The organism is Leptolyngbya sp. DQ-M1 (genome assembly GCF_039962505.1).
Classification (GTDB): domain Bacteria; phylum Cyanobacteriota; class Cyanobacteriia; order Leptolyngbyales; family Leptolyngbyaceae; genus Leptolyngbya.
Window position 1 is genome coordinate 576446 of sequence record NZ_JAMPLJ010000002.1, and the last position, 57671, is coordinate 634116.

The following is a 57671-nucleotide window of genomic DNA, read 5'->3' on the forward strand; positions in this document are numbered from 1 at the left end:
CCGTGCCACCGCAGGAGAGGCAACCAATGCTAAATCTTCTAAGTCTTCAGCAGTCACCGCGCGATCGCGGTGGCGCAAAAATTTGGCACCCCGCGCTTTGACTCGCTCGATCGCTTCCGATGCTGCTCCGCCCCCCGCCGGTTCTAAGTTAGTGACGCGATCGACCGAAGGAATCGTTGTCTTGAGTTGCGTAATGGTTTCTACCGCTTGATTTCCTTGCGTTCCTCCGCCTGTGCGATAGTGCAATCGCAGATTATTACTCCCCGCAGGCGGAATTCTGCCCCGCTGCCCATCGCCAAACCGAATCGTGCCTGTGAGCCGATCTAAGGTGTAGTGTCGATCGGAGGCGCTAGAGCCATAGAAATCTGAGACTTCCTGCCATGGCACTGTCTCAGATTCTTCGATGACTTCGAGCGTTTGTCCCTCTAAAACTGGAGTCTGGATCGAGCGAAAACTTTGATGCGGATTGCTCGTACTGGAGCCAAGAATTTCATCGGTTCTCGTTGTGGTTTGGCTTGCCCACATTGTATTGGTGAGCAGACGACGCAAACGCGGCGGCACTCGAAAACTTCCCGTTTCCCAACGACATCGCAGCCAGTACAACGATTGCCCAAACTCCCGCCGCACGGCAAAATTATCCGGTGCAATCAACCGAATTAAGCCGCGATCGCTAAACAGTTCCGTCTCATCTTGCACGTCCAAACGCGACCAACCTGTGGGCGTTGTATATTCCCAAACGAGTTGTACCGGAGTGGCGGGACGCGGATTGTCTGTAATCTCTCCGGGCGTTGGGGGATCGACTTGGAAGTAGAGCGCGATCGTGCGATTCGGCAAGGGTCGATCGAAGCCTAAATACAATGTGGGTTGGGTATCCTCAACAGGCAGAAAAGGTTGGAAATCCCGGATTACAGAGGTGTGTAATACATGAGCATGAGTCAGCGGAGAGTCGAGGGTTACGATCTTAGTTGTAGGATCAATCTGAGTAATTTTCTTTGCTTCAGAATTGCTATCGGTGATGCGAATCTGATCGCCAACAATCCAACCCTCAACACTTTCTAGCTTCAAAGTTTTCTCGCCCAATTTGCGTTCTTGAATCAATTTTGTGGTGCGATCGATAGCAAAAGGATCAGTGAGAGTCAGACGATCGTAAACCCGAACCGCAGAAGCAGCAATTGGTGCAGCATTATATCGATATCTCAGTTTTAAGGATGCTAGAGACGGCGGCTTAAAGGTTGCATTAATCAGTTCATAGGCTGGAGGATTGCTATTCTCAATTCTTTTAGAGAAAGCAGCAGCACCGTAATCTCCCTTGATAATGCGAGCGCGAACCCAATAATTTTGTTCGCCGTTGATAGTTGTTTGAGCGATCGTTCGAGGTATCGCTAAAGTAAATTCGTTTGGATTATCAGTACCGAAAGCAGCAGGAATGTTATTTCTAGCTGTGATGATACGTTCCCAAGCTTGTCCGTTCCAGCTTTCCCAAGACAACTCGATATTATCGTTTTTAACGGTCTTACCTTCAGTCAGATCAATCGTTACCGTGATATCTGTGCCTGCTTTCGCAAAGGCATCTTGACTCGCAATATAAAAGGTGTCATTGAAGCGGGGCTGTTCCCCAAACGGATAGAAATCTTTGCTTAAGTCAATCGGTGCAGTGTTGAAAAAACAACGATCGGGCTGAATATCACTGCGCGTCATTGTCACCTGCACCTGAATCTGTTCGATGTGCAGGCGGGGGGATTGACTCGATAAGGGTGTATTAAGTTGACCTTGTAACCAACCTGCGGGAGCTTCGCTGTTGCCTCTGGCAATCGTGCCTTCCAGCGAATGCGGCTTGAGGGCAGGCAGATTCGTTAACGTAACTTGCCATTTGCCATTAATGAATTGAGAGGTTTCGGGAGTGACCTGCCAATCAGTTCCATTCCAATAAGACCAAGTGATGGCTAGATTTTTGAGTTCCTCTGCGGTCGGAGAATCGACGATCAGCGTTGCAGTTTTAGTCCCCGGAAGCGTCAATAGCTGATCGCAGGCAACATATAAACTGCGTTCGATCGTTTGTTCCCCCACAAACGCCGGAAACGCTGCATCGATTTCTCCGAGAGCAGAAGCAGTACGATCGCTATATCGATTGGGCTTAGGCTCATGCACAAACACCGCTTTTAGCTGCGCGATCGTGGCTAACAAACTATGCTCGGTCTCAAACACCACTTCCTCTGGTTCTGCGGGTGCTGCTACAGGAGTCTGAGCAGGCACCAAAACATCGGTCGTAGTTCCCTCTGCTAAATAGAACGTTAACGGGACACGAGCTGCTTGGGGTGGCAGAACTTGCGCCCCAATCAAATCGAGAAACGCGAGAAAGTTTTTCTCAGGCACCTGATTCAAGCGATCGCGCACCAACACCGCCATCCGGCTAAACAAGCGAATCATTGCCCAGCCTGCATCCGGCATAACTTTTACATTGATGCGGCTCAGGTTTTGTTGAACAATTCGTTCTGCCAAGGGCAAATCGATCCGAGTGCCCCTTAGCGCGATCGGTTGATTCCGATTGGCAGGATTAGCAATATCTTGATTGAGCACTTGTCCAAATAGCGATTTGATCGTCGGTTCGATGTCGATCGCGCCCGGTGACGATCGCACTTTCACCCAAGTTAATCCCTCAATTTGACTGATTCGTTCTGCCAAGGCTGTATCGATCGAGGTGCCGCGAGCGGCGATCAGTTCCGTTCCATCTAACACATCTTGATTCAGAATATGTCCGACCAGTGCAGAAAGGGTGGGGCGAACTTGACTGGTGCCGGGTGGATACCAACCGCCTCTAACTTTGATGTGATCGCGGTTTTCCTGTTGAGCAAGCTGACTAATTTGTTGCGCGATCGCTAACTCCAAAACAGTTCCCTGTGAAGCAATCCCCTCAATATCTTCGTCCAGGGTGCGATTCAGTAGGTTAGCGATCGTGGGTTCAATTTCACTCTGTAAATCGTGCGTGAAATACTCCGCTAACATTGCGACCTGGGCAACGATTTCGTCATAGGAACGGGAATCGATTTTCGGGGGCAACAGTGACATGGGGGCTACTCTAAATAGAACGGATAAACTAAATTAAAGCGATTGTTGGTGGTACGGACTCGGTAATGAATTTGAATCAGTAATTGACTCGACTGTTGTGGATCTGGAAACACATCGACTGCTTCTAAATCGATTCGAGGTTCCCAAGTAATCAGCGCATTGCTGACCGCGCTCATCACCTCGCCGATCGTTTCACCACTCATCGACGCAAACACGAATTCGTGAATGCCACAGCCAAAATCAGGACGCATCAATCGCTCACCCGGAGCCGTACTCAGAATCATCCAAATCGATTGGCGCACCGCAGCTTCTTCCTGCGCGAGGTCAACCTGTCCCTCCGCATTCAAACGGACTGGCGTTGTCCATCCAACTCCTAAAAAATCACCTGGCATGACTAAATTCCTTTTACTCGCAGTTGAGCAACGGCAACCGTTAAGGGCGTTCCGGTCGGCACACAGACGGAGGGACTATCTTGCAAGATTACGGGCTGTCCCATCGATTTGATTCGCATTGATCCACTTGTCCAGTTGGCAGTTGTGCAGGGGCCAACATTGGCATTGGGTGGTGGATTCGAGCAACCTGCGATCGTATAAGGACTCGTCTGCAATACGGTTGGTTGTCCGCCCAATTTCACCCGCGGATTCGGCACCGTTGGTTGAGCTTGCCCACCGTGGGCGCAGATCACGGTTGCCCCTTGTTGAACCAAATAACCTGGCATTAAGTCACCTCCAACGCACCATCGTTGATCTTTACGCCCGCCAAACATTTGATGCCAATGCTGGTGTTAGCTGCAATATCACAAGTCGCGCTTGTTTTGATTTCAATTCCTTGTTGAGCATCCACTGAAAATTTGCTGCACTCAATTGCGACATTGCCGCTATTGGTGCTTAAGCTGATATTGCCTTTCGCTTCGATCGCGACATCTTTTTCGCTTTTAATCACAATCACATTGTTCTTAGAATCGATAGAAATTTCGTTGTTGTTTGTTTTATCTTGAATGACAATCTTTTCTTCTCCTTGCGTATCATCAAACAGAATCGTATGTCCGCTGCGCGATTTGAAGAGGCGTTGATTGTTTTTGCCATCCTCATTCGTGCCAGGCGGTTTATCTTGACCATTCCACAAAGCACCCAGAACATAGGGAAACTGAGGATCGCCCTGCTCAAATGCAACTAAGACTTCATCCCCAACTTCGGGCAGCAGATACAATCCCCGTTGCTTACCTGCCATTGGAGATAAAACCCTTGCCCAATCACTTTCATCGGTATCTGAGAGCCAGGGAAACTTGACCTTAACGCGCCCCAGTTTGTCGGGGTCTTTGTTGTTCGTGACGATCGCGATCGTCACGCCATAGATGCGATCGTTCTGTGGGTTTCCATTGCCAAGCAAAACGTCCATGCCCATCATGCTGCTGTTCTCCTAACGGTAAATTCCGTGCGATATCCTGCTTCACCAGACATGGTGTGCGTCACTGCGACCACGTAATAGCGACCACTAAACCGTTTTCCCACCCCTTTAACCTCAATTACGCTGCCCGCTCGGATTTTAGGATTGCCGGTGCAGGTGCCTTCTCCGGTGATGTAATGCAGGGCGCTCTCTTCAAGTTGTCCCTGTGCCATCGCATCAGCTTCGGCTTTACTTTGCACGGGCTGATCCACAATTTGACGATCGGCAGTGCCAAATGCCCTTTGGCTAGCTCTGACACCGATTTGCGAACCTCCCATTGAGGCAATGGTGTTGTCACCCGATTGACTGACAATTGCTTGTTTCGTTTTCCAATTCCATCCGCGCACCTCAACTTGTGTCACCTGACTCAAAAGGCTCAAGCGGGGCGAAAATTCCAGCACGTCTTGCTCGAATTCTAGGGTTGTGAGTGCCAGCGTTCGATATTGCGGCGGCTGGAAATGCAGGGTTTTATCTTCGATCCAAACTTCATAGCCGATTCGCTGCGATCGCGTCTGCAAAAATGCCAAATCGCTCACATTATTCTGCAACACATAATCCAAGCTCACCTTAGTATCCGTGACCTTTGCCAGTAATCCATTCTGGCTCGCAATCTGTTGAGCAATTTGGCTATCTTTCAACTTGATATACGTATTCGTATGCGTTCCCCGCAGTAACCGATGACGGCGATCGTGCCCCCGCACAGTAACAGTCGATCCCTGTTCTTGCGAAAACTCTGGCTCCAGCCCCGTAATTTCTCCTACTATGACTGTTTCCAGAGTGTTACCGTAGCCCAACGAGATCGCGATCTCATTGCCCGGACTTAACCGTGAATCATCTACCCAATTCAATTTATCGTTGATCTCATCGTAAGTATTTAAGGTCATCGCAATCATACTCGGCGCTTCCAAATCTTCCGTGACCGTAATGCTCTCGACATCTTCTGCCAACTTAAGCATTGGAGCATTGTTGATCGAAATCGCATAGTTAGGAATTTGACTTGTCAGTACCGTGCTAAACATCGCAAATCTTCCCCGCTAATCACTTACAAATCGGTCGGTCGAGGCGGAACAGTCAAGCGTTGTCCCGGAACAATCTGCCGGGGATTATCCAGTTGATTTGCCGTTGCAATAATCCGCCAAAGCGCCGGATCGCCAAATTCTTCTGCAGCAATGCTACTTAAGGTTTCTCCCCGCTTCACCACTCGAATTGGATCATCGATCGGATTGCGGACTTTGAGCAGGAACGACTGATCCAGCACTTCCTCGAAGTTGCAATTCATCGTGGCGCGTACCGGAGTGCCATCTTCCAGGAAATGCGTCAGCGTTTTGGTGACAGATTTGAGAAAGCAGCGCTCTAGCAAGACATTCCCATAGCCCCAGCGCAATTTGCAAAATGGGGGCTTTTCTTTGCCCGCTTTGCGCGTTAGGTCATAAATCGGCTGAGTATAGATGCGGACATCTTCTGGGCGCAGTGTTGAAATGAGTTTGTTCGAGACGATCGAGGGCAAATTATCTGCGGCTAAGTTGCTGAGAAAGGAGTTCGATCGCAGCAAAGTTGTATCAAAAAAGAGCATCAGCGAGATGCTGGTTGGTTGATCGCGCCCGAAGAACTTGCCATTCCATTGGCTCCAGCCGCTGCGAGTCACTTGAATTTGCTGGGGATTGAACAGAGCTTTGATCGGCTTGGGTTTGCCCTCGATTAAGATAGTGAGTTTTTCTAGCGCCATCGGGTTTGTCCTCTGCGTTCACTTTCTACAACGAGGCGACGAAGAATTTTGCGTTCGACTTGGGTGGTGAGGGTATCGAGGTTAATGGGAGGTGGGGGAGGGGGAGAGGAAAAGGTGTCGGTCAAGGAGGGGGAGGAAGGGAATTCGCTGAATTGAGCAAGCTCTGGAGGAGTTCTGGAAGAGGATTGAGGGGAAGGAGTGGCTAGGTTGGGTTGGGCGAAGACGATCGGGAGCGTAGTTGCGGTTTCGTTGAGGTGAGTGCGGGTTTGCCAAGTTGCGGCCGGGGGAGCGGCTTCGGTTCCGGTGCGGACTGTAATGATAGGCGGGGAGGTAGAAGCGGGAGGATCAGATGTTTTTGGGCGGGTGGGTGTGACTTGAGGTAGGGGTTTTTGCCCTAAATCTCGCAATTCTGGGGGGCTTTGAAGTGTGGGGGTTCCTAAAATTTGTGGATGAACTGTGAGTATTGGATTGGGGCGATCGCTCTGAAATGGTTTGGAAATGTTTTGTGCATAGACGATCGGTGGAGTCTGCGAACTCAGGCTAGGCGATCGCGGTGGACTGGGAGATGCGATCGCATCCGCAGATTCTGTTCGCAGCAAGAACTCTGGTTCTCGCCTCAATTCCCCAACGCTCAGATTCGTTGCATTAGAGGTGTAGTTATTCAAGGGTTCTTGCCTCGATTCTCTAATGCTTAGATTTGTTGCATTGGAGGTGTAGTTATTCAAGTGTTCCTGCTTCGATCCTTCAATGCTTAGATTCATTGCATTAGAGGTGTAGTCATTCAAGGTCGAACTTGAAATCAGAGTTGCTTGAACGATCGTCAGGGGTTCACTAGCAGTTTCTATATGCGAATGCACAACCTGAACAGAACTAGACGGCTGAGCATAGACAATCGGAATTTGCTCCGGCTGAAATACGCCAGCTTGTCGCTCTGCAAACTGAACTAACAACGGTAAATGATTCGTCATCCGCTCAGTTCTAGCCAGAATCGAATCGCCCAACTGGGAACCGATCGCGCCCGGTTGCACCAAGGGACGCATCAATCGCCTCACTAAACTAGAATCTACTGCCGATTGCCAAGCCTGTTCCGTCATGCTGCACCTCCTAGAACGGTAGTTTGTCTAGATTTGCTGCGTTCCCGTAAAGCCTGCGGCTCCCGCGATCGTCCGTGCCACCGAGAGCGCTTTCGAGGCAGCAGGCTTCGTGATCCCGTGATGCACTAATTCCAATCGCTCGATCGCATAGCTAGACCCATCGATCGCACTTAACTGCGGCCCTGTCCAACGAATTGGATAAGCATCCTTAAAGTTCCACCACATTACCGGCAGCAACTGTCGATCGAGCAACATAATCGTGCCATTTTTGCGGCGAACTTGACCATGCGCTGCATCGTCATACCAATTCCATAGCGCATTAGAGTCACTCAAGCCTCGACTCAATACCAAGTTGGAATATTGAATTCGAGTCGGAAAGTGATGCGTATACTCATTCACGCCACCTTCTTGGTATTCCTCGGTTTGGAGTTGGCTTTCTAGTCCAGAAACTTCCGTGAACCCTCCAGTGAGTAGCCCTTCAATTTCGACTAGAAAGTTATAGTTCATGTAAGGCTCACGACGACTGCCCCGGAGGGTTGCGCCCGCAGAAAAAACAGCGTTTATTGGCAGAATTGGCATGGTGTTTTATGCAAGTCGGGAGGATGAATCATTCAAGGTTTGATTGATACGGGAAAGTTCTGCCACCCATTGTTGGCGTTCTCGATGCTCCATTCCCATGATCTGTTCATAAGACCAGTGAAAATGGTAGGACAGGTAAGCTACCTCCTCGCGTAGTCGGTCTGAGGGGTAGCAGGTGACTCCCCCACGGGAATGGGTTCTACCTCGAATTCTCCAGAACAATGAGGACAGGCGACGTGTAGACGGCTGTGACCGTTTTGGTTAATCCGTTGGTAGAAGTCCTGGAGATAGATGAGATCGGCGGAGTAGAGTCCTTCGATCAGTTTGGGGTTGAGTTGTTCGAGGCTGCCGAGTCGGGTGATCACCCGCGACAGCAGAATCAGAACTAGATAGCCTGGGTTTGCCTGAACCCGCGGATCACGCAGGGGAGCGATTTCATCGTAGGCAGTGGAGAGCCGCATGATGCCGTCGCGATGGGTATTGCCCTCGGCATCGACATAGCCAAGGGGAAGGGTAAAGGGAAATTCGGTAGAAGTCATGGGTTTCGTTAAAAGTTAAGTCCATTTATCAACACTGATGCCTTCATGGGCGAGTTCCAGGGTTTCGATCGCAGCCCCATCCGTTGCTGCATCCATGTCCGGAGCGGTCCAAGTGACAGGCAAACAGTTGCTCAGATTCCAGCGAATCTTTTCGGTTCCAGTTTGGTCGAGCAAAACGATCGACACTTCGCGACGATCGACGTTCCCTTTCATCACATTTTCACGCCACCTCCATAGCTCCGCATTGTTCGTAATGCCACGTTGCAGTGTAATGTTGCCGTAGGTGTTTAATCCGGGAAGTTTGCGCGTTGTGGGTGGATCGGTGCCTTCGCGATACTCCCCCATATTTTGCGATGTCGTGAGTCCGGTACATTGGCGAAATCCAGCGTGTAGAATGCCGTTCCACTCCACGTAAAAGTTATAACTCTGATAAGGATCAGGTTTATGGGGCGGTTTAATACTGGGCATACAAAGACCTCAATAGAATAGAAAACTAAAATGCGAATGCAACACCTGCATTGCCATGAATCAAACGAACCACAATGAACTCCGCCGGACTCGCCGGAGCTAGTCCGATTTCGGTAATCACTGTGCCTGCGTCTCGCACTTCAGGAGGATTCGTTTCCGCGTCACACTTGACATAAAACGCTTCTGCGGGTGTACTACCCTGAAGCGCCCCTTGACGAAATAACGCTTCACAAAAGGCAGTTAACTCGCGCTCAATCCTGACCCAAAGCCGGAATTCATTTGGCTCAAACGCCACATCTGCAAACGTGCGATCGCACCATCGCGCTAACGTCACAAACAATCGCCGCATATTGATATAGCGCCAATTCGCATCCGGACTCAGCGTCCGCCCGCCCCAGATCCGAATGCCCCGTCCGGGCAGCGATCGCAAGCAATTAATCCCCAATGGATTCAGGCGCGCTTGATCGGCATCCGATACCGCTACACTCAGATCGACGACTTCTTCAAGCCGAATATTTGCTGGCGTTTGACCAACTCCTAGATCGCGATCGCGCTGAGCATAGATGCCCGCAATGTGACCACAAGGGGGAATCATTCGACTGCTCACCTGCACCCACGGAAAATACAACGCGCCAAAGGCAGCGCATTCGGAGCTAGAGAGTCGCGTCTGTTGCACCAGAACTTGAGTCGGCAAGGCATCTAGAATTGCAAAGCGATCGTTCAATGCCTGACAATGCTCTAGAAGCTGAGTCTGCATTCGGAGAACCGTCTCAACATCGAAGCGAACCAGATCGGGAACACAAATCAGATCGAGGGCATTGATAGTGGCTAATGCTTCCAATGCCTGTTCTAATGCAGCTTCGATCTCTAGAGTGTCGTTCAAGCGAATGACATAAGCAATGTGTCCGCCATTGCTAAAAAAGCCTTGCACTGCATCTGAGAGATATCCCTCTGAAGCTGGTTCACCAAACCGTGCACTAAATTGAGTCCACAAGGTTAGGCGCTCTGGCTGATTGATTGTTCCTTGGCTCGCAAACCCAATGAATGCAGGGACACCCGTTAAAAACTCTGGAATTGGTTTGGGAAATAGATCTTCGCGGTAGATGCCTGGGATCAGATAACTCGTCACGATCCTTGCTCCCCACTCGATTGACTCAGCTTGAAGATCACAAATTCCGCAGGCTTAACCACGGCAACGCCAATCTCCGTCACCACTTGACCTGCATCGCGAATTTCCGGGGGATTCGTTTCCTCATCGCATTTGACATAAAACGCCTGTTCCGGCGTATTGCCAAACAGCGCCCCTTCTTGCCAAGCAATCAACAAAAACGCATTGATATTGCGACGAATCTTAGCCCAGAGATCGGGCGCATTCGGTTCAAAGACTGCCCATTGCGTACCTTCGTCGATCGATTCCCTCAGGTAGTTAAACAGCCGACGAATGTTAATGTACTTAAATTCTGTATTTCCGTCGCCGCCGAGCGTCCGGGCACCCCAAATGCGGATATTACCATTCAGACTCCGAATGCAGTTGATGCCCTGTGGATTGAGCTTGTCCTGCTTACTGCGGCTGATGTCATACTTCAACCCCACTGCACCTAACACGGTTTCATTGGCGGGCGCTTTAAACACACCCCGTTCGGCATCTACCCGCGCGTACACACCCGCTATATGACCACTGGGCGGCGCGTAAATCGTCTGACGACTCGCGGGGTCAAACACTTGAATCCAAGGAAAATACAACGCGGCATAGTCCGAGTTATCCGGAATTACTTTCTGTTGATTGTCGGGTTTGAGTAAGCCGAGATCAAGGCTGCCATTGGTTTCGACTTCTAATGGCGCATCAAAAATTGCAACTCGATCGCCCAAACCCTCACAGTGCGCCGCAATACTCGTCAGCACTGTTCTACTGGTGATTCCTGGCGCTGCCACGATCGCAATGTCATCGATCGCTTCAAACTGTTCTAGGGCTTGGTCAATCTCGCCCTCTTGATTCATCCACACCACATAACAACTGGTGCCGCCATTTCGGAAAAATCCAAACACCCCATGAGCCAGCAAATTCTGCCCTGCATTGTCCGAGAAATCACCAAAGAATTTTTTGAACTCTGAAAAGTTTGTACAGAGCTTAACTTGATTCGCCGTTGCAAGCGTTGAAGATACAGGTGTCGCTACCGTTGCAGCAGGGGCAGGAGTTGCAGTTTCTTTGAGTTGAAAAAAGCCCGTAATTTCAGCCTTGTTATCCGGAGCATCTCCAGTAAATGTAAGGGTTGCCTTCCCATCTTGCAGGGTCAGTTGCACATCTTGGCGTTCAGTAGTACCTACAAAAAATCCAAACGTTCCCGCAGTTGTCACTACTTCTGCGCCTTCAGACTGCGGCAAATCAAAGCTTTTTTTCCGACCTGTTCCCGTTCCAACGGCAGTCGGTTGTTCGCGTGATCCAATAGATCGAGTCGTTACTGTAGGCACTGCCGGGGTGGGCGCACTGGCAGCCCCAAATACCCCAATAAATCCCGCCGTACTGGTTCCGACTCCTGCGATCGGCGCTGATCCAGACGGCACTTCCTTAACATACACACCCGGAGATTGGTAGGCTGAAACCATAGTCGCTCCCTAGTCTTTAGTCGATTACTTGCGCGTCAAAGTCAGATCCAACGATTTCATTTCGCCCACGCTCAACCAAACGCCTGACGTGGCGCTCTGATACCCTTGAGCCGAAACCGTTACCAATGGTCTAGCAGACTGAGAAGCGCGATCGCGCCGCCACACTTCTAGTCCAGTCAATCCATAATCGCCATTGCGATCGCTAAACACCGCTACAGCATTGCCCTCAATTTGCACTTTCGCCATCGCCACCGGTTTTTGCTCCGAATCTAGGATTCGTCCTTTAATTCCCGTGGGTGGCAAGCTGAGATTGGCGATCGCAGCTTCGCCCGTCACGTTGAGATTCTCGACTTGACGCGTGCCATAGCGAGTCCCCAGATGCGGCAAAGCGACTTGCAAACTGTAGATTCCATCGGGCAGATCGATGAAATAGTAGTGACCGTCCAATGCGGTGTAGGTCACTAGAAACAAAGCATCCTGTTCCCGCACTAACGTCAAAGTTGGATTCAGTTGAATCCGCCCGTCTCGGTTGAGCGCATGCTCAAACGGCAAGGCTTTGAGCGCCAGCCAAGGGTTGAAAGCAGTTGACACTTGCCCAAGTTTGACCTCAGCACCTGAAATCAGCTCGCCTGTTTCAGCATCACTGACGATGCCCGCGATCGCAACTTGATGTTGGGTTGATTGCAACTTCATCCATGCTGCCACTTTAGAACCTCGCTTTCGGGACAATGTAGCCTTTGTTCTTTTGGTCTAGGGTCAATTCTGAAGTAGCGAATTCGCTTTAGCCATAACTAATAGGATTTCTTCAGCTTTGATGTTGCAATCTTGCAATTCAAATTTGCGTACTCATGACTAAAGGCACAGATTGTTCAGCTTCATCCTCAACCGGAAGCGCGAGCGTCACGGTATAGTTCATGGCTGGTTTGGGTCTGCCGCCCATTGCCTGCCAGAATTCTCCTAAGCTTTGTAATTGGGGTGGGCGCAGTGTCAGCGCTCTAGGAACGGGGTCTTGATCGCTCAAACTTCCCTGAAGCACTGCTTTGGGAATGGTAGGGTGACGTAGCAGGGCTTTCATTACTTCCCCCAATAAGCGGTGTTCGGTCTGAAAATCTGCTGGGTCTTTTGCCCAAACTGTTACTAAATAAGAGCAATCGATCCGCACGGGAGGACGCCGCCGAGTCGCGCTCCCATTGCCGTGGCGCTGCACCGTCCATTCAGTGTTTCGCAACTCCAAATTTTCTCGCACATCGTAAAGAAAAAGATCGATCGCAGGTAGACTGATTTTCTTTGTGAACTCTTGATCGGGTGTAGCAAAACTAATCGTCACGGGTGTCCGTGCTTCCGAACCCACCAAGCTAGGAGGTAATTCTCGTTTGAGCAGTTCTTCTAGGGTGCTGTCTAAGTCATTGAGCATTGCAGCAGCTATCCTAATCGGTTAAAGTAACTCTCAACTAGTAGCCCAGGTTTCCAAAAATACACCCTTCGTCATAACAATTCTTCAAGGTTAGGATGTGATAGACGAACGAGACCCGTTTGTATGGCTTTAAGCGCTCACTCCGAAACGTTCATTAATAAATTAGTCTAAAAAATTAACTAACACCAGGATTGTTCAGTGAGAGATTGTGCAACAATTCGCAGATATTGGCTTCGATCACGTGGTAGCCCACATTTCCATTCAGTCTTTGCCGTCCTTTGTTAAAAATCAAGGTAGGACTCACAGAAACCGTGTGTTCTTCCACCAATCAGAACATCGCTTTTTCTAGTATCACTGATAGCCTGCCGCTTGAATCGCAAACAAATGCGCGTATCGTCCCCCTAACCTCACCAATTGTTCGTGGCTCCCTTGTTCCACAACCGCACCTGTTGACATCACAAGAATCCGATCCGCCATTCGGACGGTTGAGAATCGATGTGAAATCAAAATTGCCATCTGATTCGGGGTCATTTCGCGAAAACGATCGAAGATTTGTACCTCTGACTCTGCATCCATTGCAGAAGTCGGTTCATCTAACACCAAAATATCGGCGCTAGTTCGCATAAAGGCACGCGATAGTGCAATTCGCTGCCATTGTCCTCCCGATAGCTCTCGTCCCGTTTTGAACCATCGCCCTAAACGGGTATCAAATGCTTCTGGCAGTTCTTTGATAAAGGAAAGGGCATTGCCTTTGTCGGATGCAATCTTCCAGCGATCGCGATCGTCTAAGTTCAACACATCGCCCACACCCACATTCTCGCCGACGCTAAATTGATAGCGCATAAAGTTCTGGAAAATTACACCGATTCGGCGCTGCAATGCTTCGAGGCTCCAAGCTTGCAGATCTAGTCCATCGAGCAGAATGCGTCCCGAAGTTGGCGTATAGAGTCTTGTGAGCAGTTTGATCAGCGTTGTTTTACCCGAACCGTTTTCACCAACGATCGCTAATTTTTCTCCGGGCTTGAGATGAAACGAAACGCGATCGAGTGCAGGCCTATCAGCTTCGGGATAGTAGAAAGTCACGTCTTCAAAGCGCAAACCGTCGCCGGGTAAGGTTCCCTGCGTTGCACTGCCTTGCGATCGAGGAATGTCTTGACCTAGAAATTCGTAGAGATTCGATAGATAAAGCGAGTCTTCGTACATTCCACCAATTGAAGTCAGAATTGATGCAAACGCGCCCTGTCCTTGACGAAAGACGATCAGGTACATCGTGAGTTCGCCGAGTGAGATGTTGCCTGCGATCGTTTCCCACACAATCCACACATACGCCCCGTAAAATGCAGCAGAGCTAACTAATCCCAGCAAATAGCTCCAGATGCCCCGGCGGACTGTCAAATCCCGGTCTTCAGTGTACAATCGCCCGAAGATAGTTCGATAGCGATCGAGCAACAATTCGCCCAACTGATACAGCCGAATTTCCATTGCGGGTGATTCGTTTGCAATCAGCCATTCAAGATAATTTTGTTCGCGGGTTTCAGGCGTGCGCCAGCGAAACAACCGAAAGGCTTCCCCAGCAAATCGCGTCTCTGCAATAAAGGCAGGAACGGCGGCAACCATCAGCATCACCACTGCCCAAACCGAAAATCCGATTAACAAACCGCCATACGTAATCAAAGTCAGCGAGTCTTGCACAATGCCAAACGTGCGACCAACCAAGCTGAGGGGACGGCTTGAGGCTTCTCGTCTTGCCCGCGTCATTTTGTCGTAGAACTCTGAATCCTCAAAGTGCGTCAAATTCAGCGTTAACGCCTTTTCCAGAATCAACTCATTTACTTTCTGACCGAGCAGCACTCTCAGCAGCGATTGCACCAAAACTAAGCCTTGCTTACTGCCTGATTGAATCGCGACCATCACCGCTTCAAAGCCCAGATAGCCTAATGCTGTCCAGCGATCGTTCTCCAGTCCCGTTCTTGATGCTAATACCACCGCATCGACAATCAGCTTACCTGCATACGCAACCACCGCAGGCACAAGCCCTCCGATGAGCGTAAACAGTGCCAGAACGATCGTTAAGCGTCGATTCGTTGTCCAAACTAGCTCGATCGCCCGTCCGCAATAGCGAAAAATCGATAGAAATTGAGTAGTGCTCCTGAAGAAGCGTTGAAGTCGTCTCTGCATTCTTTTACGATAGCGTTTGATTGTGCAGTTGAGGAAGAGAGAATGCAGCGATCGCCAATTTGTAAAGATAAGTTGTTCCACACTCTACCGAATCCAGCATGAAGCGCATTGTTACTTGTCAGGGAAGCATTCAACTCATCGCGGCACTATCCGCACTGTTCTACCGGGATCGATCGGGCACAGCAAATGTTCAAAACTATCTTGTCATCTACGAGCTTTATGCGCCAGAGCAGCAGCATTATCAGTTCGCTGAATTCATTCAGCGCATGGCGGAATCTGTGTGTGATTGGGAAAAGATTGTTTATCTCACCCCGGAACAACTAAACGCGATCGGATATCAGTTAGATTCCACGCCACCCCACCGCATCTATAACAACGTTCATCAATGGATTGGCTTAGATGATGCAGACGAACTGTATCTCTGTCGCAATTGGCAGTTCACAAATCAACTATTAAGCAATGCCTATCCTTCTGCAAGTCGAATTTGCTACGGCGATGGCATTGGATTGTATTTTTCTGAGCACTCTGCTGTAGTGCGTCGTCCTTTCACACCCCCGCCCACGCCGAATCAGGTGATCGCTTGGACGCGGTGGAAACTACGATCGCTCTATCATCGAATTCGCGAACGATTAAAGCTGAAAACCAAGCTGTATTTGATGCCATTTGATGTCGGCTATTTTGTGCTGCCAAAAATCTTTGGTGAAACGCCGCCAATGCCGATCGTTCAATTAGCACCCTCCAACTTACTCACCTGGTTCGAGCGGTTTACCTCTTTTGTCGATGCGGCTCAGGTAGCGAAAGTACAAGCGGCGATCGAAAACTCACCTGTTACAGTTCTGCTCACCTCTAATTTTTCAGAAGGCGATCGCTTGCCTCAAGAGCATGAGATTCTTGCTTATCGAGAATTTCTAACCTCATATGAAGTTCTCCCAAATAGCGTTTTGATCATTAAGCCGCATCCCAGAGATGATCTGAATAAGATTTACCGGTTGAAAGAAAGCTTATCGGATTTATATCGCGAGATTGTGGTGCTTACTGAACCAAACCTGTTCTTTTTGCCGTTTGAAGTCTTTTTTCTAAAAGCTTTCCAAACCTTTGAAATTCGTGTGTTCGCATTTAGCTCAGCTTGTCTATCTCTAAAACTTCTATTTGATGTTCCTAGCTTTATTGGTTTTGGAACAGCACTAACAACTTGCTACTTTGCTCCAGAATTTGTTGCCGCCCGATTAGAACATGAGCAAGTTTTACAAAACGCGATCGCACAGCTTTAGAATATTCCCATGATTAGAGCAATTCGTAAGCTCCTACGCCTCATTCCATATTATTTTCGATAATCCAGCGCGATAGTTCGGTTCGATTGCTCAACAGCGTCTTTTTTAACATATGACTAATGTGACTTTCGATCGTCCGCTTACTCGCATTCAGTCGCTGAGCAATCTCTAAATTCGACAATCCCTGCGCCACCAATCGCGCCACAGTTAATTCTGTATTCGTCAATCTCACGCCATCAGGCACTGCAATTCTAGACTCTGCTCGCTTGGCTCGACTTTGCTGAATCAACTGAGACGATCGTAGCGCTGATTCAATTTGCGCGTTCAACTCTGCAAGATCAAGCGGCTTGGTCATGTAAGCCATTGCCCCCGCACTTAATCCACGCACGCGATCGTGAGTTTGATCCCGTGCAGAAAGAAAAATAATTGGAATCCAATTACTTTCTGGCGATGTACGGAGAGTCTCTGCAAACTCATAGCCATCCATTTCCGGCATTCCAACATCTGAGAGAATCAGATCCGGCTTCACATCGCTTAACCGCTCGATCGCTTGTTTCCCCGTTCCGGCGGTCGTCACGTCATATCCGTGGTGTGCTAAATATCCAGTCATCAGCGTGACAAAGTTTAGATCATCATCGACCAATAGGATTGAACTCTTTCTGTCTACTTGCAAAACCATACCCTCTGCTATTCGTATCTTTAGTCGAGTTTGACGAGCGTTCAGTATTCCATCCTGTTTAGGACTGACCCGATTGTCATCCGCATAAACGTCTGCTTCAAATTTCCCTAACGACCCAGAATTTACGTAGGTACATTTCCATAATCTCCGTATTATTCCTCAATCTCTCTTTTCAGAAGAAAGTGATTCTCTCGATCGTTCCCGGCTCACTGCTGCTCAAAGTACCACTCCAGCTAGGCTTCGCGCCATTTGTTCATCGGGATCTCGCCTTCAAGCGCTTCTCTGTTCTCAGTCGTAAAAACCAGGATAATGCTGACTCAGCGCCAGAAAAAATCCGTAGGACGGATTCTCCAATATTGGCAAACGATAGGACGATCGCACCTTGAAGCCGCACTCAATCTAGCGGATATCAGCTTCCACATCAAAATTTTACAAAACTAGCATGAAAATTAAGCTGCATACGTAATTATCGTTTCTTCCTGATATCGGTAATTACGGTCGTAGTTCTATATAGTTCGGACTTAAAACTTAACCTTGGCTTGATGGAGCGGGCTTCGATGGTCATTTGATCTCAGTCTCTCCCCCGTAACCTTCATTCAGACAGGAGGTCGAATTGCAGAAGCGGTGTGATCGAAATCGGAAACGCTCTAAGCGGCGCAGTCTTTACTGCCCGAAGCATAGATGTTATCTGCACAGCGTTAGTCAGAAGCATCCAATCTATGCCGATCGTGCAGAACAGTTACAGCAGCGAGGACTCACTCGCCGACATGCACTCCTCGCAGTTGCGACCCGAACAACAGTCATGCTGCAAGGTGAATGGCTAGAAGCTTTTTGGTGCGACGAGTGCCAAACGCGGGAGTGGTATCATGTACGGCGCTTAGAGAACAATCAATATGAAGTGTCGATCGCGCCCCCAGAGCTATGGCAGCAAGCGATAGGCGTAATTCAGCCCCAAGGAAACCCTTCCGTCAGCGAATTTACGCGTAAAAGTTCTCGTAGGACAACCTATCAAGGTGTAAAAGACTTTAGCTGTATTGGATAGCTGTATTGGATAACGCTGGGCTGAAGCTTTATGCGATCTTTGCGATCGTTTCCGCTCGTTAGAGCCAACTTAACAGCGGAAGCGAAACGCATTCTCTATGCTTCATCATCCATAAGACCCAGCATGTTGAGTCGCGCAGATTAATTGAGAAGTCATGCAAAAAAAACGGCAACGATCGAGATCCGTCAGACCCTTGCACCCCAGCCATGCAGATCAGCAGGTGGTGGTCTATCGCCCTGATAGCCAGATGCTTAATCCCCTCCGACTATTTAGAGCCATGTGGTTCGATCTCTTAGGGTCACGATCTCTTGCATGGCAACTGATACGGCGTGATATTAGCGCCAAGTACCGTCAATCTTTCCTCGGTCTATTCTGGGCATTCTTGCCCGCCCTGATCATGGCGGCTGGCTTTAGCCTTGCAAGAGGAAGCGGTGTCATTAATATCGGCAAAACGGATCTGCCTTACCCCGCTTATATTATGTTCAGCATGACGTTATGGCAGACCTTTGTTGAAGCATTAAACGCACCTGTACAAGCAGTTGCAGGCGCGAAATCTATGCTTTGTCGCGTGAATTTTCCGCGTGAGGCATTGATTCTCGCAAAGCTTGGTGAAGTTGGATTTAACTTTGGCATTAAGCTAATTTTCATTGTTGCATTGTTCTTATGGTTTCGCATTCCCGTAACCTGGAGTGCAATTCTGGCTCCTGTCGCGCTGATTCATCTCATCGCCTTTGGCACATTTTTAGGCTTGCTACTAGCTCCGATCAGCGCTCTGTACCAGGATGTTTCGATGGCACTCACGCTGATGACAGGACTGTGGCTGTTTGTCACACCAGTCGTGTATCCCATTCCTCAGACTGGCGCTTTTGCACAGATTGTGGCGCTCAATCCGGTAACTCCGCTCTTGGTCACAGTTCGAGAGTTAGCAACCACGGGGATTGTGTCGAATCCTACCGGATTCTGGATTGCAAGCGCGATCGCGCTGTTTGGCTTACTGTTTGCTTGGATTTTTTATCGGCTAGCGCTTCCGTTTGTTGTTGAGAGAATTAGTTCTTGAGAATTATGGCTGTCACCCATTCAATCGTTCCTGAATCGATCCCGTCGACTTCGCAAGAGGTGATTCTCTCGGTAAATGGAGTCTCTAAAAAGTTCTGTCGAGATTTGAAGCGATCGCTCTTTTATGGCATTCATGACATTAGCTCAGAATTAGCCGGTCGCAGACGCTCCCGTACCTCGTTGCGGTCTCATGAATTCTGGGCATTACACGATATTAGCTTTGAACTGCGACGCGGAGAAGCACTCGGACTGGTCGGCAAAAATGGCAGCGGCAAGTCTACGCTGCTGCGGATTATCTCAGGCTTGATCCGACCCGATCAAGGACAGGTCGAGGTTCGCGGTCGCGTTGCTCCTTTGATTGCGCTTGGAGCCGGGTTTAATCCGATCCTTACAGGACGAGAAAATATCTACGCCAATATGTCGATTTTAGGCCTGAGCAAACCGCAGATCGATCGCGTGTTTGATCAAGTCCTAGAGTTTGCTGAAATCAATGATGCGATCGATTCTCCGGTACAAAGTTATAGTTCGGGAATGGCAGCGCGATTAGGCTTTGCCTGTGCCATTCATACTGAACCGGACATTCTGCTGCTCGATGAAGTCTTAGCGGTTGGCGATTTGAGATTTCGAGCCAAGTGCTACCGCCGACTGGCAGAACTGCGCGATCGCGGAGTTGCGTTTATTTTGGTGTCGCATAGTTCCAACACAATTCTGTCGAAGTGCGATACAGCCCTGTATTTATCGAAAGGACAGCTAATTCTGTCGGGGGATGCGGCAGTCGTGACGCGACGGTATGAAAATGAACTATTTCTAGAAGGTGCACCGCCTGCAACCGGAGAACTTCAACGCCCGCAGCGAGCCACGCACGAAAGTTCTGGATTAGATATTACCGGAGTCTTTTTCCGCGATCGCAATGCCACTAAAATTACAACGCCGATCAGCGGAGAAAAGCTAGATCTTTGTATTCAATCCGAAGCACGGCATTCGATTGCTGAAACAAATATGGTTGTCTCCATTCGAGAGCGAGCAGGAGAAGGAGATAAAGTTTTAGTGCTGAGTACTCTACATGACAAAACTCCGATTCGTGTCACTGCTGGAGCGAATGAGATTCGAGTTGAATTTCCTTACCTTGGGCTAAAACCTGGCTCTTACTTATTAGATCTACATCTCTATCAGGGCAACTACATTTTGCTTGATTCGATCAAGGAATTTAGCTTTGCAGTAGAAGGAACAGGCAGCATGAGCGAATGTTCATTTTATCAGCCTCGATGCTGGACTGCCGTTCAGACCGAAGCGGAATGAAGGTGCATCGACAGAGAGAAACTTGATGGTTGTTTGGAGGATGTGATGAGATCGTTATTTGATGCCATAGAAAAGCATGAAGTATTTACTGAACCTTTTCCGCATGTAGTGATTCGCGATGCGTTAGACGAAGACCTTTGTACTCAATTGATCGCTGAATTTCCTACTATCAATACCATTACGCAAAGTCCTCAGTTTGTTAGCAACGAGCGGTATAGCTATCCAGCCCGCGATGTGTTTGCTAATCCGCAGATTAGCGACCTTTGGAAGTCTTTTATTCAGCTTCATACCTCCGATCGCTTCCTCAAACAGTTCGGCACTTTGTTTGAGGATCACATTCGCCAGTATCATCCAGAGTTTGAGCAGGTAATCGGTGAGATTCGCGCACTTGAAGCAGGTGTGCGAAAAATCGATGACTTTTCGAGTGCTGATGTGTTGATGGATGCCCAAATTTGCATTAATGCGCCGGTCACTGAAGTCCCAAAGCCGATTAAGCAAGCGCACATTGATCGGCCTCAGGTTTTATTTGCTGGGCTTTACTACTTGCGACATCCAGACGATCGTTCAACGGGCGGGGATCTCGAAATTTATCGCTTCAAGTCCGGCAAACCCTACGGTTTTCAGGGACAATTTATCGACGATCGCTATGTTGAACTCGTGAAGACGGTGAAATACGATCGCAATGTCTTAGTTCTTTTTCTCAACTCAATTCATTCTTTACACGGTGTAACGGCTCGATCAATTACGAACTCTCCTCGCTGTTTTGTTAACTTAATCGGAGAAGTAAAGCAGCCTTTATTTAACTACCGCCTTTATGAAGAACAGACAAACTTAGTGCGTCAGTTTACGCGGAAACTGCGGGGATTAGTACCTTAGGGAAAGCACTGAGATTGATGTAATGTGTCATTCGTGGTCTTGGTCGCTTGAGTAAAAGCAGTGGTTCAGCTTTCATTCTTAGAACAGATTGCTCAGATTTGAAGAAAACAGCATCAGGGTGGTTCATCCTCGCATCAAACTAAAGGTGTGCGTTCGTCTTAGCACCCTTAAACCCAATGTTCGTTTGTATCAAACATTATTCTGTTTCTAAACGCCTTTCATGTTAATCAACTATAATACCTTCTCAGGCGCGACCGGACTCGCCCTGAATGGCAATGCGTCTTTAAATGGTGGCGCTTTACAATTAACCCCCGATGCCTCGCTGCAACGCGGTAGCGCTTTTTGGAATACGCCTTTATCATTGAGTGGAAACGCATCGTTCTCTACAAATTTCCAACTTCAGATTACGGGTAGTCGAGGCACAAACGGTGCAGACGGAATGACCTTTATGCTGCAAAATAGCAGCCAAGGCATTGCCGCACTCGGAGGGGTGGGTGGACAACTCGGTTACGGAACGATCGACAAAAGCTTAGCGATTAAATTTGATACTTGGGCAAACACAGGCGAAGCGAGCCGTAACTATGTTGGAGTGGTTCTGAATGGGGCTTCGGTTGGCGGAGTGGTGGGAACCGAAGCACCCGTCGATCTCAATGGTGGCAAAGCTGTAAATGTTTGGATTGATTACGATGGGCAGACTGATAAGCTTGCTGTTTTTATTGCAGGCGACACAGCAACCAGTAAGCCCACCAATCCGCTATTTACCTACACAGTCGATCTGCTTAATCTGCTCGGTACTCAAGCTTATGCAGGCTTCAGTGCAGGCACTGGAGGCGCAACCAACGCACATCGCATTAATCGGTGGCAGTTAGATACCTCGCTCCCCACGGTACCCAACCCCACCCCTGGAACTTCGGGTTCGTTTAACTATAATGATTTCTCTACGCTCACCGGAATCAAAACAAACGGGAGTACCTTTCAATCAGGGAACGTACTGCGATTAACCTCCGACCAACAGCTTCAAGCGGGAACCGCATTTACAACAACCCCGATCGATATCTACGGTAATACTTCATTTAGCACAAACTTTAGACTACGATTTTCAGGCGTGCGGGGAACCAATGGCGGCGACGGAATGACCTTCCTACTGCAAAATAGTAGTGCAGGTGCAAACGCAGTTGGAGTTGCGGGTGGCAGCTTAGGGTATAGCGGCATTAATGATAGCTTGGCAATCAAGTTTGATACCTGGCAAGGATCAGGAGAGTTGAGCAACAATTATGTTGCGGTGTTGACGAATGGAGATTCCACGACAACTTACAACTGGACTGATCAAAACTATGTGACGTATCGTGCACAAGCACAAGCGCCCTTCGATCTCAATGGCAGCGGCACTATCTTGAACGCTTGGGTTGACTACAACGGGGTCACGGACAGCCTCCAAGTCTATCTTTCAAATACCTCGACGAAGCCAACCACCGCCCTGATTAGTACGAAGATACAACTCTCAAATGTTGTGGGATCACAAGCATTTGTCGGATTTAGCGGGGCAACGGGTGGAGCTACCAGCATTCAAGATGTGTTGAACTGGAGTTTTTCGTCTTCGACTCCCGCTCCTCCTGCTCCTCAGCCTGGAGTCGCTCGGATTCTGGCGCTCGGAGACTCGATTACGTTAGGAGTTACGGCGCGAACAGACGACAAAAATCGAACTGCCATTCCAGGCGGCTACCGTCGAGTGCTGTGGAATAAATTTGTCAATGCTGGAATTGCTGTCGATTTTGTCGGCAGTGAAACCGATGGAACTTCTACAAATCCAGCATATCAATGGACAAACGGGGGAGATAAGAACGATCAAGGCATGTCAGGTTGGAGAATCGAAAAAATCATTGCCAATGTGGAGAACTATCTCAAGCGAGAGAAGCCAGACATCATTACGCTGATGATTGGAACGAACAATCTCTTTACAGATACTTCGGGAGCGCAAATGCTCAGCAGGCTCAATACTCTGATTAATAAGATTACCGCATTCTCACCGAATACGAAGCTGCTGGTTGGTTCGATCCCACCTGCTTATCCTGATATCGATCGATTCGCGACTCCTGAACGAAGTCAACAACAGATGCAAATGATCACAGACTACAATAACGGCATCCCCGGACTGATCAGCAATGCTCGTGCAGCGGGTAAGAAGGTTTACTTTGTCGATATGCGATCGCTGACGGTTTCTGATCTCGCACCGCGCAGCGATGATAATGGGTTACATCCCTCAATGGCGGGCTACGACAAGATTGGCACGCTGTGGTACAACGCTTTGCTTGATCCCAACGTAGTCGGAGTGAATGGAAATACGCTGAAAGTAGCATAGAGCGATGTCGCGCCAGGATTTGAATCTCTTTCAACCTGGCGCGAAAATTCTCCGGGTTACGGCACTCAGAACTGTAAGACTGGTAAGAATGCTAGTTCGACAGAATCTTTCGTTGCGTTTTGGGCAACTTCTGCCCCTCTAAATCCTTTACTGGTGGGAACTTTGAGAGCGTCGACTCGAAGTCCTCTATTCTGACAATTTAGGCAGCAGCCTAGATTCAGTATCGCAGCGAATTCTTTCTGTCGAACTGACATGGCGACATCTCAGATTGATTAGATCATCGTGAACTGTGGCTCTTTTCTTTTCCGGCACACAATGACAACCCCTCTACTCGATCCGAGAGCCGAAAAAACGCAGCGCAAGGCTAGTCTTTTTCCCTATGTGATTGCTCTGCGCCCCCACCAGTGGACAAAGAATTTAGTTGTCTTTGCGGCTCCTCTGTTTGCCTTCTCCATCCGCCTAGAGACAGTTCTTGAGAGTGTATTTGCGTTTGCGCTCTTTTGCTGTGTTTCTAGCAGTTTTTACTTAATTAACGACATTGCAGATGTCAAAGACGATCGCGCTCATCCCATTAAATGTAAACGCCCGATCGCGTCTGGAGCCGTCAAGATTCCCGTCGCGGTTGGGATGGCAGTTACGCTCTTGACTAGTGCTTTAGTTTTTGCGTTTCTGCACTCAATAGCGTTAGGTTTTACGATGATCAGCTATGCTGCTCTTCAGACGGCGTATAATCTTCGGCTCAAGCGCATGGTGATTTTAGACATCATCGCGATTGCAATGGGGTTTGTGCTGCGAGCTTACGCGGGAGCAAGCGCGACTGAGATTCGGCTCTCGATTTGGTTTGTGCTGTGTACCGCAATGTTGGCATTGTTTCTAGGCATTGAGAAACGTAAGGCAGAATTGAGACTGCTACAGCGCAAGGGCGGGAAAACGCGATCGGTGTTACGCAAATATTCGATGTCTCTGTTGACCCGGATGGAAAGTACCGTCGTCACAGGAACAGTGCTGACTTACGCACTCTGGAGCGCGGGGCCAAAACTGTCAGGTGCCTCGACTCCTTGGATGGTGATCACATTACCGTTTGTGCTGTATGGCGTATTTCGGTATCAGTTACTGAGCGAAATCATTGGGGATGATCCAGAGTGCGACAAAACGGAGCGACCCGATGAAGTGCTGCTGACGGATCTGCCCATTTTGCTCACTGTGCTTTCCTGGGTCGCTACTGTTTTTGCGATTTTGCTGCTCAAGCACTATGAAATTCTTCAGTAAGGCGCGATCGGTCGTCGTTTAAGCATGACAAAGATTGGATTTTGGCTTGAGGTGATCGGGTGGAAGCTGCTTCATCTTGTTCGCTTTTCTAAGCATTTTTTACCGATTTCGCGAGTAGATTTGTTGGCAGACATCAGCTTAAGACTGTTGTATGCCCACGGAATTCGCGGTGTGATATTGGATTTAGATAACACGATCGTGTCCGAGGACGATCGCTATGCTTCTCCAGAAGCAGAAGCTTGGATTGACACCGCGAAGCGAGCATCATTCAAGCTTTTGATCCTAACAAACGGGAAGCGCGAGGGACGGATTGACTACTGGACAAAGCGCTTGGGAGTTCCAGCGATTCATCCAGCCCGCAAGCCTTTTCCAAAAGCATTTCGTCAAGCTTTGAACCGAATGCAACTCAAACCGCATCAAGTTGTTGTGATTGGGGATAGTCTTCACACTGATCAATTGGGCGCGTGGTTTGTGGGTTGCCCAATGATTCAGGTTGCCTCTTTGCCGCACCCAAAGCGATCGTGGGAGCGAGTGATCGGGCGAGTTGTGCATCGGTCTTACCCACGCGATCGCGAGCTTTGGACAATCACAGATGGCAATGTTAACTGTTGATTCTGGATAAACGCACTGTACTCTCGCAAGAACAACTTGCCTCAGAGAAAATGTCATTTCTGAGGCGATTGGCGTTCTTCCTGATGATTGACGCGATCGCGTTTGGCAACCCGTTGCATTGTTTCTCAGCTATCTAACAACCAAACTATGAAGTGTGTTTCAGAACTTTACGATCGCTATCCAAACAGTGATATCTATGTGGTTGGTACTGGCGCAAGTCTGCGAGTCTTTCCCCTCTCGCTGCTAGACAACAAAATCACGATCGGACTCAACCAAGCCTGGAAAACGGTTCCAGTTCGCTACAGCATCACCATTCACCCGGAGTTGAGCATTCCAGAGTTTCTTCCCAGCGAACCTGCTCATCCAGAAATCACCTGGATCACGAAGTACGAAAAAACAAAGGGCGTGGCTACCCCTGAACAACTCCGCTATGCAGAGGAGCAGTTTTACTTTTTTGAGACGGCAGGGCGACCGAACACTCAGCCGCCGAACAAGCCATCAGACACAGGACGCATGTTAGATTGGGTACGCCGACCGACCGACGATAAGCTATATCTTTGGACTTCGATCGCTCAATCTGGGGTTAACTTAGCGGCAAATATGGGCGCAAAAAATGTCTTTCTGATCGGCTGTGACAACTGTGCGCTGCTTGGTAACAATCACGCTCACAAACAACACACCCGCTGGCGCGATGCTTCTGCCGACAGCCGCTATCGAGAATACTATGAAGGCTTAGCAGAAATGCGTCCGGTGCTGCGAGAGCGAGGAGTCAACTTAGTCAGCTTGACTCCGTTTCTGAGCTTAGCAGCACCCGAACAAGACTTTATGCGACTTTGTGAAGACCTCGATCGACCCAGCTTGATCGAAAGCGGTGCCGATATTTCTCCAAAGTTAGATTACACAGGCTACTATGTCGATCGCTTCAAAAAATTTGCTCGTAAAGTGTTAGCCGCCCGTTGAGACTCCTGATGAAAGCTAAAGTCATTCCACCTGTTGCCGTTGCGCTGAGTTCGTATCGTGCTGATGTAGTGATTGTGAGTTTGTTGCTGGTTGTGACAAGTGTGATCACTTATGCGACTAGTCAGATGATCGATCCAGTTTTGCTGAAAGATTTCACCGAAGATGTTTGGTTTGGCTCTGATATTGAGCGTGTGTTCTCAAACATGAGCATACGATCTGCACCGAATACGCGGGCACGGGTGCATCCTTTATTCGCATTGTTAGTGTTTCCCCTAGTGAAGGGGATACGGGCGATCGCGCAAGTGCCGCCTGAAACCGCAGTCATGTTGCTCAATGCAGCGACGACTGCGATCTGGGTCAGCTTGCTATATGCGACACTGCGGTTAATGGGCTGTCGGCGGTTCGATGCGACGGTGTTTAGCGTTTTATCCTTGTCGAGCGCGGCGCTGCTTTTTTGGACAACGATCCCCGAAACTTATCTATTTGGCTCGTTGAGTCTGCTTGTGCCGTTGTTTTTGGTCGTGCTGTCCCAGACAAGAAGATTACCGCTATGGAGCTATGTGATAGTGAGTGCATTCTCGCTCAGTATCACCACGACCAATTGGATCGCGGGAATAGCAGCAACAATCGTGAATCACACCTGGAAGCGGACGATCTCGCTGACTGGAGCCGCACTCGCGATCGTCTTGGGGTTGTGGGTGGTGCAGTATCGAATTTTTCCGGGGACAACTTTCATTACTGACATTGCAGGAGAAACAAACTATATCCTGCCCAAGACCGCCGGAGGCCCGTTGCGGATTGTATTGGGGCTATTTCTTCACCCGATGGTTGTTCCCGCCCTGCAAGTCATTCCCAGCAATCGCAATCAACCGGAATGGCCGATGCTGAGTGTGCAGCACTCGCTTCCTGGATCGGGGGGTATCACCGGCATGATTGCATTGCTCTTGTGGATCGCACTGCTGGGATTCGGGGCGTGGGCTTGCTGGACAGTGAGACAGAATCAGAAATTACGCATTGTCGTTGGGTTGGTACTGTTGGGACAGCTTGCTTTGCATCTGGTGTATGGCGAAGAAACCTTTCTTTATGCAATTCACATGATCCCCTTTCTCTTGATTGTGGTTGCAATGACGACGTTAACGAAATGGCGATCGCTCGTTCTGGGTTTAGCAGTGCTGCTGATTGTGTTTGCTGGGTTGAATAATGGAGCGCAGTTTTCACACGCAACTGAATTTCTTAAGTACCGGGGTCACTTGCGGCAACAGGTTCCACAAGTGAGATCAAATCATACTGAACCTTTGATCTCTGCTCAATTCATTCAGACTTCTGTATCCCCGATCGTTTCATGAGCAATAGTGCTGCTTTTCACTTTGGACAAACATTCCAGAAAGGAACAAAGCTGATTCAACGGCTGCTCGCAAAGCTGCAACATCTTATAAAGACCGTTGTGCATCAGCTCAGTTGGGAGATCCAGCTTAAGACCTACGATCTGGTATTTGTCACAGATGCAGGTAATAAAGGCTGGATTTTAGATGCAATCTGCCATGAAATCGAAGCTTATTTTTCTGGAACCTGCCGCCATTATTACTCGACTCATTTTCTGCCGCCTGCAAAAGCCTACTTTTTCTCGCACTATTCGCTTTATCCTGCTGCGCTCAAAAGTACGCCTCAGATTGCGAATTCAGCGGCTCTAATTTGGTACACGCACCCCAAGCCTTTAGACATTCCTGACCAAGAACTGATCGCAGCACTCAATCAAGCTTCTAAGGTGATTTGTACTTGTTCAGGCTACGAGAAACTGCTGCATTCTCAGGGACTAGCGCCTGAGCGAACTACAGTAATCTTAGGGGCGGCTGATCCTGAACTGTTTCAACCTCATGCACGATCGCAGGGCGCCGTTGGTTTCTGCACCGCCTACTATCCCCGCAAAGATCCCGATCGCATCTTCAACATTGTTCGAGCAATGCCGCATCGATCGTTTATTTTGCTAGGAAAAAATTGGGAGCAGTATGAACGGTTTGAAGCGTTGTGCAGCTTGAAGAACTTTACTTACATCAAAGCAAAGTATGCGGATTATCCGAAATACTATGCTCAGATGGATGTGTTTGTTTCTGCTTCTAAATTAGAAGGTGGCCCAATTCCGCTGATTGAAGCCATGATGTGCAATGTATTTCCCGTTGCCAGCAATACCGGATTTAGCCCCGATATCATTCGACATGGCGAAAATGGATTTATTTTTGATATCGATGCGCCGATCGAGGAGATCTGCGATCGCATTGATCAAGCGTTCACCCTGACCACCGATGTTCATGAAACGGTCAAGCACTTGAGTTGGAAAAACTTTTCACTGGATGTTCAAAAACTGCTGTAGGAGTAACCGCTGATGATAGACCCGATTCGGATTTTTATTGGCTCTAGCCCCAAAAACACTATCGAAGAAAGCGTTTTTCGCTATACCCTGCTCAAACAAACTCAGCACCCAATCGAAATTTACGCGATCGATGGAACGAGCGGCTCTGCCAAGAATTTAACCACAGGTGAAGTGAAACGCTTGCCAGCAGGTGTGAGCGATCGGATTCAAGGCGCGACGGCGTTTTCCCTAGCACGTTGGGCAATTCCAGAATGGTGCAATTATCAAGGTCGCGCCATTTACTGTGACTCAGATCAGATTGCGCTGCAAGACATGACTGAACTCTGGAACTATGGCTTAGGCGACAGTAGCCTTGCAGCCGTTCCGGTCAAACAAGCCAAATGTTATCAGCATTATATTGCAGATTCAATGGGGGTGTTTTTACACACTGAGGAAACGTTTTATCTTGCTAGTGTCATGCTGATGGATTGCGAAAAGATTCAGTGGAATCTCAGTGAGCTTGTCGAGCTACTCGATCGCAATGCCTTTTCTTTGCCGAATTTGATGTATTTGGGGGAACAGTTCCGGCAGCATTTTAATCTAAGCGTTAGCGCATTACCGAGCGAATGGAATCACTTAGATTATGCTGATCGTGAGTCTAAAATTGTTCACTTTACGGATTTAACCAGCCAACCTTGGAGATTTCATCACAACCCGATCGCTGAGGTCTGGGAAACGGTTTTTCTAGCCGCAGTGGATGACAATGCTCTAACCCAAGCTCAGCTTGAGACTGCGTATGCAAACGGCTGGATCAATCGCAGAATCAAAGTTCTCGCTCAACTGCCAAGTCTAGTTCGCCGCCCGATCAATTGGGTTTGGCGGAGTTGGGGAGCAACAGTGTTCAAGGTAAGAACCACGCTCGATCGTCAAGTTCAGCGATTGAAATCAGGACTATTTCGCTTAACGCAGTGGAAAACCATCCGAGCTTAAAGTTATGCCCGTTGAATGTTCGCGAATTGATCAAAATCGCGTGATTGCCGATCTCGATCGCTTTGCTTGGGATGCGATTTGCGATTGGTCAAAGCATACGCAAGCCCGCACACACTACAACGGCATTGATTATGCAGAACTATCCCGATGTTTTCTGTGGGATAAAGTAGCGAGAGCCATTCGGAAGCAGACGCACCCCAAGCGATTCGAGTTTGAGCAAGCCCTGCTCGATCGTCGCCCTATTCCGAACTTACCTACGCCTAATCCAAATCAATTCAAGTTCTGGCTGAAGCGATCGCTCACCGCTCTGCAAACCTGGCAAGATGCGCGATCGCTGTCGTCAAAACGAATTTTATATGTTCCTCACGCTCATCCTACGCTGCAAACGATAGTTCGCACCTTGGCACGGACTCTCCCGGTAGTTGCGCCTGAGAACGCATTCGATCAAATCCCAGAACTCCAAACCATCCGTTTGCCTTTGTGCGGAGATTCTCCAAGGTTGGCTCAAGTCAATGAGCTGCATCGCGGTATTCTGGAGGGATTGCAGGCGTTTGCAATTGCATTATTACCTGAAGATATAGTCGTTCTTCGCGCTCAACTTGCCCAGCTTTTTCTTCGCACTGAGCAGATCGATCGAGAACTTTCGCTGCTTCGCCCTGCTGCAATTCTAGTGTTTGCGGACAATCACTTTCCAGTTCAAAGCTACGTGTTGGCTGCGCGTAAACATGGAATCAAAAGCATCATGCTCCAGCACGGGCTAGATTGTGAGCATTACTGCTTAGATGAAGCTTATGCAGATGTCATTAGCGTTTGGGGAAAGTCGAGGCTCCAGCGCTACCAGACTCAATCGAGCTGGCAACCTGAACAAATTCAAGTGAATGGCAATCCAGAATATGATTCATTCAGCTTACCGCATCAGATCGATCTCGCTGGCTGCTACTGGTTATGGGCAACTCGTCCACACTGTCCCGAAAAATGCTACAGTCCTTCACGCCATCCCCAAGAAGGCATCCAAATTTTAGAAGCACTGCTAACGGCATTAGCGAGATTGCCGCAGGCTCGGCTAGTGATTAAACCGCATCCACTCGATCAGATTGATTTGTATCAATCCTACCTTGATGAACATTGCCTTGCAGATCGCGTTGCAATCTCAACGGAATCGGTACGATCGTTGCTTCCAGAAGCAACCGTTGTGATCTCGGAAGATTCAACGATCGGGCTAGAAGCCATGTTTTTCGGCAAAATCGTGATTCACGCACACTTCGCTGCTTCTGAACCTGTGCTCCCATTGGTGCAATATGGTGCAGCACTGCCCGGATATTCACCGCAAATGTTACAAACAGCGCTGCAAACCCTAGAACAGTTGAGCGACACCCAATCGCTTGCCGCAGGACAGCGCCGATTTATCCAAGAGTTTGCGGACTACACTGGACAAGCTCAAGAACGAGTGACAGCAATGATTCGAGGAGTGTTAGATCAGTGAAAATTGCCTTTATTGCCGTGAACAATACCGCCCCTTGGGGCGGCAGCGAAGAACTCTGGGCGCAGACTGCGATTTACCTAGCAAAATCTGGGCATCAGGTCGCAGTCAATGTCAAGGGCTGGGCAACGAAGCCCGCTCAGATGCAAGCCATAGAAGCAGTCTGCTCAACCACCTATCGCGGCTACGATCGCAATTGGATGGAAAAGCTCAGCTTTATGGCACAGCGCGGCAAAAGTTTTTATCGCTGGCTCGATCGAGTGCGTCCTGATCTCGCTGTCATTTCTCAATCTAGCAACAATGACGGGCTTTCCTGGATGGAAGCTTGCAGCAGCAGAAGCATTCCTTATGTCACGATTTCGCATATTGCAACAGAGAATTACTGGTATGCGGATGCGCTCAATGCTCGATTGGCGATCGCCTACACTCAAGCAAAACGAGCCTATTTCGTCTCGCAAAACACTCGCGATATCACGCTTAAACAAATCGCAACGCCTCTACCCCAAGCCCGAATTGTCAGAAATCCGTTCAACGTCGCTTACACGGCTACGCCCCCTTGGCAGCCTACCGAAGCTGGATTCAAGCTGGCTTGCGTGGGAAGACTGCATCCTCCTAGTAAAGGGCAAGATCTGTTATTTGAAGTCTTGCGATCGCCCAAATGGAAAAATCGTCCGCTCACCGTCACGCTGTTTGGCAGCGGTAGCCACACGGAAACGCTCAAACGCCTGCAAACTCTGTGGGAACTCGACCAAATCGAATTCGCATCCTTCACCTCGGATATCGAAGCTCTTTGGGCAACGCATCATGGATTGATCCTGCCCTCTCGGTATGAAGGATTACCCCTTGTGGTGGTCGAAGCAATGCTGTGTGGACGAATGTGTATTGTGACTGATGTGGCGGGTAACACAGAACTGGTCGAGGACAATATTAATGGCTTCGTTGCCAAAGCTCCCACACCAGAACTACTTGATGAAGCGTTGGAGCGGGCTTGGCAGCAGCGAGAATCTTGGTATGAACTGGGAAAAGCAGCAGCAGAAAAGGTGCGCCAGGAAATTCCACCCGATCCGATTGCCGTCTTTGCCGAAGAAATAGAATCCTTAATGAATTAGAGGCAGTCTAATTTCTACGTCCTTCTACAGCCGTCTCCGGACGGATTTCACCCTTGTTTACTTAGGATTTATCTAAGCGAATTTCCGCACAACATCTACGAATTTTTCCTGAAAGTGCAATTCAACTTGGAATAGAAGGGTAGCAAACTGCCGTATTTTCACCAGGTTGAGCTTCGATGGTCGCTTTTGATCTCAGTTCACCACCGTCTTGCATCTAGCTCTGGAAGTGGATGTAGGCATTTAACAGAGTTTATGTATCAATCAGACTAACAAAGAAACGGCTCCAATCTATCTCAAATCTATCCTGTTGTCCTTATTTTTTGGTGGGAGGCTCTTAAACGTGCCATTGACTCAAACTGAGCTACATTGGTCGCACGTTCAATCGCTGCTGCAACTCGAAGCAGATGCGATCGCAAAGACGGCTCAGCGACTTAATCCCCAAGCGGTGAATCTCGCAGTGACGCTGTTACTAAACTGTCGCGGCAAAGTGGTGCTGTCAGGGGTTGGAAAGTCTGGAATTGTTGCTCAAAAAATTGCTGCAACCCTCAACAGCATCGGAACGGTAGCTGTATTTTTACATCCGTGCGATGCGTTGCATGGTGATCTTGGAATTGTCAATGCTGCAGATGTGGGGATTGTGCTGAGCAATAGCGGCGAAACCGATGAACTGCTTCAGATGATGCCTCACCTGAAGCATCGCAACGTACCCGTGATTGCGATTTTAGGCAATCTCAGTTCAACCTTGGCCCAGCAAGCCACGATCGCGCTAGATGCCTCGGTCAATCGCGAAGCTTGTCCGCACAACCTAGCACCAACCACCAGTACAACAGTCGCACTCGCGCTTGGAGACGCACTAGCAATTAGCGTGATGCAACTCAAAGGTACAACCCCCGAAGAGTTCGCGTTTAATCATCCTGCCGGTCGGCTTGGAAAGCGATTAACCCTGACCGTGCGCGATTTGATGCACCCAGATAGTCCGACGCTAACTTCCCAAGCCTCTTGGCTAGAAGTGATTGAAGGTATCAGTCGGGGTGGACTTGGAGCCGTGAATATCGTCGATCAGCAAGGCAAGCTGCTAGGCTTGATTACAGATGGAGATTTACGGCGCTGCATTCAGAGAACCAAGCCAGTCGACTTAGAAACCCTGACGGCGGCTCATATCATGACCCAAGATCCGGTTTCGATTCAGCCAGAAGTGCTTGCCTATGACGCGCTGAAGCTCATGGAGAATCGTCCTTCTCAAATCTCTGTTTTACCTGTAGTAGATGAGGCGCAACACTGTATGGGGCTGTTGCGCCTGCATGACCTGTTTCGCAGCGGACTCTAGCGATCGATCGTTCTGCTTCATTCTCTTTCAGCGATAACAGATTGTATGTTCTATTTATTGGGTTTCAAGAATCGTTTAACTCAGGTTTTGCCAACTCAAGCAGATCCTACAGTTGCCTGAAACTCTGGTGCTGCTCCAATGTGATGAAAAAACGCATCGATCGCCCAGAGGCACCATTCTGATATCAAATTAATTTGGTATGACGTTTAGCGAAACAGAACGCCAGAACTTACTGGAATGGTATGCGGCTGACTATCAGTTTCTAGATCTCTGCAAGCGATTGTTAGCGCAGGAGAATTACAGCACACAGGGGATGCAGAAGTTAATTTCACGCTAGCCGCGATCGTGCCACAGGGCTAAGTCATAGTTAGATTCCGTTTCCCTATCCCTTTCCTGTCCCTATGCAATTAGAACAGACCAGCGATCGCCGCAACACCTACATTGATTTTCTCGATCCCATCCGTGGATTTGCAATTATTGGTGTTTTTATTTTCCATGCTTTGGATGCTCTTGCCGATAACTATGCGCAGCTTCCCTGGGGAGACTGGTTTCGGACGCTACCCACACCGCGATGGTTGCTGCTAGTTACCCCCGGCACCCTCGGTTGGGCAGGCGTTGCCGTTTTCTTCGCTGTCAGTGGCTTTTGTATTCATTTGAGTTTTGCCCGTGGTCGTCAACCTAACTTTACGACCTTCTTTCTGCGGCGGTTTTTTCGCATTTACCCACCTTATCTGTTCGCGCTGATTCTCTTTGCGTTCATCATTCCGCGTCGAGAACTCGCATCAGGCCCGTTTTCAGCCTGGACGCAGTTGGGTGTGCATCTGGCGCTGATTAACAACATTGATATCCACTCGATCTATCGGGTGAATAACTCGTTTTGGAGCATTGCGATCGAGGCTCAACTCTATGTTATCTATCCAGCGCTGTTGTTTCTGGCATCCAAATTTGGTTGGCGTAAATCACTTGCGGGATTAGCAGTGCTTGAAGTCTTTTTGCGACTTGTGGCGCCCGCTCTCTTTCTCAGTTTTACAGCGCAAACGAGGATTCCCACTTGGATTGAATTTTCACCCTTTACCTACTGGTATAGCTGGTCGATCGGGGCGTGGCTGGCAGAGGCGTATTTGCTCAAGCAGCCCTTACCGTTTGCGCGATCATCCCTCTGGCTCTGGTTTGCGCTTGCGGTCGGAACCTACTGCTTTAAGCCGCTCTATCCGTTGTCTTTTATGTTTTTTGCGATTCTCTCTACCACCTGGATTGCCAAACTGCTGAATGGAGAGCAATTTAAGCTGCAAGTACCACAGTTCTGTACAACTTATCTCAGTCGGATTGGTCTCTTGAGCTATAGTATTTATCTGCTTCATCAGCCGTTAATGGAGCAGCTTGTGATGTTGATGATTAGACTGCGTCCTAGTTTGTTTGCAGACCCGGTCCCGAAGTTCTTAGTCGCATTATCCGCTTGGCTCTTTATTGTTCCGCTATCGGCTTTGTTGTATCGATATTGCGAGTTACCAAGCATTCGTCTGGGCAAGATTGTAATCGAAAAATTGGGAACAGCAAAGGCGCAATAAGTCTGATTCGGAAAACCGATCGACGCAATAAGGTACTCAGTTTCAACTGCTTCGAGATTAGCTGTGAATACTCAAAAATTTCAAAATCATGATGCAATCCTTATTATCTTCCAGTGTGGAGCAAGATATCGTTACTGATCCTTTTCCTTATTTCAGTACTCAAACTGCGATCGCTCCAGAAGTTTGTGCTCAGTTAATCGCTGAGTTTCCGCCTTTAGAAACTGTGACGCAAGGAATGCCCACTGCGAGTAACGAACGTTTCAGCTATCCAGCAAGACTCGCTTTATCTAACAAGGGTTTAAGTCCGCTTTGGCGTGAATTTATCGAGTATCATGTTTCTCAAGCGTTTTTGAATCAATTTGTTCAGTTATTCCAGAATCAGATTAGAGCTTGTTATCCGAATTTTGAGGCTGATTTTGGTCGTATCGATCAGTTAAGGGCAGGCATTCGCGGTCTTGATGATTTCTCGAATGCCGATGTGCTACTCGATGCTCAGATTTGTATTAACACCCCTGTTGTTGGCGCTCCTTGCTCGGTACGACGCGGGCATGTGGATGCTCCAAACAAGCTGTTTTTCGGGCTATTCTATCTTCGTCCTGAGGCAGATTTCACAACCGGCGGCGACTTAGAAATTTATCGGCTAAAAGACCGAGAACAAGTTTATCGAGGTGGCTTTGTAGACGATCACTATCTCAAACTGGTGCAGACAATTCCTTATCAAACGAATCACTGTGTGATTGGAATCAACAGTATTCGCTCGCTGCATGGTGTGACTGTTCGTAATGTCACCGATCAGCCAAGATTATTTTTTAATCTTGTCGGTGAGGTCAATCGTCCGCTGTTTGATACCAGTCCTTATGCGTTGTCGCCTACCTGGGTTGATCGCACGATCGAGCAGTCGGCGAAAGCAGTCAAAAAGCTTGCGAGAGTGGTTCGCTCAAGAACTGCTTGAAGTGGCTCAGGGTACTCAGACTAAACTAAGGAAAATTTTACGGTTTGGTCTGAGTATTTTCCATTGTTTCTTTATCAAGGCTCTCGATGATGCAAATTCTTGCAGTGATTCCGGCTCGATACAGTTCCCAACGCCTTCCTGGAAAAGTATTGCTCAAAATTGGCGATCGACCCATGGTGCAATGGGTCTATGAAGCAGCGATTCAGTGCCCGGCTTTCTCAAAAGTGGTGGTTGCAACCGATAACGAAGCAGTTGCCGATTGTGTTCGGGGCTTTGGAGGGACAGTTGAAATGACATCGAATCAACACGAAACCGGAACTGACCGAGTTGCGGAAGTGGCAAGCCGCTATCCTGAGATGGATGTCGTAGTGAATGTGCAAGGCGATCAGCCCTTTGTCACCGCTGAAATGCTATTAAAGCTTGTGCAGCCTTATCTACAGGGCGAAACGCCAGAAATGACCACTTTGGCGACTCCGCTCGATTACGAAGCGGGATATCACGATCCGAATGTGGTGAAAGTCTTGTGCGATCGCCATCAATACGCTTTATATTTTTCGCGATCGCCGATTCCTTATTTTCGCAATCGAGGCGAGGTTCCGGTACACCATCATCTGGGACTGTATGCGTTTCGACGAGATTTTCTCGCGGATTATGCTCGACTCGAACCGACTCCCTTTGAGCAATGTGAAGCACTTGAACAACTGCGGGTGTTAGAACATGGCTTTCGGATTCGAGTCTGTCTGTCTGAGCGAATGACGCTCGAAGTGAATACAGCTGAGGATTTGACGGCGGCAAAGGATTTGGTGATGAATTCATCGCTGACTGCTTAAGCAAATTTGCGGAACGAGCAGCAAGCCCGGTTTCGCCTACCGATTAATTGTCTCTCGGTGATTGCTCCAGAGATTTTTCAAGCAGTTCGAGGAGCGGCAGTGGTCAATCAGCAATTAAACTCTATAAAACAGTCCAGCATTCAGCAAGTCGTTGTGCAATACAATCTATGTCGAGGGAATGCGATTTCTTAAACGGGAAATTGCTTGGACTGAGGTGAAACAAAATCAGCCACTTCCTTGCCAAAAGCGCACTCAGTTTTGTCGATCGAGGACTCTATTTTGTCCAATTTCCTAAACGATAAAAAAGTTCAGTCATCTTTCTTAAATCCATCATGAATCTAGCAACGATCGGTTCAAACCTCACCATTGGCGAAGGGCATCCACTGACTTTAATTGGCGGTCCTTGCGTGATTGAATCAGAAGATTTCACGCTGAAGATGGCAGATGAAATTAAGCAAGTGTGCGATCGCTTATCCATTCCGTTTATTTTCAAATCTTCGTTTGATAAGGCGAACCGCACTTCGATCAACTCGTTCCGGGGACACGCGATCGACGATGGCTTAGAAATTCTGCGAAAGGTCAAAGAAAAGATTGGTGTTCCGGTGCTGACTGATATTCACGAGAGCAGTCAAGCAGCAGTTGCGGCTGAGGTTGTAGATGTGCTGCAAATTCCAGCATTTCTCTGTCGTCAAACGGATTTATTAATTGCTGCCGCAGAAACAGGACGGGTTGTGAACGTGAAAAAAGGACAGTTCCTCGCACCTTGGGACATGAAAAACGTGGTGCGTAAGCTGGAAATCAGCGGCGCGCGAAACATTTTGTTAACCGAGCGGGGCACTAGCTTTGGATACAATGCGTTGGTTGTAGATTTTCGATCGCTGCCCCAGATGCGAGAATTCGGGTATCCGATCGTGTTTGATGCGACTCATAGTGTGCAAATGCCGGGTGGACAAGGCGATAAATCCGGTGGGCAGCGTCATTTTGTTCCGACTTTAGCGAGAGCCGCAGCCGCAGTGGGGATTGACGCGCTGTTTATGGAAATTCACGAAGACCCGGACAATGCACCGAGCGACGGTCCAAACATGATTCCACTCTCGCAATTAGAATCTGTGTTAAAACCAATTCTGCAAATTCGAGCAGCAGTATCAGGATCATGACAATCATTGCTCAGGCTGAATTTGAAGCGCGACTCGCTCAGGTGCAGTTGCTTGCGCTAGATGTCGATGGCGTTCTCACGGATGGAGGACTCTACTACACCGAAACAGGCGAAGAACTGAAAAAGTTCAATGTCAAAGATGGGTTAGGCATTCAGCGAGCGATGGGTTGCGGTGTTCAAGTTGCGATTTTTTCGGCGGGTTCTTCTTCAGCAACCCTACATCGTGCCAAGCGTTTAGGAATTAAGCACATTTATCTTCGTGTTCCAGACAAGTTAGCTGCAATCAAACAGTTGTGTGAAACATTAGCGATACCGCTCGATCGCGTTGCTTACATGGGCGATGATCTGGTGGATATTCCTGCTATGCAAACTGTGGGAGTTCCAATCACGGTCGCCGATGCCATGCCAGAGAATCAAGCGGTTGCGGTCTACATCACCCAAAAATCAGGGGGGCAAGGCGCAGTCCGCGAAATTTGTGACTTGATTGCAAAACAACATTCATCTACCGATCATGCACGTTCTTCATATCAATCAATCTGATATTTTTGGTGGAGCCGCGATCGCAGGGTATCGTTTGCATCAAGGACTGTTGCAGCAGGGAATTGATTCGCGCTTGCTGGTGGGTCGAGTCAAAACACAGAGCGATCGTGTGGCTCAAGCTCCGCGCGAGTCCTGGCTTGATCAAAAGCTCAAGCGAGTTACGGAAAAAGCTGGTTTGAACTATATTGCACAGCTTTCAACCTTTAAAGTGCAGCAACACCCGTTTTATCAAGCGGCTGAAGTCCTGAATTTTCATAACTTACATACTAGCTATTTTAATTATCTTGCAGTTCCCGCCCTGGTTCGTCATAAGCCTGCGGTTTTAACGCTGCATGATATGTGGTCGATGACTGGACATTGTGCCTATAGCTACGGGTGCGATCGCTGGAAAATCGGGTGTGGTCAGTGTCCTGATTTACACAGCTATCCCTCCGTGCGCCGGGATAGTACCCGCTGGGAATGGAAGCTGAAAAACTGGGTATATCAACATACAGAGTTGTCAATCGTTGCTCCGAGTCAGTGGCTAGTGAATGTAGCAAAAACAAGCCTACTCAACCAATTCCCGATCCACTACATTCCGTATGGAATTGATACGGAAACCTATCAACCCGAAGATCGCAGTCGCGCTCGTGCTGCGTTGAGAATTGAGAGCGATCGCAAAGTCTTGTTGTTTGTGTCTCAAACCCTGGAAGATACGCGTAAAGGCGGAGATTTATTGTTAAAAGCGATTCAGGATTTACCTGAATCGCTGAAATCTGAGGTTCTTCTACTTACCATGGGCGAAAGCCAAATTGCTCAAGATACCTTTGGGATCAAAACCTTGAACTTAGGGTATGTAAGTGAAGATCGAACCAAAGTGACTGCATTCTCTGCCGCTGACTTGTTTGTGTTTCCGACTCGTGCTGATAACTTGCCGCTGGTACTTCAAGAAAGCTTAGCTTGTGGGACTCCAATGGTGTCTTTTCGTGTGGGTGGAGTGCCTGATTTAGTTCGTCCTGGAGTGACGGGATATCTAGCAGAACCGGAAGATGCAGCCGATTTGAGTCGCGGAATGGTTCAGCTTTTAGAAAACGATGAGTTGCGCGATCGCATGCGTCAGAACTGTCGGGAGGTCGCTGTGCAGGAATACGAGATCGGGCTTCAAGCTCAGCGATATTTAATGCTTTATCAACAATTGGTGCAGGCAAAAAACAGCCTGAGAAAACATGACCAATAAAAAAAAAGATGCGTTATCACTTTGAAGCAGTGCGATCAAATTCAGATTCTAAACATTCTTGAATTGCCCGCTTGCCTCACTCAATATTCAACTCATTAATCTTTACGATTTAATCACTGTGATTACGATTATTACTCCGGTCTACAACGGCGATCGCTTCATCGAAAGCTGTCTGCAAGCCGTGATTCAGCAGAACTGCTCAGAAGTCGAACATTTGATCGTAGACGGTGGCTCTAGCGATCGCACGATCGAAATAGTCCAGCGCTATGCTCAACAGTATTCACAGATTCGCTGGATCTCCGAGAAAGATCGGGGACAGTCCGATGCGATGAATAAGGGCGTTACTTTAGCAAAAGGCGAGATTATTGGATTTCTCAATGTGGATGACTACTACGAGCCTAATGTTCTCAACCGAGTTCTAGAACTCTTTCAGTCCCTTCCTCAGCCGAGTTTTGTAGTCGGAAATTGCAACGTTTGGAATGATGCAGGTGAATTAAAAAAATACAATCGTCCTGCTAAATTACGGTTAACGGATCTGCTGCTGGGTGCAGAAGTGAACCCTCATCCGATCAATCCATCTGCTTACTTTTACCACACTGCTCTACACGACGCGATCGGACTCTACAAAGTCGATGAACATTTTGCGCTGGATTTAGACTTCATCTTGAGAGCCGTACAAGTCGCTCATGTAAAGCATATTGATGAAACTTGGGGAAATTATCGCGAAATCGAGGGAACAAAAACAATCTTAGATTGGCGATCGGGCGAAGGGGCTAAGCGGGCACAAGCATTACTGAGAACCTACCGCAAACAGCTTCCACCGCATTTGCAAATTCAAGTGGTGATGCTTTATTTTCTGCTGAATTCTCCCCGACAGACGGTGAAATGGATGAAGAAAGGAATTGGTAGAACAGTGCGATCGCTGCCCAAGGTCTTACAAACATGAAAATTGGTTATTTACACATTGGCGCATTGCAGCACGGCATTCGTCGTTATGGACGTTTACTTGCCGCAGAAGCTCAGAGTCGATCACAGCTTCAAGTGATCGAAGCGGAAGTAAATTTAACCGGAGACCGACAGCACGATCGCACCAGTCTCATTCATGCAGCTCAAACGCTTGCTCAGGCAGATGTCGTTCACTTTCAATACAATCGTGCAATCTGGCGGGATCACTGGAGTCAGCTCAGCTATCTTGATGCGTTTCTCAATCACTGCTCTCGTCCTTTGGTTGTGACGCTGCACGACATTTTCTACCCACCCTCTAGCGCCACGCTGACCCAACGATATTTCTCCCATCCTGGTACAGTCCGCTTCTCTGATTTAGCAAAAGCAGTCCTGCGCGATCGTGTCGCGCCGCATATTTTAGCCTTACAGAAAGTAATTGCTCGATCGCGAGTTGCGATCGTCTGTACTCAAGAAGAAGCGCAACGGCTTAGCGATCGCATCGATCGAGCAAAACTTAGCATTATTCCTCATTTTGTTGAATCGCGGCACCTCCAGAACGATCGAGCAGAAGCGCGCAGGATATTAGGATTAGAGCCGTTCACGGTGATTACACTGCTGGGATTTATCTATAGCGGCAAAGGACATTCACTCCTGATTCGAGCTTTGCCAAAGCTTCCAGAGACGGTCAAAGTTATCTTTGCCGGGGGAGTGAGCGTGGGACATGAAGCGTATTATCAAGAGTTGCTGGCACTTGCAGAGCAAGTAGGAGTTCGCGATCGTCTGCGAGTGACAGGCTACTTGTCCGAAGCAGAATTAGAACAATATCTGCTCTCAACCGACCTTGCCGTTTGCCCCTTTAGGCAAACTTCGGCATCAGGATCACTTTCGACCTGGATTTCTGTAGAGCGTCCAATTCTTGCTTCAAACATTCCCCAAGTCGAGGAATACAACCGGTTACAGCCCCATGCAATTGCGACATTTGAACCTTATACGAGTGACGCGATCGTAGATGCCTTAAACCATCTCATTCCCAGCTGTTCACCCGAACCAGACCCAAATGTTTCCCGCCTGCGTCATCACCTGTCGATGCCCAAAATTTTCGATCAGCATCTGAGCCATTATCAAGCCGCCTATGAATCTCAGTCCTACTCGTCCGCTAAAATTGCCTAAACAGACCCCCCCTGTACCTACCAATGCTGTACTGATTGATCCTTTTTATCCGTTGGATGTGAATGGGCATGGCGGTTCCCGGCGTACAGTGCAGGTGATTGAGCTTTTACAGAAAGCGGACATTGAACTTTCGCATCTAGAGCGAAAGATTTTGCGAACTCAGCGCGATCGCTATTTGACGGGGATCAGTTCTGTGTTGAATCCCAACACACTACGATTCATTGTTCAAAATCAGCTTCAGATTCGTTCTTCTTTGCAGTCACTCGCATTTTGCGGCTTTCAACGTCAGGTTTACCACGACGAATTGAGCCATCATCAAGGCAGCAAGCTGCTGCTCTGGGAAACGACAAAAAACTATGTTGCGCCTTATGTTGCCAAAGCGATCGGATATCGCGTGATTGCATTGCCGCACAATATCGAAGCGCTGATTCCCCGAAATGACTGCTGTGAAACACTAGAAACCGAGATTGCATCTTTAGGCAAAGCCGATGCGGTCTTTTGCATTGCTCGCGAAGAAGAATGGCTATTAAAAGCCAAAGGCGTAAATGCGTTTTATTTACCTTACTATCCACCCGACCCAATCCTCAAAGACCTGGCAACCGTGCGTCAAGCCAGATTAACCACCCAGAAACAACGATTTCTCATTCTAGGAACCGCCAACAACACGCCGACGCTGCTTGGAATGATCGAACAGATCGAATGGTTAAAGCAAATTCAATCCACGATCGAGTTTGAGGTTGACTTTGAGGTTGACATTGTAGGATATGGCACTGAACAACTCAGCCGTTACTGCGATCTTCCGGGCTTCACGGTTCATGGTGCTGTCGAAACCAAAACGCTGAACCAATTCTTGCAGTCGGCAAAAGCGGTTTTAGTTCATCAAAAAGCAGGAGTCGGCGCACTCACTCGCATTCCAGAGATGATCATGGCGGGAATTCCGGTGATTGCCAGCAGTAATGCTTGTCGAAGTGCGTTTGAATATGCTGGAGTCTATTGTTATGAAGATTGGCGAGAGCTTGCAGAATGGTTGAGCCGTGATTTAGCCATGCCAGAAGTCCTACCGCGTCCAATTTCCGCCGAGCAGCGATTGATTGAATGGGTGTTACAACTGGCGCAGGCTGAGTAGAAGAAATTCTGCTTTGTTTACCAAAGTCTCCGGTTGAAGCGATCGAGTCTCTGAAGGGTACAAAAGGCAACAACCCAGAATACTCTATGAGAATTTGCCATGTTATCTATATTCCAAGATTTTCAGGGGCGGAAATCTTAGTGCGGAGTCTTGCGATCGCGCATCAAGCCTTGGGGCATCAAGTTGCGGTGATGGCACTCATGCCGCCGCAGCCTTCGTTTTTGAGCGAACTTGCCCAAATGCAGGCAGCTCAGGTTTCGCTGTTTCTCCCTGAACAAGAACTCAGCAAAAGGGAGCGAATCACATTCCTAGTCCAGCATTTGAAGCAGTTTAAGCCAGATGTCGTCGTTGCTCATGCAGTGATCCCCAGTTTATATGCGCGAATTGCGGTGAGGTTGGCAGCGCTTCATCATACTTCGACCCTGAGCGTGTTACACGATGCCTCTCAAGACGACTACGCATCGCCTTATTTCCGCGCCCTTGAACGCTGGTTCGTGCCCGCGCCTGACGCGATCGTCGCTGTCTCGCAAACAGGAGCAGAGAACTACTGCAACCGCATTAATTCGATCGCGAAGCCTGTCGTGATTCCTAACGGAATTAATTTAAGCGCAATCAAGCAAGCGGCGACTCAGCGAGACAGAGTCAGGCAGACCATTTTTGCCGTGCAGCCAGAGGAGGTTGTGTTTTTGCAGGTGGGGCGGTTTAGCTCGACCAAACAGCAGCATCTTTCGTTACAAGCCTTTGCTCAGGCACAACAGCAAGCGCCTTTTTCGGGAAAGCTGTGCTTTGTGGGAAGTTCCGAAGATCAGCCTTACGAACAACACCTGAGACAACTCGCACAGCAATTTAACATTGAAGATCAACTCCTCATTCTAGGGTCTCGTTCAGATGTTCCTGACCTACTATCTGGCGCAGATGTGTTCCTGATGCCTTCAAAAATCGAGGCGCACTCGCTTGCGTTTATTGAAGCACTCTCTAGCGGCATCGCGATCGTCGCGTCTGACATTCCCTCTTTGCAGTATGGCAAAGCCTTTCCGGGCGTGAAGCTTATTTGTCCTGAGCTGATCAATGAGTTCACTCGTGCGATCGTTGAGACTGTCCGTAGTGGTGTCAAGGTTCGCTGGCAGCGAGATTTGAGTGCATATTCAGTGGAACAAACCTCCAAAGCTTATCTAGAGCTTTTTGGCAGATTGAGCGCGATCGCAAGTTGAGGCGAGATAACCAGACGTGAACGTAGTATTGCAGCACATCATCGCCGTTGAGGACTCAAACTATGCTGTCTCAGTGTGATCTATCCGTTTCAACCCAATCGAGTAGCGATCGTACCTTTTTGCTGTTTGATCTCTCACCGCGAGGACATCACCCAGTTTATTTTAAGCATTTGGTAAAAGACTGGTCTCAGCAGCAGCGACCCGGATGTTTGCACTTGGTCGTTTCTCCGGCGTTGGTCAAGAACCATCCTGACTTAATCGCATTTAGCACAGAATCAACGCTGAGTCGTATTCGATTTAGTTCGATCACTGAAGCAGAATACGAAACCTATCTTCGCGCTCGATCGCTCGTCGCCAAGTCTTTTATCGAGTGGAAGCTATTTTGTCGTTATGCCAAACGGCTCAACCCGACTCAGGCGCTTTTGATGTATCTTGATAGCCTGCAGTTGCCTTTAGCTTTTGGAGAACGATCGCCCTGCCCCGTGTCGGGAATTTACTTTCGTCCTAGTTTTCATTACCATCAGTTCTCGGCACATCCTCTTTCTGCAAAAGAGCAGTGGAGACAATGGCGGCAAAAAGCCGTACTTGCCCGGATTCTCCGGCGGTCGCAGTTCAAAACGCTGTTTTGTCTCGATCGCTTTGCAGTGCCAGAAATTCAGCAGTTGACTCAAAAGCCAATCTTGCCGCTAGCTGATCCGGTTGAAGTTCCTGCTTGTCAGCCTGCTGAAGTGGAAGCCTTGCGCCGGAAACTTCAGATTCTGCCGGATCGACATCTCTTTTTGCTGTTTGGTGAACTGAGTGGTCGTAAAGGAGTTTATCAGGTGCTACAGGCTCTAAAACAACTGCCGATCGAGACGCAAAGCCAGCTTTGTCTCGTGCTTGCGGGGTCAGTGAACGAGCGCGATCCAGAGATTCGGACTGAAATTGAGCAGCTCAAGCAGATCACTCAGGCTCAGATTGTGTTATGCGATCGCTATATCAAAGGTGCAGAAGTGCAACAATTCTTCGAGCTTGCAGATACCGTGCTGGCGCTGTATCAAAAGCATGTAGGAATGAGTTCGATTTTGGTTCATGCTGCTGCTGCTCATAAACCTGTTCTCTCCACGAACTATGGATTGATGGGAGCAATGACACAGCAGAATCAACTGGGACAGACCGTTGATTCTGAAAATCCAGCCGCGATCGCGAAAGCCCTGCAAGCCGCGATCTCGCAGCCGATCTTCTGCAAGTTATCAAAAATGAACCAGGTGGTGGATGAAAATCGTGCTGATCAATTTGTCAGTGCTTTGATGTCTGATTTTTTTGTAGAGGTGCAGCCATGAATGAGCTTTCATTCAAAGCAAAATTGATTGCAATTCTGTTAGCTTGTTATGTTCATGGCTTAACTTTCTACTTTTCGGTGAGTGGGCTAGTAGGCGCTCGTACAACGCTCTTGACTGCAATCTTTCAGGTCACTTTGGTTACGATCCCGTTTGTGCTAATTGTGCTAACCCGCGCACCCCGACAGCGATTGTTTCGCGTTAGCTTCGTCGAACTCTTTTATCTGGCGTTTGTTGCAATGTTCTTAGTGGACTATATGACAATCAAGGATAAATCTACTTTCCCAGAAAATCTCCTCATCTATTTTGGTGTGTACTGGACTGCCTTGTGTTTGATGAGAAGCCTAACGTTTGCACAGTTTCGACTGTTGTGCCCCGCTTCTAGTGCGATCGCGGTTTTCACCTCGCTGATTTTGCTGGTTCAAGTGCTGACTGGAGGTGCTCAATGGGCGGACAACGGTGGACGGTTAGTTGCAGGCACATCCAGTAATCCAATCTTAGTTGCGTATACGGGCGCTTATGCGTTTCTATCTTGCCTAGTGATGTGGCTAACGGGTCGGTATGCTGGCAATCCCTTGTTATTAGTTCTGATGGTTCCAGGTTTTTTGGTGTCTTCTTTTGCAGGAACACGTAGCGCTACACTTTCCGTTCTGGTGAGTGCAGCATTTGTTGTGATCTATACGGTCAATCTGTTGATGTCTTCTAACAAAAGTGCTGTGAGAGCGATTTCTAACTTTCTTTTGTATTCTGGGGTTGGGCTAGCCAGCTTGCTTATGTTATCACCGCTCTCAGCCGCGACCAGTTCGAGCAACGCTGAAATTTCCCCGGTCGAGCGTGCGCTTACCAATGGCTTTCAGAGAATTGACATTTTATTTAAGCTAATTACGGGTAGCGGCGGTGGAGATAGGTCTATTCAGGGACGAGAAGCCATGTACAGCGGTGTTTCAAGCTTGTTCTTTAGAAGCCCGATTTGGGGTCATGGTCTCTACAGTTACGGAAGCGTCCATAATGCCTTTATGCAGGTTGCGATCGAGTTTGGCATTTTCGGAATTATTACGTTTGTGTTGCCGTTTCTCTACTTGGCATTCCGCGTGATGCAGATTGCTTTATCTCCGGCGAAGCAGTGTGCAGATGCTCGCCAATCTCCCTCCCAGTTTGTTAAAAGCGACTATGCCATGATGACCTGCTTTACAGTTGTCTTTTTGTTCCAATCCATTTGTCTATTTAGCTTTCACGGAGATCCGTATCGAAACTACCTGCCGATCGCTTCGGTCGGGTTAATGATTGCCTTTCTAAGATTCAGTCGGCGAGAGACTCAAGCCGCTTCTCAGTCGCAGAACTTTCCACCTCTTCTCTAAACTATGACGAGTGTTGCGCTCCTGTTTACAAACTATGGGCCTTATCATTTTGCTCGATCGAATGCAGCTCATCAGCGATTCGAGCAGATAGGGTGGCAACTCCACGCGATCGAGCTTGCTCGCGCTGATCAGGACTATGCTTGGAAAGCAGCCGTTGAACAGTCTGATTGCCCGTTTATCACAGTGATTCGGGATCAACCGTTGCAGGCGATAACACCCAACCGATTATTTCAATCTGTTTACAACGTTCTATCCCAAATCAATCCTGATGTCGTGGCGATCGCAGGCTACTTTCAAACGGGCATGTTATCAGCACTATGTTGGAGCCGTTGGCATCGCAAGCCTGCAATTCTGTTATCTGCTTCTAAAGAAGATGATGCTGCGCGACACGGACTGAAAGAGCAGGCAAAACGGTTGTTGGTGAATCAGTATCAATCGGCATTAGTAGGAGGACAGCCCCAAAAGCGGTATTTACTCAAGTTGGGAATGCCAACCCAGAGCGTTTTTACCGGATACAACGTAGTGGGAAATGATGCGTTTCATCCCGATCGACTGCGATCACTGCCAAATCCGATCAAGGCTCCTTTCTTTTTGTCGATCAATCGATTCCTCGAAAAGAAAAACTTACCCAATTTAATCACAGCTTATGCAGCTTATGCTGCCCAAACTTCATCGTCTTGGGATTTAGTGCTTTGTGGGGATGGTGAGCTTCGACCCCAGATCGAACAACAGATTCAGGCTTTGGGACTGAGCGATCGCGTTCATTTACCCGGATTTCTTCAGCAGGATGAATTATTGCCGTACTTTGCTCATGCTAATTGTTTTGTTCATGCAAGCCAGCAGGAGCAGTGGGGATTAGTCATTAATGAAGCAATGGCGGCAGGTCTACCTGTATTGGTCTCCAATCGCTGCGGATGCTTTGAAGATCTAGTCATTGAGGGCGTGAACGGCTGGGGATTTGATCCAGACAATGTAGAACAGATGCAGCAATTGATGAGCAAAATAAGCTCAGACCCGCAGCTTGCGGAAACCATGGGAAACGCTGCCCTAAAACACATCCAGAACTTCTCTCCTCGTTATTTTGCTCAGGGCTTACATCAAGCCGTTGAGTATGCACTAAAACGGCGATCACTATGAAAGTTTTAATCGTCATTCCTGCGGTTAGTTTGGTTTACGGTGGAACCTCTAAGCTGCTGTTTGAGCTGGCTCAGGCACTCGGCGATCGCGATCTGCACGTTGATGTTGTTACAACCAATGCCAATGGTTCGACCAATTTAGAGGTTCCACTTTGTACCTGGCAGCAAGCAGGCTCTTATCGAATCCAATATTTTCCCAGATGGGGAGTAAGCGAATATAAGTTTAGTTATCCGCTGACCGCTTGGCTGTTTCAGCATCTTAGAGACTATGATCTGGTGCATACGATTTCGCTGTTTACCTATCCGGTTGCGATCGCACACTGGCTCTGCCAGCTCTACAAAATTCCCTACATTGCCAGCCCTCACGGAATGTTAGATCCCTGGGCATTGAATTACAAAGCCTGGAAAAAGAAGGCTTATTACACGCTGATTGAACGACCCATTTTATGCAAAGCCAGTATGATTCAAGTGCTTTCCCAATCTGAAGCCAATGCCGTGCGATCGTTAGCCTTACCCACTTCATTAACAATCCTTGCCAATGGCATCCACCAGCGCGACTTTGAATCTTTGCCTGATCCGGAACTGTTTTACCAAAACTTTCCAGCCCTGCGTGGCAAAACCTTGATTCTATTTCTAGGACGAGTTGATCCGAAAAAAGGACTGGATCTCTTAGCCCCTGCTTTTGCTCAAGTTCACGCTGAATTTTCTCAAACTCATTTAGTGGTAGCTGGGCCGGATAACATTGGATTTCTGCCGACGGCTCGATCGTACTTTGCCCAAGCAGGATGTCTTGAAGCCGTCACATTCACAGGAATGCTCACGGGAACACTGAAATCCGCTGCACTTGCAGCAGCCGGTCTGTATGTTGCTCCGTCTTATTCAGAAGGTCTGAGCCTGTCGGTGCTTGAAGCGATGGCATCAGGATTGCCTTGTGTATTCACGGCTGGGTGTAACTTCCCGGAAGCCGCGATCGCGGCTTCCGCGAAAGTCGTTGAGATTGATTCAGGCGCGATCGCTCAGGCAATGAAAGAGCTACTCTTAGACCCGAATGCAGCCAAGCAAATGGGTAAACGAGCACAGCAATTTATTTTTGATCACTATACCTGGCAACAGATTGCAGCGGGCTTGAGCGAGGTTTACAGCAAGATCTTATTCGAGCACGATCGTCTTTCTTAGAGTTTCTCGATGTTAATGCAAAAAGACCTTCCACCCACCTATTTTTGATCTAGTAAGACGTATGCTAGTCTTCATTATTCCATTGAGAAGTGCCCAGTCCTCAAAGTCTTGGGAAAAAGTATCGAAGTTATTAGAGCGCACGCTTCGCTCAATCTGTCATCAGACCTCTACGGAATATCATGTCATTATTCTCTGTCACGATCGTCCAATTCTTCAAGATGACTATGCTCAAGTTGAGTTTGTAGAGGTTGATTTTCCGGCACCAAATCAAGCAAGTTCGATCGCAGAAAGACGAATCGATAAAAACCGCAAGCTTTGGACTGGAATTCATCACGCTGCGAAAAACTTCAAAGATGCACATCTGATGATTATGGATGCGGATGATTGCATTCATAAAAATCTTGCAGCATTTGTCGCTCAACATCCACAGGCAAATGGCTGGTATTTTAGCCAAGGCTATCAATATCAGGAAGGAAGCTGGTTGATTCGACACCGCAAGCGAGGATTTGAGCAGTTTTGTGGAAGCTGCAACATTGTGAAAGCTGGAATCTTACTGGATTACATCAAAGAAGTGCAATTTTCAGACATTACCCAAAGCTTTTTACTGCATACCCAGCTACCTTATCGCTTAGCCGAGCAGAATATTCCTTTGAAGTCTCTGCCTTTTCCTGGTGCAGTTTACATTACCGACCACTCGGAGAATACCTTAAACCAAGCAGAAACGATTCGGCGAGAATTCATAGGCAATCATCCCTTCAAACTGATGAGATTTTATGTTCTGAGGCTGTGTAAGCCTTTCATTTCTCAGATTCTATCAGCCCCAATTCGAGATGAGTTTAATCTTTATCGGATTGAGCCATCGGATTAGTTAAAACACAAAACCTTGGGACAATCATTCACGAGGGGATAAGACAATGCAGATAAATATCGCGATCGCTTCAGATCGAAACATGGAAGTTGGGCTACACGTTACGCTCTACACTGCTCTACAGTTTTTAGATCCGGATGCCTTCGTCAACATTCACCTGTTCAGCAAAGATTTCTCTAGTCAGGCGATCGAGCGAATTCATCAAACTCTGTCTCCTTACCGCGATCGGTATCATCTACAAACCTACGATGTCGCAACCTTAGATTTAGGAAGTGGCAAGGGATTACACTACAACAAAATGCCTTATGTAATTCTCTTGGCTGCGAATCTCGTCGAAGCGGAAAAGCTGTTGTTTTTAGATGCAGATCTCATCATTAGAACTGACTTATCTAAGCTATTTGCCTATCCCCTTGAAGACAAAATTATTGGAGCAGTGTTTGAATCTTATGTTTCAAACACTTGGAACAAAGAATACGGGCTACTCAAACAAATTGGTCTACCGGATGATGCCCCTTATTTTAATTCTGGCGTGGTCTTATTTGATGCAAAAAGATGGAAGCAGGAGCAGATGAGCCTTCGCTGCTTCAAGATTATTGATGAGTATGGAAAGCTTCTGCACAATACCGATCAGACTGTTCTGAACGCAGCAGTAGGCGGAGAGTTTCTTCTGTTGCCTCACAAGTACAATCGTCCCTTTTACCCAGGAGGATACGGAATCACAGATGACTCAGATTGTATTTGTCATCTCGTGGGTTCTCCAAAGCCCTGGGATCTGTTTGGTGAAGTCTTGCATAACAGCTATCCTGCCTTTTATCGGTACCTCAAGGAAACCGCCTTGCAGAATTATAAAAGCTATTTAACCCCTTCAATTCCTCGCCTCCAGCGAACCTTTGCGTTGTCTCGCTCCTATTATTCATTGGTGAAATGGCAAGTTAAACAACGATTCTTCACCAATTCAGCATTAGACAAAAGAGCTAACTGAGGATCACTATGCTTGTTTTTGTCATTCCACTGAAAAGTAGGGTTGCCTCAAAGTCGTGGGAAACAGTTTCTAACCTGCTTGAGCGCACGCTTCAGTCGGTCTGTAACCAAACTTCTCCCGATTTTCAGGTCATTGTCGTCTGCCACGATCGACCCAATCTACAACACAATTACCCTAAAGTTGAGTTTCTAGACGTTAATTTTACCCCACCGAGTCGGCTCACTCCTTCGAGCGGCATGGCTGATCAAGAACGAAAGCTCAGAATTGGAGCTGATCATGCAAGCACGATCGCACCTGCTTCGCATTTGATGTTTGTCGATGCGGATGATTGTGTCAGCAGCAATCTGGCTGAATTTGTCAAACAACACCAGCACTGTCATGGCTGGTTTCTGGATCAAGGCTACGAATATCAGGATGGAAACCCCAGACTAAAACATCGAAAGCAAGGGTTTTCTAAGATTTGCGGTACATCGAATATCGTCAGAGCCGATTTGATCCATCAGTACATCGAAGACTTGCAGCTACTCGAAACCCGATTTGCCGAAAAACGACTGTTTCACACTGAGATCGCGAAAGCAATGCAAGCAAGAGCAACGCCGCTGTCTCCTCTCCCTTTTCCTGGCGCGGTCTACATCACCGATAACTCAGAAAATCTTGAAAATCAATCTACACTCGTGCTTCAGCAAATCAGAAGCCAGCCTGTGAAATTGACTAAGTTTTACGCCATGAAGCTATATAAAAGGCTAGCTGCTCAACCTCTTACACACGCATTGCAGCAAGAGTTTAAGCTCTACTCGATCGCGGCGATTGGTTCTGCTCAGCGAATCACAACTGATCCACGAGTTCAACAATAGTTAGAGATTAATAGATAGTCAGAGATTTATACATTGTCGTTCCTGCTACCTCGATAAGCTATGCTGATCTTCATTATTTCACTCCGCAGCGCCAAGGTTTCAAAGTCTTGGCACCGGGTATCTAAACAATTAGAACGAACATTACGATCGGTCTGCAATCAAACATCACCAGATTTTCAGGTCGTGGTTGTCTGTCATGAGCGGCCTGTGATCCAGTATGAGCATCCTCAGATTAATTTTGTTGAGGTCGATTTTCCAACGCCAGATCCAGCCCATATGGAAAGTAAATGTGCTGACCAACATCGCAAATTTTGGGTGGGTGCCCAGTATGCGATGCAGTTTTCTAGTTCACACATCATGGCTGTTGATTCTGATGACTGTATCAGCAAGCGGCTTACAGCCTTTGTTCAGCAGAATAAAGACTGTAACGGTTGGTTTATCAATCGTGGGTATAAGTACCGCGATGGCAGTACGCTTATCCAACCCTTGAAAAATAGGTTTGAGCAGATTTGCGGTACCTGTAACATCATCAGGACAGACCTTATCTATGCTTATCTCCAAACAATGAAGTTGGACGACATTCAGGATCGGTACTTACTCCATCATAAGGACCTGCCCAACATCATGAAAAGCAGAGGATTTCCGCTTCAACCCCTGCCATTTCCAGGGGCAGTGTATGTGACTGATAATGCTGAAAATATACAAGCTGATACAGCCTCGGCTCTCAAGGGTTTGAGCGGAAGCTGGCGGGGATCAATTAAATATCGACTGTTGCTGCTTCAAGGCACGATCGCGTCACGCCCCCTCACACGATCGGTTCGACAAGAGTTTGGACTGCACCGGCTCAGCTACTAATCGTCTAACTCAGTCTTACAAGCGAATTTTATGAAAGTAACGCCGTTAATTTTGACCTACAACGAAGTCGCCAATATTGGGCGAGTGCTAGAGCGCTTGATTTGGGCAGAGCGAATTGTCGTGATTGATAGCGGGAGCACTGATGAAACCATAGAAATTCTCAAGGCTTACCCACAGGTTGAGATTTTTACCCGATCGTTTGACTCATTCGCCTCACAATGCAATTACGGCTTGTCTAAAATCCACTCTGAATGGGTGCTCTCGCTCGACGCTGATTATGTGCTAACCGATGAACTGATCACCGAGATTCAAGCCTTAGCTTTAGATAAAACCACAGATTACTACAAGGCCCGCTTCAAATACTGCGTTTTTGGCAAGCCCCTGCAAGGCACGCTGTTACCCCCTAGAACGATCCTCTATCGCCGCGATCGCGCCGTTTACCAAAACGATGGTCACGCCCATCGAGTCAAGGTGAATGGAAACCCGCAGATGCTAAGCGGATACATTTACCACGACGATCGCAAGCCACTCTCGCGCTGGCTCTGGGCACAGGATCGCTACATGGTACTGGAGGTCAAAAAACTGCTCTCTACACCCCCTAGCAAACTGAGCTTGGGCGATCGCATCCGTAAAACAAAAATTCTCGCACCCTTTGCCGTTTTGATTTACTGCTTGATCGTTAAACGTGGCATTCTCGATGGCTGGGCAGGTTGGTACTACACTCTTCAGCGCGTCTTAGCCGAAATTTTGTTATCAATTCATTTAATTCAAGCGGAGAAAGATTCATAAAATGAAAAAACCGAGTACACTGGGTCCAGGGTTCTACCAATGATTCAGAGTTTACCGTGTTATTTCGTACTCGACTGCTTCAGTGCATCGCCGCTGCTGCCGTTCTGCTCGGCTCAGGATATATTCCGACCCGACTGACCATTGCGCGTCAGCAATCTCCCTCTCCAGAGATGATTCTCATTCTGGGAGGCAGTCCAGATCGAGAGGAATACACGACACAACTCGCCCAACGCTATCCTTGGCTCAAAATCTGGGTGTCGAGTGGTTCTCCGAGTGCCGTTCGCATCTTTGAGAATGCGGGCATTCCCCGATCGCGCCTGTACTTTGACACCCGCGCCACCGATACCGTCACCAACTTTACAACCGTTGTTCCGGATCTCAAACGGCGGGGCATTCAGCACGTTTACATTGTCACCTCTGACTATCATATGCCGCGAGCAGAAGCGATCGCGACAGTTGTGTTCGGGAGCCAAGGCATTACTTTTACGCCGATTGAGGTTTCTGGTGAGCATCGCCAAGAATCAAAGATTCGAGTTTTGCGAGATGTGGGGCGCTCACTGGTGTGGTTAATCACCGGACGAACGGGAGCAAGTCTGCGTTATCGATCGTGGTTCAAATAAAGTTTTGCTGCAATCGCGCCTGGGTGCGACACAGCTAGCATTGTTCCTGTTGAACTAACCATGAAAACAAAACCCCTGCTGCTGGGACTGCTTGGGCTTGGGCTGAGCATTGGTGTCCTAGAGCTCGCACTGCGTCTGTTTCTCGGACTGGGTAACCCGCCACTGTACCAAGCGGACAGTCAAACAGGCTACCGCCTCCAGCCGAATCAAAAGCTATTTCGATTTGGCAACTCGATGGAGGTCAATCAGTATTCTCAGCGCAACGGTACAATCTCGCCAACCAAGCCACCGAACACCCGCCGGATTTTAATGCTGGGAGATTCAGTCCTGAATGGAGGTGCCCTGACCGATCAATCTCGCACCCTTACAGAGCGATTTCGCGATCGATTGGGCAATTCAACAGAAGTAATTAATGCTTCTGCTGGCTCATGGGGCATCGAAAACCGCATCGGTTACTTGCGCCTATTTGGCAGCTTTCAGAGCGATGTGATTATCTTCCAAATCGGCACCAGCGACCTGATTCAGAGAACAAGCACAGGAGGGATGGTTGGAGTCGATTCAAGCTATCCGAATCAGCGTCCTGGGTCAGCGATCTCAGAAGGGATGTCGCGATATTGGATGCGTGTGATCCGGAGATTGACAAGTCAAGCCACGATCGCGCCTGCTTATGCACAACAGGTACGCACCCCGCAAGATAAAGCGGAATGGTTTGCCCGTAACAGTCAAAGTTTTAGCCAAGCAATCCGCGCTTTAAGGAGCAATCCCGAAACGAAAAACGTTCCCATCATCGTGCTATACACCCCAAACCTGGAAGATGTTGCGCCGACTCCGCAAGCCCCCCTATACAAAGCAGAATTTCTTAACCTGCTGAAGCAGCTCCAGATTCCAGTAGTAGATGCACATCAAGCTTGGTCATCGCTACCAGAAAAGACAAAATCAAGCTACTTCAGCGATGTCATTCACCTCACCGAGTCTGGAAACCAGGCGATCGCAGACTTATTGTTTCAGCAGCTTTGTGTTCAATCCAAGTCCGATTGGTGCAAAGAACGAACAACAAAGCAATAGGTTCAGAAAAACTTTTCAAATCTAGGAGTTCCTTGAATGTCTCATATTTGGAATCGCAGGCAGTTTCTTACGCTGCTAGGGGGAAGCATCTTGCTGCCCAGTGCTTGTCAGAGAGTCGAATCTCGTCCCAATCGAAGTGCTAATTCTTTCACGATTTTCGATGCGCTGCTTTACGCTGAGAAGCCGAAGATTGGAATGACTCCGATTCGAGTCGATGATCGAGGATTTTGGAAAAACAAGGATCGATCGCGCCCCGATCGCGATGCCTGTCAGCAAAACGCCCGCACTGCTTCAAAAGACTTTTCTCACTTTGTCATCGACATCGAACACTGGAAAATGAACATCAACCAGGCTGGGAAAGACACAGTTCAAGACAATATTAAGAAGTACGTCGAAATTATTCAGTGGATGCGAGAAGCAGCACCATCGCTTAAGCTTGGCGTTTATGCGGTTCCACCTGTGCGCGACTATTGGACACCGGTGCGAAATCAGCCCGCAGGTCTTACCTCCTGGAGAGCAGTCAACCAATTTCTTAAGCCCATCGCTGAAGCCGCGGATTTTATTGTGCCCTCACTCTATACCTTTTATGCTGACATTCCCGGATGGGTGACTTATGCACGCGGAAATATTGAAGAAGCACAGCAATTTGGTAAACCTGTCTATCCTTTTCTTTGGTGTCGATACCACACTAGCAACCGTCTTCGCGGGAATCAATTCATCGAAGGTGATTTTTGGCGAACGCAGCTAGAAACCGTGCGCGATCGTGGTGCAAATGGAGTCGTGCTGTGGGATTGGTTTGGTCATGACAGTCCCAGGACAAACATTTTGGATACACGACAAGGTTGGTGGCAAGAAACGGTCAAGTTTGAAGCCACTCTCTAATTCCTCTTGCTCTGAAGTCATTGTTCTGACGTTATTGTCTTAAAATCCTGTGAGTCTGATTCATCTCAATCAATACACACCCGGAGAATATACCCCAGGCGCATCGGTCTGGAAGCAGCTTTTATGGTTCTTTCTAGGCGATCCGATCGTCAAATCTCGACTGCTTCCGATCTCCAGCCTGAAAGTATGGATACTCCGATCGTTTGGAGCATCGATCGGGCAAGGAGTCCGCATCAAACCGGGAGTACAAGTAAAATTCCCGTGGCGCTTAACCATTGGAGATCACTGTTGGATTGGCGAGGATGCTTGGTTCGATAACCTTGCGCCCATTGTTCTTGGCGATCATGTCTGTGTGTCGCAATCGGTTTATTTCTGTACTGGAAATCATGATTGGACTAAGCCAACCTTCGATCTCCGGATCGCTCCGATTTCGGTTGGATCAGGAAGTTGGTTAGCTGCACGATCGACGATCGCGCCCGGTGTCGAGATCGGAGAAGGTGCAGTGCTGAGTTTGGGGAGTGTTGCGGTGCGATCGCTTGCTCCCTGGACAATCTACGCGGGAAATCCAGCGGCTGCGATTAAACCTCGCATCCTCAAAGACCAAAGCTTGTCTTCTACAGTGTTAAACGCATGAGAGTTTCCATTATTACAGTCACCTACAACGCAGGCGCGACGATTCGAGACACGATCGAATCGGTGCTGGCTCAAGATTATCCCAACATCGAACATATCATTGTGGACGGAGCATCTAGCGATAACACCGTCGAGATTGTGCAATCGTATGGAGATCGCGTTGCGAAGTTTATTTCTGAACCCGATCGCGGCATGTATGACGGCATGAACAAAGGAATCAAGCTGGCAACGGGCGATGTGGTTGCGATTCTGAATGCCGATGATTTTTATGTCGATTCGCGGGTGATTTCGACGATCGCCGAGCAGTTTGAGCAGCATCAGGTTGATTCTGTGTTCGGAGACTTAGTGTATGTCAAGCACGACAATCCAGAGAAAGTTGTGCGCTATTACAGTTCTGCAAGCTTTCATCCGGGTAAGTTTGCATATGGTTGGATGCCTGCTCACCCGACTTTTGTGGTCAAGCGATGGGCATTCGATCGCTATGGCTATTTCAAAACAGATTATAAAATCGCCGCAGACTATGAACTGCTGATTCGGTTCTTAGCGATTCACAAACTGTCTTATCATTACCTGCCTCAAGTGCTTGTGAAGATGCGAACCGGAGGAGCTAGTACCGCCAATCTCTCAAGC

General features: G+C 48.3%; 59 protein-coding genes and 1 pseudogene (2 of these 60 running past the window's edge). 42 read left to right on the forward strand and 18 right to left on the reverse strand.

Features of this window, described 5'->3' with window-relative positions; genetic code table 11:
- From NC981_RS08625 to NC981_RS08705, 17 genes and pseudogenes are all read right to left on the reverse strand, one after another.
- Positions 1-3066, reverse strand: the 5' portion of a protein-coding gene (locus NC981_RS08625; protein ID WP_348242452.1) for a baseplate J/gp47 family protein. 852 nt of this gene lie to the left of the window's left edge; only the first 3066 of its 3918 coding nucleotides appear in the window; its start codon is at positions 3064-3066; its stop codon lies beyond the left edge, outside the window.
- A 5-nt stretch (positions 3067-3071) separates the two neighbouring features.
- Positions 3072-3458, reverse strand: a complete 387-nt coding sequence (locus NC981_RS08630; protein WP_190376960.1) for a GPW/gp25 family protein — start codon at positions 3456-3458, stop codon at positions 3072-3074.
- A gap of 2 nt (positions 3459-3460) precedes the next feature.
- Positions 3461-3784, reverse strand: a complete 324-nt coding sequence (locus NC981_RS08635; protein ID WP_348242453.1) for a hypothetical protein — start codon at positions 3782-3784, stop codon at positions 3461-3463.
- Positions 3784-4473: a phage baseplate assembly protein V gene (locus tag NC981_RS08640; protein WP_348242454.1), complete on the reverse strand. Its 690-nt coding sequence runs from the start codon at positions 4471-4473 to the stop codon at positions 3784-3786. The genes NC981_RS08635 and NC981_RS08640 overlap by 1 nt, the downstream gene beginning before the upstream one ends.
- On the reverse strand, positions 4470-5531 hold the full coding sequence (locus NC981_RS08645; protein WP_348242455.1) for a contractile injection system protein, VgrG/Pvc8 family: 1062 nt from the start codon (positions 5529-5531) through the stop codon (positions 4470-4472). Before NC981_RS08645 ends, NC981_RS08640 begins: the two co-directional genes overlap by 4 nt.
- A 23-nt stretch (positions 5532-5554) precedes the next feature.
- Positions 5555-6238, reverse strand: a complete 684-nt coding sequence (locus NC981_RS08650) for a LysM peptidoglycan-binding domain-containing protein (RefSeq protein ID WP_190376957.1) — start codon at positions 6236-6238, stop codon at positions 5555-5557.
- Positions 6229-7332 (reverse strand): hypothetical protein, encoded by a 1104-nt coding sequence (locus NC981_RS08655; protein ID WP_348242456.1) that lies wholly within the window; start codon positions 7330-7332, stop codon positions 6229-6231. The genes NC981_RS08650 and NC981_RS08655 overlap by 10 nt, the downstream gene beginning before the upstream one ends.
- 27 nt (positions 7333-7359) lie before the next feature.
- Positions 7360-7911 (reverse strand): phage tail protein, encoded by a 552-nt coding sequence (locus tag NC981_RS08660; protein ID WP_348242457.1) that lies wholly within the window; start codon positions 7909-7911, stop codon positions 7360-7362.
- A gap of 6 nt (positions 7912-7917) precedes the next feature.
- The gene (locus NC981_RS08665) at positions 7918-8046 is read right to left on the reverse strand and encodes a DUF6760 family protein (protein ID WP_347272609.1); all 129 of its coding nucleotides are present in this window, start codon (positions 8044-8046) and stop codon (positions 7918-7920) included.
- Between the two features lie 5 nt (positions 8047-8051).
- Positions 8052-8450, reverse strand: coding sequence for a phage tail assembly protein (locus tag NC981_RS08670; protein ID WP_348242458.1), 399 nt, complete (start codon positions 8448-8450; stop codon positions 8052-8054).
- A gap of 15 nt (positions 8451-8465) precedes the next feature.
- A complete protein-coding gene (locus NC981_RS08675) occupies positions 8466-8918 on the reverse strand; it encodes a phage tail protein (RefSeq protein WP_348242459.1) in 453 nt (150 codons plus the stop codon).
- Between the two features lie 25 nt (positions 8919-8943).
- A complete protein-coding gene (locus tag NC981_RS08680) occupies positions 8944-10047 on the reverse strand; it encodes a phage tail sheath subtilisin-like domain-containing protein (protein ID WP_348242460.1) in 1104 nt (367 codons plus the stop codon).
- Complete coding sequence (locus NC981_RS08685) at positions 10044-11522, reverse strand: phage tail sheath subtilisin-like domain-containing protein (RefSeq protein ID WP_348242461.1); 1479 nt, start codon at positions 11520-11522, stop codon at positions 10044-10046. The genes NC981_RS08680 and NC981_RS08685 overlap by 4 nt, the downstream gene beginning before the upstream one ends.
- Positions 11523-11546: 24 nt before the next feature.
- On the reverse strand, positions 11547-12215 hold the full coding sequence (locus tag NC981_RS08690; protein WP_348242462.1) for a carboxypeptidase regulatory-like domain-containing protein: 669 nt from the start codon (positions 12213-12215) through the stop codon (positions 11547-11549).
- A 139-nt stretch (positions 12216-12354) separates the two neighbouring features.
- Positions 12355-12936 (reverse strand): DUF4255 domain-containing protein, encoded by a 582-nt coding sequence (locus tag NC981_RS08695; protein ID WP_348242463.1) that lies wholly within the window; start codon positions 12934-12936, stop codon positions 12355-12357.
- A 179-nt stretch (positions 12937-13115) separates the two neighbouring features.
- Positions 13116-13270, reverse strand: a pseudogene (locus NC981_RS08700) (disulfide bond formation protein DsbA); the annotation flags it as partial.
- Positions 13271-13287: 17 nt separating this feature from the next.
- Positions 13288-15114, reverse strand: coding sequence for an ABC transporter ATP-binding protein (locus tag NC981_RS08705; protein WP_348242464.1), 1827 nt, complete (start codon positions 15112-15114; stop codon positions 13288-13290).
- A 98-nt stretch (positions 15115-15212) separates the two neighbouring features.
- Between NC981_RS08705 and NC981_RS08710 the strand changes: the two genes are divergently transcribed.
- A complete protein-coding gene (locus NC981_RS08710) occupies positions 15213-16385 on the forward strand; it encodes a polysialyltransferase family glycosyltransferase (RefSeq protein WP_348242465.1) in 1173 nt (390 codons plus the stop codon).
- A gap of 40 nt (positions 16386-16425) precedes the next feature.
- On the opposite strand, the gene NC981_RS08715 is transcribed toward NC981_RS08710, so the two are convergent.
- Positions 16426-17064, reverse strand: a complete 639-nt coding sequence (locus tag NC981_RS08715) for a response regulator transcription factor (RefSeq protein ID WP_348242466.1) — start codon at positions 17062-17064, stop codon at positions 16426-16428.
- A gap of 309 nt (positions 17065-17373) precedes the next feature.
- On the opposite strand from NC981_RS08715, the gene NC981_RS08720 reads away from it, so the two are divergent.
- The 41 genes from NC981_RS08720 to NC981_RS08920 form a co-directional block, all read left to right on the forward strand.
- Positions 17374-17505, forward strand: coding sequence for a hypothetical protein (locus tag NC981_RS08720; protein WP_348242467.1), 132 nt, complete (start codon positions 17374-17376; stop codon positions 17503-17505).
- A gap of 172 nt (positions 17506-17677) precedes the next feature.
- Positions 17678-18106 carry a hypothetical protein gene (locus NC981_RS08725; protein WP_348242468.1) on the forward strand — a complete coding sequence of 143 codons (429 nt, stop codon included), beginning with the start codon at positions 17678-17680 and terminating at the stop codon, positions 18104-18106.
- A gap of 247 nt (positions 18107-18353) precedes the next feature.
- Positions 18354-19163, forward strand: coding sequence for an ABC transporter permease (locus NC981_RS08730; RefSeq protein WP_348242655.1), 810 nt, complete (start codon positions 18354-18356; stop codon positions 19161-19163).
- Between the two features lie 5 nt (positions 19164-19168).
- Positions 19169-20461 carry a polysaccharide ABC transporter ATP-binding protein gene (locus NC981_RS08735; protein ID WP_348242469.1) on the forward strand — a complete coding sequence of 431 codons (1293 nt, stop codon included), beginning with the start codon at positions 19169-19171 and terminating at the stop codon, positions 20459-20461.
- 45 nt (positions 20462-20506) lie between these two features.
- On the forward strand, positions 20507-21337 hold the full coding sequence (locus tag NC981_RS08740; RefSeq protein ID WP_348242470.1) for a hypothetical protein: 831 nt from the start codon (positions 20507-20509) through the stop codon (positions 21335-21337).
- 220 nt (positions 21338-21557) lie between these two features.
- On the forward strand, positions 21558-23696 hold the full coding sequence (locus NC981_RS08745; protein ID WP_348242471.1) for a GDSL-type esterase/lipase family protein: 2139 nt from the start codon (positions 21558-21560) through the stop codon (positions 23694-23696).
- A 315-nt stretch (positions 23697-24011) separates the two neighbouring features.
- Complete coding sequence (locus NC981_RS08750; RefSeq protein WP_348242472.1) at positions 24012-24965, forward strand: decaprenyl-phosphate phosphoribosyltransferase; 954 nt, start codon at positions 24012-24014, stop codon at positions 24963-24965.
- A gap of 24 nt (positions 24966-24989) precedes the next feature.
- Positions 24990-25577 (forward strand): YqeG family HAD IIIA-type phosphatase, encoded by a 588-nt coding sequence (locus NC981_RS08755; RefSeq protein WP_348242473.1) that lies wholly within the window; start codon positions 24990-24992, stop codon positions 25575-25577.
- Between the two features lie 147 nt (positions 25578-25724).
- On the forward strand, positions 25725-26537 hold the full coding sequence (locus tag NC981_RS08760; protein ID WP_348242474.1) for a hypothetical protein: 813 nt from the start codon (positions 25725-25727) through the stop codon (positions 26535-26537).
- Positions 26538-26545: 8 nt separating this feature from the next.
- Positions 26546-27883 (forward strand): hypothetical protein, encoded by a 1338-nt coding sequence (locus NC981_RS08765; protein WP_348242475.1) that lies wholly within the window; start codon positions 26546-26548, stop codon positions 27881-27883.
- Positions 27880-28905: a glycosyltransferase family 4 protein gene (locus NC981_RS08770; protein WP_348242476.1), complete on the forward strand. Its 1026-nt coding sequence runs from the start codon at positions 27880-27882 to the stop codon at positions 28903-28905. The genes NC981_RS08765 and NC981_RS08770 overlap by 4 nt, the downstream gene beginning before the upstream one ends.
- 12 nt (positions 28906-28917) lie before the next feature.
- The gene (locus NC981_RS08775; RefSeq protein ID WP_348242477.1) at positions 28918-29874 is read left to right on the forward strand and encodes a glycosyltransferase; all 957 of its coding nucleotides are present in this window, start codon (positions 28918-28920) and stop codon (positions 29872-29874) included.
- A gap of 4 nt (positions 29875-29878) precedes the next feature.
- Entirely contained in the window at positions 29879-31357 is a 1479-nt protein-coding gene (locus tag NC981_RS08780; protein WP_348242478.1) for a hypothetical protein, read from the forward strand.
- Positions 31354-32463: a glycosyltransferase family 4 protein gene (locus tag NC981_RS08785; protein WP_348242479.1), complete on the forward strand. Its 1110-nt coding sequence runs from the start codon at positions 31354-31356 to the stop codon at positions 32461-32463. Before NC981_RS08780 ends, NC981_RS08785 begins: the two co-directional genes overlap by 4 nt.
- Before the next feature lie 340 nt (positions 32464-32803).
- On the forward strand, positions 32804-33790 hold the full coding sequence (locus NC981_RS08790; RefSeq protein WP_348242480.1) for a KpsF/GutQ family sugar-phosphate isomerase: 987 nt from the start codon (positions 32804-32806) through the stop codon (positions 33788-33790).
- Positions 33791-33989: 199 nt separating this feature from the next.
- Complete coding sequence (locus NC981_RS08795) at positions 33990-34127, forward strand: hypothetical protein (protein WP_348242481.1); 138 nt, start codon at positions 33990-33992, stop codon at positions 34125-34127.
- Positions 34128-34191: 64 nt separating this feature from the next.
- Complete coding sequence (locus NC981_RS08800) at positions 34192-35358, forward strand: acyltransferase (protein ID WP_348242482.1); 1167 nt, start codon at positions 34192-34194, stop codon at positions 35356-35358.
- Positions 35359-35446: 88 nt separating this feature from the next.
- Entirely contained in the window at positions 35447-36310 is an 864-nt protein-coding gene (locus tag NC981_RS08805; RefSeq protein ID WP_348242483.1) for a hypothetical protein, read from the forward strand.
- An 89-nt stretch (positions 36311-36399) separates the two neighbouring features.
- A complete protein-coding gene (gene kdsB / locus NC981_RS08810; RefSeq protein ID WP_348242484.1) occupies positions 36400-37140 on the forward strand; it encodes a 3-deoxy-manno-octulosonate cytidylyltransferase in 741 nt (246 codons plus the stop codon).
- 6 nt (positions 37141-37146) lie between these two features.
- Complete coding sequence (locus NC981_RS08815) at positions 37147-37332, forward strand: hypothetical protein (RefSeq protein ID WP_348242485.1); 186 nt, start codon at positions 37147-37149, stop codon at positions 37330-37332.
- Positions 37333-37472: 140 nt separating this feature from the next.
- Entirely contained in the window at positions 37473-38297 is an 825-nt protein-coding gene (gene kdsA / locus NC981_RS08820) for a 3-deoxy-8-phosphooctulonate synthase (protein WP_348242486.1), read from the forward strand.
- Entirely contained in the window at positions 38294-38836 is a 543-nt protein-coding gene (locus tag NC981_RS08825; protein ID WP_190376929.1) for an HAD-IIIA family hydrolase, read from the forward strand. The genes kdsA and NC981_RS08825 overlap by 4 nt, the downstream gene beginning before the upstream one ends.
- Positions 38808-40052 (forward strand): glycosyltransferase family 4 protein, encoded by a 1245-nt coding sequence (locus NC981_RS08830; RefSeq protein WP_348242487.1) that lies wholly within the window; start codon positions 38808-38810, stop codon positions 40050-40052. Before NC981_RS08825 ends, NC981_RS08830 begins: the two co-directional genes overlap by 29 nt.
- 118 nt (positions 40053-40170) lie before the next feature.
- Positions 40171-40998, forward strand: a complete 828-nt coding sequence (locus NC981_RS08835; RefSeq protein ID WP_348242488.1) for a glycosyltransferase family 2 protein — start codon at positions 40171-40173, stop codon at positions 40996-40998.
- The gene (locus NC981_RS08840; protein WP_348242489.1) at positions 40995-42167 is read left to right on the forward strand and encodes a glycosyltransferase; all 1173 of its coding nucleotides are present in this window, start codon (positions 40995-40997) and stop codon (positions 42165-42167) included. The genes NC981_RS08835 and NC981_RS08840 overlap by 4 nt, the downstream gene beginning before the upstream one ends.
- Positions 42130-43293, forward strand: a complete 1164-nt coding sequence (locus NC981_RS08845; protein ID WP_348242490.1) for a hypothetical protein — start codon at positions 42130-42132, stop codon at positions 43291-43293. Before NC981_RS08840 ends, NC981_RS08845 begins: the two co-directional genes overlap by 38 nt.
- A gap of 86 nt (positions 43294-43379) precedes the next feature.
- Positions 43380-44504 (forward strand): glycosyltransferase family 4 protein, encoded by a 1125-nt coding sequence (locus tag NC981_RS08850; RefSeq protein ID WP_348242491.1) that lies wholly within the window; start codon positions 43380-43382, stop codon positions 44502-44504.
- Positions 44505-44566: 62 nt separating this feature from the next.
- On the forward strand, positions 44567-45826 hold the full coding sequence (locus NC981_RS08855; protein WP_348242492.1) for a glycosyltransferase: 1260 nt from the start codon (positions 44567-44569) through the stop codon (positions 45824-45826).
- Positions 45823-47181: an O-antigen ligase family protein gene (locus NC981_RS08860; RefSeq protein WP_348242493.1), complete on the forward strand. Its 1359-nt coding sequence runs from the start codon at positions 45823-45825 to the stop codon at positions 47179-47181. The genes NC981_RS08855 and NC981_RS08860 overlap by 4 nt, the downstream gene beginning before the upstream one ends.
- 3 nt (positions 47182-47184) lie before the next feature.
- Positions 47185-48318 carry a glycosyltransferase family 4 protein gene (locus tag NC981_RS08865; RefSeq protein ID WP_348242494.1) on the forward strand — a complete coding sequence of 378 codons (1134 nt, stop codon included), beginning with the start codon at positions 47185-47187 and terminating at the stop codon, positions 48316-48318.
- Entirely contained in the window at positions 48315-49493 is a 1179-nt protein-coding gene (locus NC981_RS08870) for a glycosyltransferase (protein ID WP_348242495.1), read from the forward strand. The genes NC981_RS08865 and NC981_RS08870 overlap by 4 nt, the downstream gene beginning before the upstream one ends.
- A 61-nt stretch (positions 49494-49554) precedes the next feature.
- Complete coding sequence (locus tag NC981_RS08875; protein ID WP_348242496.1) at positions 49555-50361, forward strand: glycosyltransferase family A protein; 807 nt, start codon at positions 49555-49557, stop codon at positions 50359-50361.
- A 46-nt stretch (positions 50362-50407) separates the two neighbouring features.
- Positions 50408-51343 carry a glycosyltransferase gene (locus tag NC981_RS08880; protein ID WP_348242497.1) on the forward strand — a complete coding sequence of 312 codons (936 nt, stop codon included), beginning with the start codon at positions 50408-50410 and terminating at the stop codon, positions 51341-51343.
- Positions 51344-51351: 8 nt separating this feature from the next.
- The gene (locus NC981_RS08885; RefSeq protein WP_348242498.1) at positions 51352-52197 is read left to right on the forward strand and encodes a glycosyltransferase family A protein; all 846 of its coding nucleotides are present in this window, start codon (positions 51352-51354) and stop codon (positions 52195-52197) included.
- 60 nt (positions 52198-52257) lie between these two features.
- Positions 52258-53052 carry a glycosyltransferase family A protein gene (locus NC981_RS08890; protein ID WP_348242499.1) on the forward strand — a complete coding sequence of 265 codons (795 nt, stop codon included), beginning with the start codon at positions 52258-52260 and terminating at the stop codon, positions 53050-53052.
- Between the two features lie 30 nt (positions 53053-53082).
- Positions 53083-53841 (forward strand): glycosyltransferase family 2 protein, encoded by a 759-nt coding sequence (locus NC981_RS08895; protein ID WP_348242500.1) that lies wholly within the window; start codon positions 53083-53085, stop codon positions 53839-53841.
- A gap of 56 nt (positions 53842-53897) precedes the next feature.
- The gene (locus tag NC981_RS08900) at positions 53898-54461 is read left to right on the forward strand and encodes a YdcF family protein (protein ID WP_348242501.1); all 564 of its coding nucleotides are present in this window, start codon (positions 53898-53900) and stop codon (positions 54459-54461) included.
- Positions 54462-54521: 60 nt separating this feature from the next.
- On the forward strand, positions 54522-55526 hold the full coding sequence (locus NC981_RS08905; RefSeq protein WP_348242502.1) for an SGNH/GDSL hydrolase family protein: 1005 nt from the start codon (positions 54522-54524) through the stop codon (positions 55524-55526).
- 36 nt (positions 55527-55562) lie between these two features.
- On the forward strand, positions 55563-56408 hold the full coding sequence (locus NC981_RS08910; protein WP_348242503.1) for a hypothetical protein: 846 nt from the start codon (positions 55563-55565) through the stop codon (positions 56406-56408).
- Between the two features lie 58 nt (positions 56409-56466).
- Entirely contained in the window at positions 56467-57042 is a 576-nt protein-coding gene (locus tag NC981_RS08915) for a WcaF family extracellular polysaccharide biosynthesis acetyltransferase (RefSeq protein WP_348242656.1), read from the forward strand.
- On the forward strand, positions 57039-57671 hold the 5' portion of the coding sequence (locus NC981_RS08920) for a glycosyltransferase family 2 protein (RefSeq protein WP_348242504.1). 123 nt of this gene lie beyond the right edge of the window; only the first 633 of its 756 coding nucleotides appear in the window; its start codon is at positions 57039-57041; its stop codon lies off the right edge, out of view. Before NC981_RS08915 ends, NC981_RS08920 begins: the two co-directional genes overlap by 4 nt.

Bases quoted from the DNA above. Each gene is read 5' to 3' on its own strand.
- NC981_RS08730 (WP_348242655.1), top strand. From the start codon at position 18,354: ATGCTTAATCCCCTCCGACTATTTAGAGCCATGTGGTTCGATCTCTTA.
- NC981_RS08880 (WP_348242497.1), top strand. From the start codon at position 50,408: ATGCAGATAAATATCGCGATCGCTTCAGATCGAAACATGGAAGTTGGG.
- NC981_RS08840 (WP_348242489.1), top strand. From the start codon at position 40,995: ATGAAAATTGGTTATTTACACATTGGCGCATTGCAGCACGGCATTCGT.
- NC981_RS08860 (WP_348242493.1), top strand. From the start codon at position 45,823: ATGAATGAGCTTTCATTCAAAGCAAAATTGATTGCAATTCTGTTAGCT.
- NC981_RS08670 (WP_348242458.1), bottom strand. From the start codon at position 8,450: ATGACTTCTACCGAATTTCCCTTTACCCTTCCCCTTGGCTATGTCGAT.
- NC981_RS08645 (WP_348242455.1), bottom strand. From the start codon at position 5,531: ATGTTTAGCACGGTACTGACAAGTCAAATTCCTAACTATGCGATTTCG.
- NC981_RS08775 (WP_348242477.1), top strand. From the start codon at position 28,918: ATGATAGACCCGATTCGGATTTTTATTGGCTCTAGCCCCAAAAACACT.
- NC981_RS08660 (WP_348242457.1), bottom strand. From the start codon at position 7,911: ATGCCAATTCTGCCAATAAACGCTGTTTTTTCTGCGGGCGCAACCCTC.
- NC981_RS08675 (WP_348242459.1), bottom strand. From the start codon at position 8,918: ATGCCCAGTATTAAACCGCCCCATAAACCTGATCCTTATCAGAGTTAT.
- NC981_RS08780 (WP_348242478.1), top strand. From the start codon at position 29,879: ATGCCCGTTGAATGTTCGCGAATTGATCAAAATCGCGTGATTGCCGAT.
- NC981_RS08630 (WP_190376960.1), bottom strand. From the start codon at position 3,458: ATGCCAGGTGATTTTTTAGGAGTTGGATGGACAACGCCAGTCCGTTTG.
- NC981_RS08870 (WP_348242495.1), top strand. From the start codon at position 48,315: ATGAAAGTTTTAATCGTCATTCCTGCGGTTAGTTTGGTTTACGGTGGA.
- NC981_RS08890 (WP_348242499.1), top strand. From the start codon at position 52,258: ATGCTGATCTTCATTATTTCACTCCGCAGCGCCAAGGTTTCAAAGTCT.
- NC981_RS08705 (WP_348242464.1), bottom strand. From the start codon at position 15,114: ATGCAGAGACGACTTCAACGCTTCTTCAGGAGCACTACTCAATTTCTA.
- NC981_RS08875 (WP_348242496.1), top strand. From the start codon at position 49,555: ATGCTAGTCTTCATTATTCCATTGAGAAGTGCCCAGTCCTCAAAGTCT.
- NC981_RS08795 (WP_348242481.1), top strand. From the start codon at position 33,990: ATGACGTTTAGCGAAACAGAACGCCAGAACTTACTGGAATGGTATGCG.
- NC981_RS08765 (WP_348242475.1), top strand. From the start codon at position 26,546: ATGAAAGCTAAAGTCATTCCACCTGTTGCCGTTGCGCTGAGTTCGTAT.
- NC981_RS08850 (WP_348242491.1), top strand. From the start codon at position 43,380: ATGAGAATTTGCCATGTTATCTATATTCCAAGATTTTCAGGGGCGGAA.
- NC981_RS08695 (WP_348242463.1), bottom strand. From the start codon at position 12,936: ATGCTCAATGACTTAGACAGCACCCTAGAAGAACTGCTCAAACGAGAA.
- NC981_RS08685 (WP_348242461.1), bottom strand. From the start codon at position 11,522: ATGGTTTCAGCCTACCAATCTCCGGGTGTGTATGTTAAGGAAGTGCCG.
- NC981_RS08905 (WP_348242502.1), top strand. From the start codon at position 54,522: ATGAAAACAAAACCCCTGCTGCTGGGACTGCTTGGGCTTGGGCTGAGC.
- NC981_RS08720 (WP_348242467.1), top strand. From the start codon at position 17,374: ATGCTGACTCAGCGCCAGAAAAAATCCGTAGGACGGATTCTCCAATAT.
- NC981_RS08735 (WP_348242469.1), top strand. From the start codon at position 19,169: ATGGCTGTCACCCATTCAATCGTTCCTGAATCGATCCCGTCGACTTCG.
- NC981_RS08745 (WP_348242471.1), top strand. From the start codon at position 21,558: ATGTTAATCAACTATAATACCTTCTCAGGCGCGACCGGACTCGCCCTG.
- NC981_RS08770 (WP_348242476.1), top strand. From the start codon at position 27,880: ATGAGCAATAGTGCTGCTTTTCACTTTGGACAAACATTCCAGAAAGGA.
- NC981_RS08655 (WP_348242456.1), bottom strand. From the start codon at position 7,332: ATGACGGAACAGGCTTGGCAATCGGCAGTAGATTCTAGTTTAGTGAGG.
- kdsB (WP_348242484.1), top strand. From the start codon at position 36,400: ATGCAAATTCTTGCAGTGATTCCGGCTCGATACAGTTCCCAACGCCTT.
- NC981_RS08710 (WP_348242465.1), top strand. From the start codon at position 15,213: ATGAAGCGCATTGTTACTTGTCAGGGAAGCATTCAACTCATCGCGGCA.
- NC981_RS08830 (WP_348242487.1), top strand. From the start codon at position 38,808: ATGCACGTTCTTCATATCAATCAATCTGATATTTTTGGTGGAGCCGCG.
- NC981_RS08690 (WP_348242462.1), bottom strand. From the start codon at position 12,215: ATGAAGTTGCAATCAACCCAACATCAAGTTGCGATCGCGGGCATCGTC.
- NC981_RS08650 (WP_190376957.1), bottom strand. From the start codon at position 6,238: ATGGCGCTAGAAAAACTCACTATCTTAATCGAGGGCAAACCCAAGCCG.
- NC981_RS08865 (WP_348242494.1), top strand. From the start codon at position 47,185: ATGACGAGTGTTGCGCTCCTGTTTACAAACTATGGGCCTTATCATTTT.
- NC981_RS08640 (WP_348242454.1), bottom strand. From the start codon at position 4,473: ATGATGGGCATGGACGTTTTGCTTGGCAATGGAAACCCACAGAACGAT.
- NC981_RS08760 (WP_348242474.1), top strand. From the start codon at position 25,725: ATGAAGTGTGTTTCAGAACTTTACGATCGCTATCCAAACAGTGATATC.
- NC981_RS08895 (WP_348242500.1), top strand. From the start codon at position 53,083: ATGAAAGTAACGCCGTTAATTTTGACCTACAACGAAGTCGCCAATATT.
- NC981_RS08750 (WP_348242472.1), top strand. From the start codon at position 24,012: ATGACAACCCCTCTACTCGATCCGAGAGCCGAAAAAACGCAGCGCAAG.
- NC981_RS08715 (WP_348242466.1), bottom strand. From the start codon at position 17,064: ATGGTTTTGCAAGTAGACAGAAAGAGTTCAATCCTATTGGTCGATGAT.
- NC981_RS08635 (WP_348242453.1), bottom strand. From the start codon at position 3,784: ATGCCAGGTTATTTGGTTCAACAAGGGGCAACCGTGATCTGCGCCCAC.
- NC981_RS08910 (WP_348242503.1), top strand. From the start codon at position 55,563: ATGTCTCATATTTGGAATCGCAGGCAGTTTCTTACGCTGCTAGGGGGA.
- NC981_RS08845 (WP_348242490.1), top strand. From the start codon at position 42,130: ATGAATCTCAGTCCTACTCGTCCGCTAAAATTGCCTAAACAGACCCCC.
- NC981_RS08885 (WP_348242498.1), top strand. From the start codon at position 51,352: ATGCTTGTTTTTGTCATTCCACTGAAAAGTAGGGTTGCCTCAAAGTCG.
- NC981_RS08825 (WP_190376929.1), top strand. From the start codon at position 38,294: ATGACAATCATTGCTCAGGCTGAATTTGAAGCGCGACTCGCTCAGGTG.
- NC981_RS08855 (WP_348242492.1), top strand. From the start codon at position 44,567: ATGCTGTCTCAGTGTGATCTATCCGTTTCAACCCAATCGAGTAGCGAT.
- NC981_RS08800 (WP_348242482.1), top strand. From the start codon at position 34,192: ATGCAATTAGAACAGACCAGCGATCGCCGCAACACCTACATTGATTTT.
- NC981_RS08755 (WP_348242473.1), top strand. From the start codon at position 24,990: ATGACAAAGATTGGATTTTGGCTTGAGGTGATCGGGTGGAAGCTGCTT.
- kdsA (WP_348242486.1), top strand. From the start codon at position 37,473: ATGAATCTAGCAACGATCGGTTCAAACCTCACCATTGGCGAAGGGCAT.
- NC981_RS08740 (WP_348242470.1), top strand. From the start codon at position 20,507: ATGAGATCGTTATTTGATGCCATAGAAAAGCATGAAGTATTTACTGAA.
- NC981_RS08805 (WP_348242483.1), top strand. From the start codon at position 35,447: ATGATGCAATCCTTATTATCTTCCAGTGTGGAGCAAGATATCGTTACT.